This is a genomic window from Streptomyces sp. NRRL S-646 (genome assembly GCF_000720765.1).
Taxonomy (GTDB): Bacteria; Actinomycetota; Actinomycetes; order Streptomycetales; family Streptomycetaceae; genus Streptomyces.
On the sequence record NZ_JODC01000024.1, the window covers coordinates 1 to 57,671 of the forward strand.

The window sequence follows — 57,671 nt, forward strand, 5'->3', positions numbered from 1 at the left end:
ACGGCGAGCCCGATGTTCAACCCGACGTATCGGCACCGCCGTCCAAGCCATCCACACCCTCTTGACCTGCGACTATTCAGGATGAAAGAGGTTCACTGAGCGTGTTCCGCCGCGGAGGGTGTCGCCCCGCACGCCAAAACGAAGCTCCTCCACATGGCTACCGCCCTGCCGTTCAGCCGCAGAGACGTCTGATCAGCGGGGCGGCGCACCGGCTGTTCCACCAACAGCAGCAACGCGACCGGAGGCCGTTCGTCGACCAGCACTGGATTCCACTCCAACGCCAGCCCCGTCGCGACGTTCGCAGCCGGGGAGACCACAGTCCCCAGCAGAATACGACCACTCTGCGCCCCGCCCATGGGCACGTGGAGCCACGAGGGCGTCAACAGACTGACCGAGGCCAAGAAGCAAGGCCGTCCACGGACAGCGGTCGCTCGGATCGCCCATCGCCCCCTTGCGGGGCTGGGCGGCATCGCTCATCGATCTCGCTACCAGGCACCCAACCCCGGTACACGACGCGTGCCCACATCCACGAGAAAGTCCCGGGAACCCGCAGGTAGACACGCGAAATACCCAGACACGGGCAGAGGCTCTGGCCTGGCCGTACGACCAGGCCAGAGCCCAGCCAGCAGACGAGGCGGACATCGCCTCGCTGCAGTCATCAGCGCCCACACCCCGTTACGCGGCAGCGCATCCCCCGCCACCTCGCACGTTCCTCCCGGACGCATCAACCTGCTCAACCCGCGGCATCCCATCAGGATCAACCCTCGTAAGGAACGCTTGTGTTCACTAAGGCCGACTCGCCATGGCCCCTATTAGTGAACGGGAACGTTCACTACTTCGTTTCTGGGGGATCTCCTGTGACGCACGATCAGATTCAGACGCAGTCACCCGTGCCCGCCCCGCCGGGTCCAGCCAAGCGGTCGCCACACCCGGGCATCGCGCTCGCGGTCATCGCCGCTTGCCAGTTGATGGTGGTGCTCGATGCCACCATCGTGAACATCGCCCTGCCCCACATCCAGACCGCGCTGAACTTCTCCACGACCAACCTGACCTGGGTGGTCAGCGCCTACACCCTCACCTTCGGCGGTCTGCTGCTGCTCGGCGGGCGGGCCGGGGACATCCTCGGCCGCCGCCGGGTCTTCATCACCGGCATCCTGCTGTTCACCTTCGCCTCGCTCCTCGGCGGACTCGCCCAGGAACCCTGGCAGCTGCTGGCCGCACGCGTCCTGCAGGGCATGGGTGGCGCGATCGCGTCGCCGACCTCGCTCGCGCTCATCACCACCACGTTCCCCGAAGGCCCCGAGCGCAACCGGGCGTTCGGCATCTTCGCAGCCGTCTCCGCGGGCGGCGGCGCCATCGGACTCCTGGCCGGCGGGCTGCTCACGGACTGGCTCGACTGGCGCTGGGTGCTCTTCGTCAACGTCCCCATCGGCATCCTCATCGCCGCCCTCGCACCGCGTTACGTCAGCGAGTCGGAACGCCACCCTGGCCGCTTCGACCTCACCGGCGCGCTCACCTCGACGCTCGGCATGGTCGCGCTTGTCTACGGATTCATCAGGGCGGCGTCCGACGGCTGGCGTGACTCGCTCACGCTCGGTGCGTTCGGCGCGGCCGTGGTGCTGCTGGCCGCCTTCATGCTCGTCGAGTCCCGCGCCAAGGAGCCGATCACTCCGCTGCGGATGTTCGCCAACCGCAACCGCTCCGGCACCTACGTCATCATGATCAGCCTCGCCGCGGCGATGTTCGGCATGTTCTTCTACATCGTGCTCTTCGTGCAGAATGTGCTGGGTTACTCCCCGATCCGCGCCGGCCTCGCCTTCCTGCCCGTCACCGTGGTCATCGCGGTGGGCGCGGGGATATCGCAGCGGCTGCTGCCGGTGTTCGGCCCCAAGCCGTTCCTGATGACCGGCACCACCCTCGTCGCCGTCGGCCTGGCCTGGCAGTCCCTGATCGGCTCGGGCAGCTCGTACGTCAGCGGAGTGCTCGGCCCGATGCTGGTCTTCGGCCTCGGCATGGGACTCAACTTCGTCACCGTCACCGTCACCGCCGTCTCCGGCGTCGCCCCGCATGACGCGGGAGCCGCCTCCGCCCTGCTCAACACGACGCAACAGGTGGGCGGTTCACTCGGCCTGTCCATTCTGACCACCGTCTTCGGCTCGGCCAACCGCGACGAAGCAACCAAGCAGGTCGCTTCGTTCATGGCCAAGGCCACACCCGAGCAGAAAGCCGCGTTCGCCGAGTCCCACCAGCTGCCCGCCCCATGGAGCCACGAGGTACTCGCCCACGGCATCTCGACCGCCTTCATACCGGCCGCCGCCATGGCCGTCCTCGCATTCGCCGTCGCCACGGTCGTCATACGCGTCCGCAAGAGCGATCTGGAAGCCCTCAGCGGCACGGGCGGTCCCCAGGCCGCATAACCCTCGCGTGTCCCCCGACCACGGCGCCCGTGACCGATCGTCCCGCCCACGCGGGTTCGTCGGCCCACGGGCGCCGCGCGACGCCGCTGTCCCGGCCGTTCCCGCCGTCACACCATCGCCCCCAACCGAAACCTGATAACGCGCGTTGGAACGCCACCGGAGCCACCGAGTATGAGGCGGGCTGGAGTCGACTTCAACAGTCCTCCGCAACGTTCCCCAGTTCACAAGCCGTTTGCCCCGGAGGGGTAGGGCCCGCCCAACGGGGCTTCGACGTCTGGGAGGTCGGGCCAGAGCGTCGATGGAGCGCTGGAGGAAGTCCCTGACCCCCTTCGCCGTCAACGCATCGGAGGGCCGCCTCGAGGCCGTCGTGGGATGCCGGTCACCCTCAACTTCCCTTGCAGTCACGTCTCTACGCTAGGAGGGCAACCTCAGCGTGGACACGTCGAAGGTGCGTCTGGAGGCACAGAGCGCGACCCAAGAACCGTCCCGGCGCGGAGCGGCACTCATCCATACAGGATCGCCTCGACGGCATCACGGGCCGCTAGGTCGGTGGGCTTTCCCGATCCTCGGCCGGTCTTCGTGACAAACGGCTGGATGAGCGCCCACGCCTCATCGGGAGCCTCGGCCCAGGACCTGGTGCAGGTCCGGGGCCTTCTCGGCGAGAACGTCGATGCGTTCGTGCAGGTAGCGGTAGCCAATGGCCTGGGAGACGCCGGCGTCGCGGGCCAGGCAGTGCACGCAGCCGCGCTCGCGGAACCAGCGCAGGATCAGCACGTCCTGCCGGAACGGGCCCAGTGCACGGCTGCCTCGTGAGGTGCCGATGTGCCGTCGGTGCGCTGCGAGCAGGCGGGACAGGCACTCCACAACATGGCGCGGGACGTCGAGCGTGGCAACATGGGTGACCGACGTGAAGCCTCTGGTAGTTACGGACACGATCTTGTGGTGAGACCTGCCCGACCAGGGGTTCGCCGGGGGCGGACCCCCGTGCCCGTGATCCAGGTGGCGAGGGCTGCCGGGTCGGCGGCATTCAGGACCCCCGCGACAGCCCTCTGGCGGCGGTCGATCTCCTGCTGCAAGCGGAACGTCTGCGGCGGTGTGGCGGTGTCGGCGAGGGCCAGGCCGGCGATCCCGGCGGCGCCGATCGCGGCCGCTGAGGCCGTGACCTGTCCGAGGGAGCGGCGTCGGCTCGTGTCGAAGCGGGTGGGAGGGTGCCGACCTGGTGTGATTCGCGTGCCTGGACTTCCGATCGCGGTTACGGCTCTGTACACCGGGCTGCAGGGAGAATGCGCAGAGTGCGGGCACGGCAGAGTGCACGTTGTTCATCTCCGTCGGCCGAGGGGGATGCGAGGCAGACGGGATACGGAGAACGGGCGGGCCTTTCGGGCCCGCCCGTCGGATGTCCTTGGTCAGGCCCAGCAGCCGTTGACGGTCGCGGCGAGGCCGTCTTCTGCGTGGCGGATGTCGGTCGTCTTGGCGGTGGAGCCGTTCTCGATGAAGGAGAAGATCTTCCACTGGCCGTCGGAGCCCCGGGTGAGCCCGCTCAGCGCTATCGCGCCGGTCAGGGTGCCGGTCTTGGCCATCACCTTGCCGACGGCGCACTGGGAGTCCGGTGTGTCGAAGCGGTCCAGCGCGGTGTCGAGCGTGGAGCCCGCCTCGCCCGCGACCGGCAGGCCGTCGATGACGGGCTGCAGGATCATGCGGTTTCGGGGGTCGGCGTCGGTCTCCAGGATCTGGGCGACGGTCTCGGCGGAGATCCGGTCCTCGCGGGAGAGACCGCTGCCGTCGTAGAGCTTGAAGTTCTCCAACGAGATGCCGTAGTTCCGCAGCACCTCGGTGACCACCTCGGAGCCGGCCTCGAAGGTGGCGGGGCGGCCCGTGTGCAGCGCGGTCATCCGCAGCAGGGACTCCGCGATCTGGGCGTCGCTCTTCTTGAGCATCCGGTGGACAGTGTCAGCGACCGTCGGGGACTGGTGGACGGCCAGCGGGAGGGCCTGCCCGGGGTGGACCGTACCGCGAGTGATGCTGCCGGTGACGGTCAGGCCCTTGGCGGTGAGCTGCTTGGCGAAGACCTGGCCCGCGTCGAGCGAGGTGTCCTGGGTGAAGTTCTCGTCGACCGAGAGCGCGCGCACCGGCGGGATGACATCGGTGAAGTAGCTCGGATCCCAGCCCTGGGCCAAGGAGGGCTCCGGGAAGAGGCTGTCGTCCACCTGCACCTGGACCGACTTCACCCCGGCGTACTGCAGGTGGGAGACCACGTCGGCGGCCATGGAGGTCAGGTCGGCGGTGCTCAGCAGCCGGTCGCCGCCGCCCACAAGGGTGACGACGCCATCGTGGTAGAGGGCCCTGGTGCTGAAGCGGTGGTTCGGACCGAGGACGGTCAGCGCGGCGGTGGCGGTGGCCAGCTTGGCGTTGGAAGCCGGCATCAACACGGTGTCCCCGTTGTGGTTCCACACCGTCTTGCCGCTCGCCTCGTCGATGACGAGGCCGCTGAACGTCGAGTTGGTGAAGGCCGCGTTCTGGACGCGGGTGTCCAGGTTCTTGGCTATCTGCTCGTCCGCTGAGTCGGCGATGTGGTCGGGGGCCGTTGCGGTCGTCGGCTGATCGGCGGCGAAGGCGGAGCCCTGGCCGAGGAGCATGGCGGTGGCGACCGGCGCGCTCGCAGCGACGACGAGGGCACGGCGTACCGCCACGCCGGCGGGCTTGGGCTTACGGTGACGGCCTGTGGAACTGGACACGTGGAATCTTCCCGAAGTGATGTGGGGGGGTTGGGGGTTGAGCAGACAGTCAGGTTGAACTCATAGAGTCCGCGAACTGTACTTGACTGTTGAAGTACCTTGTCCTGCGGTACTTGCATGGAGGCGGGCCGGCTCCCAGGGGGCAGGTGATGCGAGGGCGGGTGCGTGCGCTGCCGCGCAGGAACCGTCCGCATCCCGCCGTTTCACCTCGATGTCCGCAGGTGTCAGGAAGGGTCCGGCATCGGGATGCTCCACCTGGATCTGCGGGGCCACGACCTGGTCGGCCGTCGAATCGTTGCGGTGGATAACCGTGAACAAATGTGAGCCCGGACCCGGAGGGGACCCGTTATACCGACCGGCGCGGCCATAAACGCCAAGGGCGCTGCCGCGAGACGGCAGACGGTCAAGGGTGCGCACGCAGAACTCCTGGTGTGATGGCGTCTGCATGCAGCCTTTCCTCTCTTGCAGATGAAAAGTGCCGTCCGATGCGGCCAGCCGCTCCTGATTGCTTCTTTCGGTGGCAGCTGATAAACGTCGGGCATCTCCTCACGAACACGAGTCCACCCCTGGCCATACGTCGAGGCACCTGGACGGGCCAGAGCCTGCTGCCACCTACGATGACAGGCGGGGGGTTGATTTCCACCCCACTTCATAGGTGCAATCAATCTCATCGCACACCGGAGAGCGCGGCGGATATACGGTGAGATAGCGATACAAAGCAGACATCCCACACTGTGGTCGTGGTCGAAGGCCTTCCATTCGTTGTGAACTTGGGCCGGCCCTGCGGGGGGGGGGCTGCCGAGCCGGGCGGGATATCCAGAAAGACCGGCTCCGCAATAAAGGTCGTGCGCGTTTGCCACGACGTGAGCTCATTCTCCCGGTCGGTGGATAAACCGGCCGGAGAGCACATATTTCTTCCGTGCACGAAATTGACGCTCCTTGACCTCGATCGTTCATGATTCCTCGTCAGTGTGCTGACGGGGACTTCATGTTTGCGAGGTGTGGTCATTTCGGGCCTGGGGCGGGTTGATGGCCCGGTTGTCGCCTCGGGTGGGCGCCGGGTTCCGCTTACCGGTGTGGTGGTGCGGATCGTTGGGGCGGTCGGTGTGGCTGGTCAGCCGGGGATCGGCAAGGCATTGAGTCGGTCGACTGCCCGGGTGATCTCATCGGTCCAGGGCCATTGCGTGGTGAAACGGAGCCGGCGGCAGCGACCGGTGTTCACGAGCTGAGCGGCGGAGGAGAACAGCCGCGGGCGGAGCTTCTTGGGTTCCCGGCGGCGGGTCTTGCCGGTCAGAGCGAGCATCGGCATCCAGGGAGGTCGAGTGCGAGGGAGACGATCTCCAGCCGAATCCGGTTCTGTGCGGTGTCGTGCAGGGGCAGGTTGCGCAGTCCGGTGTCGCGGGCGCCTCGTGTGCGGTCCTCACAGCGGGCCCGCCGGCAGGGACACAGTTCACCCCCGAGGTCGGGCCGTCCCATCGCTCGTTCTACCGACCGTTCGCCGCTCAGCCGCGTTCATGCCAGGCTCGGAGTGCGTTCCCAGTCGGAGGCGATCCTGTGCCGGCTCGGGCACCCGGAAGCCTCGGGCTCCACCGGCGGCGCGGGGAGCCCGAGGGTGGGGCGCGCTGTGAGGAGGGGGCAGCTGTTGATGTTCGGACCGTGGGGAGCGGGTCCGGAGCCCGGTGGGTGTCCTCGCTGAGCGTGGCCCCGCAGCCGGGTTCCCTCCACTCGACGTGGACACGGTCAAGGGGCTCGATGTTCATGCCCTTGACGGGGACGGTGACGGGGCCGCACTGGTGAACTGGACGGAGCCGGACGAGTTCCCGCCGGGTACCCCTGCGCCTGGACGCAGGCCGCGCCGGCGCCGATCTTCCGGCGGCTCACGGCGGCTCACGGCGGCTCACGGCGATATGGTTCGGTCGGGTCGACCGATCCGGGGTGGTCAGGCCTACCGGCAGGCGCTCGGGTTGCCGTCCGTCCAGCCGTTGTCGCTGCACACGGACAAGCGCGGGTTGTCGATGCGGACCAGAATCCGGGAGAACGTCCCGCCACTCGGTGCGGGTCCGTTGTATGAGGCCGTGTAGCCGACGCCCCCGACCTTGGTGCCCTGGCACGCACGGTCGTTGTAGGCGTCCAGTTCGAACTGGTTGCCCTCGCTGAGCTGCACGCCCGTGTCGATATTGTTGTTGCGGTCGGTGACAACCTTGCAGAACGAGCCCGTGCCGGGCACGGTGATCTTGATGCTGTTGGTCTGGCCGGGAAGGCTGACCGGCCCGCCCTGGACGAAGACCGGAATGAGCGATCCATCGGAGTTGCTCAGCGCGGCATAGGCGGAGCCGCCGGAAACGGCGAACATACCCAGGCCCGCTCCGCCTGCGATGAGCAGCGCCAGGGATTTTTCGAGAAAACGCTTCATGGGTCGTGCAGATGTCGACACGATGGTTCCTTTCCATGCGTGACCATGACCGCGTGCCTGGTGGCGAGCGGTGGTGCACGAGAAGGATTTCCGCGAGGAGTCCTGAAAAATAGAGTCATATGCCCTCAACTCCTGGCAATGCACACCCGATTGCCCCTCATCGACCAGATGGACCTGCCTGCGGGGACGGCATACGGCGACTGGCTACGGCAGCAGCGCGAGGTGGCGCGCAGCACGACGAACCTGGCCTGGTCCGGCGGATTCAAGCCCGCTTACGCTCTCGTGCTGCCATTGCAGGCAGGGTGACCCACGCGACGAGTGCCGCCGCGGCACCAGAAAGACCCCGCATGAGCTGACTGCTATCCGTACCGAATCGCGACCAGGAGAGGGGACCTGACGCTGATCTGGCGGCCGGGAGAGGGCGATGCGCCTCTCCCACAGCCTGAAGGCCGGCCCGCCCCCCTCCCCCGCAAGGATCGATCCACGACAGCGCCTGCGGAAAAGATCTTCGGCGGTGACGCTCTCGAACTGACCGCCGGCGACGGAGCCGGGACGGACGAGGAAACCACGGTCGTGCGCGAACTCCTCCTGTGGCGCTGGACCTCTGGGAACAGGCCGCGCGTGAATCCGGCGCCGACTGATCGAATCTACGAGTCTTCCGTCGGCACGGTCTGGCCGATGAGCAGGACGCCTTCGCGGGCACGGGTGACGGCCGTGTAAGCAGGTTGCGCTGGAGCAACATCGGCCCGGCACGCGGAAGAGGTCGCGGGGAACGGCCGCTCCGACATGAGGTCGTTGTCGTGCACGTTGGGGGCAGGTCCCCCCCCGGAGGACGATGCTCTCCCCGAGCTGGAGCCTCCCGCGCAGGGGAAGTCATCGGCATGGGCGCTCGGCAGCGAGCCGAGGGGGCCGGCGACGGTGGCGAGGAACGCGAGCATGAGCGCGGTCAGGGCGGACCCGATGGTGTACGTGCGGGGTTGCTGTCGGGCTCTCCTCGGGGGAGGACGTTGTTCGGCGCCCGCCTCCCATCAGAAAAACATATTCCGACGTCGGGGCTCGACGCAGCGAGGGCCTCCGGCGGCACAAGGGGGAAGCGTGCCGCCGGAGGCTTTGCGGCCCGTCGGCCGACACAGGGGGAAGCATGCCGCCGTCGGGCTCTTGGTGCTCGCTCACCGAGCCACCGGGCGCGGTCGGCGCCGGGGGTTCCGGCTGGCGGGACCTACATTTCCCGGCGCGGCGTTGATCCGCACCCCGGTTCGATCACGAAAATCAACCGCCGGGGAGTGGACGCCTGGTGCTGTGACCGGGAAGGTTCACCGGGTTGTGGATTTCGCGGCGTTGGTCAGCGAGCACCGCACCGGGTGACGAGCGATCCGCCGCCTCCCGGCCGGGATGAACATGGGTGGTGTGGGAGTTGGGTGTGGCGACAGGTCAGGTGATCGTCGTGTCGCCACCGTACTGCCGCCGAAAGGCAACCTCATACCCCTGCTGCGCCTCGGCGTCTCCCTGCAAACCGCTGGCCGCTCGACGACGGAGCCGGCGTGCTCCGCGCCGCGGAAGTCAGCGACGTCCGGCGCCGCCTGCATGACCTCGCCGGCGGCGGGGGAATCGCTGACCGCCTGACGCTCGCTTCGGCTGCGTTCCTCACCCCGCCCGGTATCCCCGCGGCGGTTCCCCCACCGGGGCGACCACTCAGGGGCGCTGCACCCACCGCAGCGAGCGTCGCCGACGACCTCAGGCAGCTCGCCGAGGCGGGGCTCACCGATTGCACCCTGTGGCTGCCAGTCGCGGCTGAGCACGTCGGGAAGGCGATGGAGTGGGTCGCAGCCGAGGTCACCCCGCGATTCACCTGATGGCGTGGGTGGAAAGGTCCCCGGGATGATCAAGCTGTCGCGTCGAGGGGGCGTCGCCCCAGCGGATACCCCTCTCGCTGGGGATGCAGGCGCGTTCCTCGCGCTGGGCGGCGAGTACTTCGGGGTGGCGGGTGTTGTTGTCGCGCCATCGAAGGCAGGCGTGCAGAGCCCGGGTTTGGATGGTGTGGTCGGGGTGGTGGGAGTTGGCGAGGGTGAACTGCCGCAGCGGTCCGAAGTGGGCCTCGATCGGGTTGGCCCAGGAGGCATAGGTCGGGGTGAAGCACAATTCGACCTTGTTCTTCTTCGTCCAGCGGCGGATGTCCGCGCCGGTGTGGGCGGAGAGGTTGTCCACAATGATGTAGATCGGGGCGCCGTCGGGCCAGGCGGCTGATCGACTTCAGCGCGGCCAAGGTGTTGGCGGTGCGTTTGCGGCGGCGGTCGACGCCCCACAGCGTGTCCTCACGGACGGAGTGGCAGCCGTGGAAGCAGGTGACGCCGTGGGTGCGACGGCGGCACCGCCCAACCAACCGCTCCAACGGCCAACCCGGCGAACCTTCCCGGCCAGGGCACCTGGCAGCCACGAATGAATCACGTTCCCCTCGGGCTTTACCGGGATATTGCGTCGATGTCACCGGAACCACATCGGGGGCGGAGAACGTCAGCTGCTACGGCAGGGGGGCTCCCCCGCAATGCCGTTCGCGCCAGTCATGTTCCGTCGGAGGTGGGACCCGATGGGTCGTCCCGAAAGACCTGTGGACCCCGAGGCCGGTCCCGTCCAGCGGCTCGCGCACGAGCTGCGGGAACTACGACGCACCGCCGGGGGCCCGTCCTACCGGACCATGGCCAAGACGGCCGGCTTCGCACCGACAACGTTGTCCCAGGCGGCGACCGGTGAGCGGCTGCCGTCCTGGGCCGTCGTCGAGGGCTACGTACGGGCCTGCGGGGGTGATCCCGCGGAGTGGGAGCCACGCTGGAAGGAAGCCGGGACGGCGACCGCCGGCGAGGTCCGGGAGGACGAAGCGGAGGCGGCACCGCCGTACCGGGGTCTCGCCCGCTTCGAACTCGACGACCGGCACCTTTTCTTCGGCCGTGACCGGATCACCGAGGACCTGAGGCGGCTCGTGTGCGAGCAGCGGCTGGCCGTGCTGTTCGGGCCGTCCGGCAGCGGCAAGTCCTCGCTGCTGCGGGCCGGGCTGCTGCCGCGGCTGCGGGAGGCGATGGCCGAGAACGGGAATCCGGCGGTGCTGCGGGTGCTGACCCCCGGGGCGCGACCGGCCGGGACATACGGCCACCTCCTCGCCCCCGCCGAGGACGAGCCGGAGAGCTGGGTCGTGGTCGACCAGTTCGAGGAGGTCTTCACCCTGTGCCGGGACGCCGAGGAGCGGGCCCGCTTCATCGAGATGCTGCTGTCCGCCCGCGACCCGGACAGGCGGCTGAAGGTGCTCATCTCCGTACGAGCGGACTTCTACGCCCGCTGTGCCGAGCACCGGGACCTCGCGGACGCGCTGGCCCATGCCGGTCTGTTGCTCGGTCCGATGACGGCCGACGAGCTGCGCGAGGCGGTCGTCAAACCGGCGCAGGAAGTAGGGCTGCTGGTCGAACGGGAGCTGACCGCGCGGATCATCGAGGAGGTGGACGGTAGGCCCGGCGGGCTGCCGATGCTCTCGCACGCCCTGCTGGAGACGTGGCGGCGGCGCAGGAGCCGGTTGATGACCCTGGCCGCATACGAGGCCGCCGGCGGGGTGAGCGGCGCCATCGCGGCGACCGCCGAGGAGGTGTACGGGCAGCTGACCCCGGATCAGGCGCGCACCGCACGGCATCTGCTGCTCCGCATGGTCGAACCGGGGCAGGGCACCACCCCCGACACCCGGCACCCGCTGCCCCGGGCCGAGCTCCAGGACCACCCGAATCCGGACGTGGGGCTGGTGGCGGACCGTCTTGCCCGGGCCCGTCTGGTCACCACCGACGAGGACGGCGTCCAGCTCGCCCACGAGGCACTGATCACCTGCTGGCCGCGGCTGTCCGCGTGGATCGAGGAGGACCGCGAACGGCTGCGTCACCACCGCCGGCTGACCGAGGTGGCCCACGCCTGGCAGGAGCACGGCCGCGACCCCGGCGCCCTGTACCGGGGTACCGCACTCACCCGTGCCGAGAAACTCTTCCCGGACGGCGACCTGCTCACCGCGACGGAACAGGCCTTCCTCGCCGCTGCGCTCGACGCCCGCGACGCGGACCAGCGGGCCGCCGTCCGCACCGCCCGCCGGTCTCGCGCACTGCTCACGGCCCTGTCCGCCGTCCTGGTCACCGCGCTGGTGGTGAGCCTGGTCGCCTGGAGCCAGCACGTCGACAACGTGCGACAGGCCACGAACACGGCCGCCCGCCGCATCGCCTCCGTCGCCGACGCCCTGCGCACCACCGACCCGCGCACCGCGATGCTGCTCGGCGTCGCCGCCTGGCGGGTCTCCCCGCTGCCCGAGTCCCGCCGCGCCCTGCTGGGCTCGCTCGCCCAGCCCGAACAGGACGCCTTCACCGACCCGGTCCCCGGCGTCGGGCCCCGCCGCTTCCTCGCCGACTCCGGCCGTATCCTGCTCGACGTCGCCTCCAGCCACTGGGTGACCTGGGACGTGGTCACCCACAAGAGAACCGGGGCAGGCACGGTGCCGCCGGGCGTCGTGCTCGACGCAGCCCCGGACGGCCGCGTCCTCGTCATCTCCCAGCACGTCGGCGTACGGCTGTGGGACACCCGGACGAGCCGTTGGACGGGGCCTGCGAGACCCATGCCGGAGTGGACGACGGTCGGCATCGGCAACGGCAGCGCGGTGGTCCGGGACACGGACGACGGCCGGGTACAGGTGCGTTCCGTCGGTGACGGCAGCGTCCTCTTCGAGACCCGGTCGCCCGGTGATCTGGCGCCTGTGCTGAGCGCCGACGGCCGGTCCGTCGTGGTCTGTCCCGCCGCCGGCGCACCGCAGGTCTGGGATGTCGCCGGCCGCCGCAGGCTGCCTGGCGCATGGGAGAACACCTCCGGCCTGTGCAAGACGGTCGATCCGGTCACCGGCGTGAAGTACGCCGACGCGAGGGTGAGCCTGAGCGCCTCCGGCGACCGTCTGCTGTCCATGTCATCGGCGGGCGTCCGCGTCTGGAACACCCGCACCGGCCGCCAGGAGGCCGATGTGAGTGATTCCGGCGTGCGGTACGCCTCCCTGAGCGCCGACGGCGCCTTTCTGGCGACAGCGGACGACAGCGAGGTGCGGGTCTGGCGGCTGTCGGCCCCCGACGGCCCGGTGTTCCGGCGCGCCCTGAACAACCAGCAGCCGTACGGCGGCCTGGCCTGGGACCCCTCGCGTCCGGTCCTGCGCTATCTGGAAGGCAGTACGGTCCACTCCCTCGACCTGGGCACGGCGGTCACATCCGCCTGGAAGGACCGTCCCTTCGACAAAGTCCTGCTGAGCCCGGACGGTCGCACCCTCGCCACCGCCCGACTCTCCGGGTCCCGTTACACCGTCCAGCTCCGCTCCACCCGCGACGGCCACGTCCTGCGCACCCTGCCGACGCCGGCGCTCCCGGTCTCCCGCGCCCCCCGCCGGCCGGTCGCCCCGTCGGACACCCTGCCGTTGCTGGCGTTCGACGGCGACGGCACGGCGTTCGCCTACGGTGTCTCGGCACCGGGCAACCAGACGTCACCACAACGTCTGACCGTCTGGGACATACGGCACGACCGCGCACGCGCCGAGCTGGACCTGGCGACCGCCGCGACCGGCCCCGTGGTGAACCTGGCTCTCGGCCCGTCCGGCCGTACCGCCTATGCCGCCCGGGTCAGCCCCTCCAGCGACCTGGCCATCGAGGCCTGGGACACCGCACGCGCCCGCCGCACCCGGGTGCTCACCGGCGTGTCCGGCCTGTCCGGCCCGGCGCTCGCCGTCAGCCCCGCCGGACGCCTCCTGGTCGGGGACAACCGCACGGCCACCCTGCCTTCGGGGCAGATGACCGAGCGGGACCTCGTTCTCGGCAGCCAGGCCGGCGCCTTCGCCTTCGGCGCCGACGGCTCTCGGCTGGCAGCAGGCGATGGCGCGGGCAGGGTCGCCCTGTGGGACGGACGGCTCCGACAGCGCTCCGGCGTCCTGCGCAACGTCTTCCCCGCCTCGCTCGGCCCCACCCCGCAATCGGTGAGTGCGCTGGCGTTCAGCCCCGACGGCCGCACCCTGGCCGTCGGCGGCGACGCGGGCACGCTCCAGCTGTGGGACACAGAGACCCAGCAACCTCTCGGCGACCCGCTGACCACGCCCGGCGACCCGGTCGGCTCCCTCTCCTTCAGCCCGGACGGCACGACCGTGTACGCGGCCGGCGCGCACGTCCCGCTGCAGCGCTACCTCATCGATCCGGTCCGGGCCGTCGCCGAGGTCTGCGCCCGCGCGGGGCACGCCGATCTGACACGGGCGCAGTGGCGGACGTACGTCGGCGACGTGCCATATCAGAGGGTTTGCGGCCAGTGATGCGGCAGCTCGGGCTCGGGTCCGGCCACGCCCTCCACGGCATCGCCCGACAGACGCCCCGACGCCATGAAACGGACGTACGTCGGCGACGCGCCGTATCAGTGATTTACCGCCAGCCATGCGGCAGCTCAAGCCCAGGTCCGGCCACGCCCCCTCCCCGCTGATTCTCAGGTGCGCGCCCCGCCCTCGTAGTCCCCCTGGGCCGATACCAGGCGGGAGGAGGGGAGGGCAGGACGGTGTCGGCCGATGGTCCGCGGCTGGGCCACGAAGGTTTGAGGCAAGCTGAGCGGGTCCGGCAAAGGCCGGTGCGGTACGGCAGCGCTCCGAAGGGGCGCGGGGCGGTGTTGATTTGCGGCTCCGCCACGGGGCGCGACCAGCCACGACGGCGCTGTCGACGGCCGACGGCACTCCCGGCGGAGCGCTCAGGGCTTGCCCGGCCGATCATGCGGATCCTGCAACGCCGATGATGACCCCCTGGATACCCGCCGACTGTCGCTGAATCACAGTAGCCCGAGACCCGTTCGGGGCTCGCTCAGTCGGCGTCGGGTCTCTGCTCCGCCGTGGTGTCGTAGGCGGCGCGGGCCTCGGCGATGGCGGCCCGATGCCGCTCGGCCCGGCCCGCCAGCCCGGTCAGCGACGCGTGCAGCTCCCGGACCATGGGCGTGAGGCTGTACTCGACCTTGGGCGGCACGGTCGGATGCACGGTGCGAACGAGTGGTCCGTCCCGCTCCAGCCGGCGCAGGTTGAGCGTGAGCATTCGGCGGCTGATGCCATTGATGGCGCGTTCGAGTTCGGTGAAGCGAACCGGGCCGTGAGCGGCGGCGATCAGGATCCCGATGCTCCACTTGCCCGCCACACGGTCGAGCACCTCGGTGACCGGACAGGCTTCGTCCCTCAGCGCTTCGGTAACACGGGTGATGCCGGCGCTGCCGCGAAGTGCCCGGAATTTGGCCGCCCTGGCAGATTGCTCTCGCGGTCATCAAGACCAACCAGCCCACCGCCTGCGTCCAGCTCTCCGCCCTGCCCTGGACCTCAGTCAAGGTCCAGCACACCGCCTCCGCCACCGCCCGCGGCCGCCGCGAGTCCCGCTCGATCAAAACCTGCGCCATGGCCGGCAGGGCTGCATCGCTTTCCCTCACGCCCACCTCGTCGTCCGGGTCCACCGCCGCCGCAAGCCCACCGGCCAGCCCGAAATACGCGAAAGCGTCTACGCGGTCGCCAGCCTCGCCGCCCCGTCAAACCCGCCCCGCCGACCTTGCCGCCGCCATTCGCGGGCACTGGGGCATCGAAATTGCCCCCCACTACATCCGAGATGTCACGTTCGCCGAGGAAGCCTCGACCATTCACGCCTCCACCGCACCCCGCGCCATGGCCACCATCCGCAACCTCGCCATCGGCACCCTGAAGCTCCTCGAAGCCGACGACCTCGCCAAGACCCGAGCCATCCGCCACGAACCCGAACGAGCACTCACCATCCTGGGCATCACCAACGACCAGAACGCTCAGGGAACTTGATCCAGCCCTGGAGGGAGTCACCTCGGAGTTGTTCGATCTCATTCATCCGGGTTGATGAACAACTCACCTCCCTCAAGAATCCTTCATGCCCGGCGGTGATCTCTCGTCTTTCGGTCCTGGCACCGTGACAGCACGTCAACGCTCTCGGGCCCCCGTCAACCCGCACCTCACCGGAGCGCAGCGCGGGCGGATTTTCCGGAACGTTTGTCGCAGCGCCCGTTACTGGCCCCTGCTGCTGCATCAAAGCGTTCAAAAGAAACTCAGGAGAACTTGAAATGCATCCCCGATGCCCACAGGGCAGTCACGGCCAGCGGATCTCCAGGATTCCCGCGTCATGATGCCGACGATCGACGGAGATCTGCGGGCACAGCTTCTGCGACGTCCTGCAACCGAGCGCCTGCAACATCCATCCTGGTACCTCACATGTCGCTCCGAAGATCACGGAAAGGCCAGGCGAATCCGCTGCCCGGGGCTAAGCAGCTTCCCGATCACCCAAAAGCGGTCCGGCACGATCACACACGTTCCCCGTCCCATGCCGGGTCAACATCCGCCTCACAGCGTAGGACCTTTCCACCACCGGAGAAAATGATGTCGTGTGGTTCTCGATTTCAGGGTTCCCCTTTATCCATCGGATCACTGGCGATCGTCGTGGTCAGCCGCCACGGAACCAGGCCACCCCTACTCTCCGGGACCGACTGCCGCGTGATCCGCAATCCCTGTGAAATAAGGGAAAGTGATCAAGTGTTACTTTTCTATGGATCCGGCATGGGGAGAGAAGTACGGCGCTTTTCGGCCGAGTCGAGAGGCAAAGTTCTTCCCGTAGTGGTGTTGGCGCCCGAGCTCGATTGGGGTGATGTGTCCAGGGCGCTGAACCATGGAGCTCTCGGTTATCTACTGGAAAACGAGTACGGCTGCCTGGTGATGGAAGCTCTTATCTGCGCTTCTACGGGCACGAGCATTCTCGACCCCGAAATCGCCGCCGAGCAGATCAGAGCTGCCCGCGGAACAAGGATCGGACCGAGTGACCGGGGGCATACGGGAACAGGAGCCCGCAGGACAGCCGATTCGCCGAGACTGCTCACCGAGCGAGAACGTCAGGTCATGGATCTACTCGCCTCCGGCACGACAATCAGAGCTATTTCAAAAAAGCTATCCCTGACGGAAAAGACAGTCCGAAACTATCTCAGCCGCATTTACGTGAAGCTCGAAGTGCACAGCCAGTCGGAAGCGATACTGCGCTGGCTCGGGCTCTTGCGTCCCCGAGTCCACGCAAGGGACATTGGTGATGCCGAGCGGAGTGAGCGGTGGCCGTGAAGTCGCAGGGTGGAAGTTGTGGCGGATCTCCTGCCGGTCCCGGTGCAGCCCTCATCGAACGTCATCAATCTCCGCGGCTGTCCCCACCTCGGAGCGGCAACGCCGGAAGGCTCACTGTCCCGGTGGTCGCGATTCCGCATCGCGACCACCAGGTTTTTCTCATCGCCGGAGAGCGTGAAACGCCTTAGTTCACGTTCCACGTCTGGGAGACGTCATCCGGCACAACTCGGCTGAACGAGGCAGCGGAGTTCCAGTCGCCACAGCCGGGCTTCCGGTACATGTCGAAGTGAACGTTGTCACCACTGTTCACCGACACCGTCGTGGCGATCAAGGTCGTTCCGCGAGAGGCCGCAAAGCAGGCGTCGGTGCCGTTCGTGGGGTCGGTGACAGCCACCGATGCCGCGTCGGGCGATATAAGGTTGCCGTTGATCGCAATGCGAGAAGTGGTTGCCGCGGATGCCGGTGCGGCAGCCATGGCAATGGCCAGCAGCGTCGCCGCTCCGGTAGCGGAAGCGACGGCAACAATGCGGCTCGGATTCTTGAAGGAACGCATCAGTAGTCCAATTCTACGAGTTGGTGTTTCCCGTTCAGACCCTATTCCAGCCGGAAACCGGGAACGCGGGTGATCCTGCTGCCCGAGGCAATGCATCAGGCGATGCCCAGCAATCCATCCCGCCCGATCAGGAACAGCCATGGTCGGTAATCTTGAAGGACACGGAATGACCTCTTTCCCCGGCCGAGACTTCATCGTTCGAATCTCTCCGGTTCAGCAGAATCACGATCGTGTTGTTATGGATTATGAGTGCGAAGAGAAGACGCTGATAGAGTCATTTACCTCTGGTGATCTTCAACACGCGACACAGGGAGGAGGGCGGTGCGGACGCCCTGCGCTCGATGGGACCGGCTTCGGTGGAACGGCTGAACTCCCGGCAATGCCCAGGATGGTGAGTGCTCGTTCGGGTTCGTGGCAGATGGCTCGGGTGGTCTTGGCGATGTTGTCGGATCCGAGGGTCTTCAGGGTGCCGATGGCGAGGTTGCGGATGGCGGCCATGGCGCGGGGTGCGATGCCGGCGTGAATGGCCGAGGCCAACCTCGATCTTTCGCGAGGATCGGCGTGTTGAGTGAGATCACCACACCAACGCCGAGGGGCTTCGCCACGCCACCGCCCCTGACCAGCCCGGTTCACCCGACAACCCAGGATGAAAGAGGTTCACTGACCGGGCTGAGCAACCGCAAACTCATCCGCCGGCGCTCCGAGCTGGACGTACGTGATCATGATCAGCCTCGCCGCAGCGATGTTCGGCATGTTCTTCTACATCGTGCTCTTCGTGCAGAACGTGCTCAGCTACTCCCCCATCCGTGCCGGCCTGGCCTTCCTGCCCGTCACCGTCGTCATCGCACTGGGCGCAGGGATATCGCAGCGGCTCCTGCCGACATTCGGACCCAAGCCATTCCTGATCACCGGCGCCACTCTCGTCGCCATCGGCCTGGCCTGGCAGTCCCTGATCGACTCGGGCAGCTCGTACGTCGGCGGAGTGCTCGGCCCGATGCTGATCTTCGGCTTCGGCATGGGACTCAACTTCGTCACCGTCACCGTCACCGCCGTCTCCGGCGTGGCTTCACACGACGCGGGTGCGGCCTCCGCCCTGCTCAACGCGACCCAGAAGGTGGGCGGTTCACTCGGTCTGTCCATCCTCACCACCGTCTTCGGCTCGGCCGGCCGCGACGAGGCGACCAAGCAGGCCGCATCGTTCATGGCCAAGGCCTCACCCGAGCAGAAGGCCGCGTTCGCCAAGACCCACCAGCTGCCGGCCCCATGGAGCCACGAAGTCCTCGCACACGGCATCTCCACGGCCTTCATCCCGGCCGCCGCCATGGCCGTCCTCGCGCTCACCGTGGCCGCTGTCGTCATACGCGTCCGCAAGAGCGACCTGGAAGCCCTCAGCGGCGCGGGCGGCGCCCCGGCCGTGTAACCCCCGCTGGTCCCCCGATCACGGCGCCCGTGACCGAACACCCCGCCCACCACGAGGGCGTCGGCCCACGGGCGTCGTGCGGCGCCCCGGGCCGCGGGGACTGGGACGCCGCCGACCCGCCATCCCCGTCGCCACATGACGTCACACCGTCGACGCCAATCGGAACCTGATAACGCACGTTGGAACGCCACCGGACGCGACGATTGTGAACATCGCGCTCCCGCACATTCAAGACGCTCTGAAGTTCAGCACGACCGACCTCACCTGGGTCGTCAGCGCCTACACGCTCACCTTCGGCGGCCTGCTGCTTCTGGGCGGGCGCGCCGGTGACATCCTCGGCCGCCGCCGGGTCTTCATGACCGGCATCCTGCTGTTCACCTTCGCCTCGCTGCTCGGCGGACTCGCCCAGGAACCATGGCAGTTGTTGGCCGCACGCGTCCTGCAGGGCATGGGTGGCGCCATTGCGTCTCCCACCGCGTTGGCGCTCATCACCACCACGTTCCCCGAAGGCCCCGAGCGCAACCGGGCGTTCGGCGTATTCGCCGCCGTCTCCGCGGGTGGTGGCGCAATCGGTCTGCTGGCCGGCGGCATGCTCACCGAGTGGCTCAACTGGCGCTGGGTGTTCTTCGTCAACCTGCCGATCGGCATCGTGATCATCCTGCTCGCGCCGCTCTACATCAGCGAGTCCGAACGACACACGGGCCGCTTCGACATCGCCGGGGCCGTGGCCTCGACGGCCGGCATGGCGTCCCTCGTCTACGGCTTCATCCGGGCAGCGGACGACGGCTGGCGGGACAGCCTGGCCATCGGCTCCTTCGGCGCCGCCGTGGTCCTGCTGGTGGCCTTCGCGCTCATCGAGTCCCGGGCCAAGGAGCCGATCACTCCCCTGCGGATGTTCGCCGACCGAAACCGCTCCGGAACCTACGTGATCATGTTGAGCCTGGCCGCGGCCATGTTCGGCATGTTCTTCTACATCGTGCTCTTCGTGCAGAACGTGCTGGGGTACAGCCCGATCCAAGCCGGTCTCGCGTTCCTGCCGGTGACCGTCGTGATCGCGCTCGGCGCCGGTCTGTCCCAGCGGTTCCTGCCAGTGCTGGGGCCCAAGCCGTTCATGCTCACCGGCTCGGCTCTCGCGGTGATCGGACTGGCCTGGCAGACCCTCATCAGCTCCGGCAGCTCGTACGCCGGCGGAGTGCTCGGTCCGATGCTGGTGTTCGGCTTCGGCATGGGCCTGAACTTCGTGACACTCACCGTCACAGCTGTCTCCGGTGTCGCCCAGCACGAGGCGGGTGCGGCCTCCGGACTGCTCAACGCCACACAGCAGGTGGGCGGTTCGCTCGGCCTGTCCATCCTGACGACGGTGTTCGGGTCGGCCAGCAAGGACGAGGCGCAGAAGCAACTGCCGAAATTCCTCGCCAACGGTTCGGCGGAGCAGAAGGCAGAGTTCACCAAGACGCACCAGCTGCCCGGCACCTGGGGACACGAGGTGCTCGCCCAAGGAATTTCCATGGGCTTCGTGGCGGCCGCAGCCATGGCCGTACTCGCCTTCGGCACTGCCTGGTTCGTGATCCGGGTCCGCAAGAGCGACCTGGAAGCACTCGCCGGCACGGCGGGAGCGACAGCCGGCTGACCCGGCCGCCCCCGCATGGGGCCGCGGAGGGCCGGACCGAGTCCCGGGGACCGACGGCGAGGACGTCGGTCCGGCCCTCCGCAGACGTCCCACAGGGCACAGCGAGGTCAGGACCGAAAGCACCGCCCACTCGACCACGAACTGCACAACCACCCCCCGGACCCCTCGCGCGTCAGGTGCAGTCAACCCGCTCCTGCCTCACACGGCTGATGTCACAACAACGGACGGGCGGTCACGCAGAGTTCCCGCCAAGCACAGAGAGTTTCCAGCGGTCTGTCCCGGCAGACGCTGCACGGGGCCGCGGAGGATTCAAACCGACGGGGTCCGGACGTTCGGCACCCAGTCCGGCAGTGCCTCCGTCAGCCCAGCCCACTCGGCAGGCGGCAGGCCGGCCTTCCCGGCGGCGAGCACGCCGCCCACGATGGCGCAGGTGGTGTCCACGTCACCACCGACCTGCGCGGTCGTCCAGAACGCCTGCTCGAAGTCGCCGAGGGCCCGCGCGGCCGACCAGAGCGCGAAGGGCACGGTGTCATGGGCGGACGTACGCCGTCCGCAGCCCAGCACGGCCGCGACGGTGCCCGAGTCGGCGTAGTCGAGCATGTCCCGTGCGCGCCGCAGACCGGCGCCCACGGCGCTCTTCGGGACGAGGGCGACGACTCCGTCGAGGAGTGCCTCAGGGCTCGGCGGACCGCCGGGCGCAGCGACCAGCGCGGCGGCCGCGGCAACCGCCATGGAGCCGACGACGGCCTCCCTGTGCTGGTGCGTGGGGTACGCGGAGATCTCCGCCTGATGCGTCGCCTGTTCCGGGTCGTCCGCGTACCAGGCGCCCAGCGGGGCGATCCGCATGGCTGCTCCATTGCCCCAGGAACCCTGTCCGTTGAAAAGCTCGGCGGCCAGCTCGCGCCAGTCCTCGCCCTCTCGAACCAACCGCAGCAGACGATTGACCGCGGGACCGTACCCACGGTCGAAGTCGTGGTGGTGGGCGAAGGAATGCGCCAGGGCGTCCTGGTCGATGCGGTGATGGGCGGCCAGGACCGCGACCACGGAGCAGGCCATCTCCGTGTCGTCGGTCCACTGCCAGGGACCGGGCGGCAGCTCGCGACGCTTCAGCAGCGGATGGTTCACCGGTACGAAGAACTGCGAGCCCAGCGCGTCCCCCACCGCCAGTCCGCGCAGGCTGGCAAGGGCGCGGTCCAGGCGCCCGTCGTAGGAGGAGTCAGGGGTCATCGTTCTGCCACTCTATCCAGTGATTCCGTACGGTTCCGGATCACGCCAGCGCTCAAAAGGCCTGTCGAGCGCGTACTTGCCGTCGTCCCCGAGAACGAGCATCCGCATCTCCGCGTTCCCCGGATTCGACAGCGACTCGAATTCCGCGACCGTCCAGTGGAACCAGCGCATGCAGAACAGCCGCATGGCCAGGCCGTGGGTCACCAGCAGCACGTTGGACGGGTGGTCGGGGGCCTCGAAGCTGCGGTACAGACTCTCCAGGAAGCCGCCGACCCGGTCGTACACGTCGGCGCCGGACTCCCCCTGGGCGAAGCGGTAGAAGAAGTGGCCGTACGCATCCCGGTAGGCCTTCTGGAGGCGCACATCGTCGCGGTCCTGCCAGTTTCCCCAGTCCTGTTCGCGCAGCCGGGGCTCCTCCCGCACCCGTATGAGTTCGGGATCGAGATGGAAGGCGCGCAGGGTCTCGTGCGTACGGCGGTACGGCGACACGTACACGCTGACGCGCTCACGGCCGAAGACCTCGCGCAACCGCTTTCCGGTCTCCTCGGCCTGCTGCCAGCCCCGCTCGGTCAGCGCCAGCGCATGGTCTGGCTCCCGCTCGTAAACGGTGTCATCAACATTGCCCGTTGACTCCCCGTGCCGGACAAGGACGATGCGCCGTGGTCGTGCCATGCCAAAACCCTAGATCGGGTGACGGCCGATCGAGCACTCGTACGCCCCTCATACGGCGTAGGTCACACACTTCCTGCACCACTGACCACGCCAGGCCGCACGATTGACGCGTCCAGATTTCAAACCCAACGTGTCAGACCGTCCAGCTCGGCTCCAGCTCAATGATGTCGCCCGTGAGGGCCGCCACGTCGGCCTCCGTCTGGGCCCGCAGAGCGAGCCGCTCCACGCGCTCCGTGCGGTACTTGCCGTGTTCGGCGGCCGATCGCCACATGGACAGCACCAGGAACTCGTGGCCCGGTGCCTCTCCGAACAGGCCCCGGATCATGCCGGGAGAGCCGGCCATGGCGGGGTTCCAGACCTTCTCCTGCATCAGCGTGAAGTGCTCGGCCCGTTCCTCGTGGACTCGGCAGAGGGCGACCCGCAGCAGGTCCGCGTCCGTGAAGCGCGGCTCGAAGCCGGTCTTCACGTCGAAGCGGTAGTCGAAGAGCTTGACCTGGGCATCCTTGAAGGTGCCCGACTGGGCCGCCGCCAGCCGATCATGGGAACGGGCCATGAAGGAGTCGTAGAAGGCACGGCTCTCCCAGAAAGCGAAGATGTGGGCCACTCCTGTGCGTCCCCGGCTCCAGCCACCGCCTTGTCCCCGAAACCCCGGCTCCCCCAGAAGCCCCGCCCACTTTCGCTGCCCCCGCTCGAAGCCGCGGCGGTCCACCACGGTGCAGCGAATCCACTTGACCAGCACCGCGCCATGGTAAGGCCACGGAGCGTGGCGCCGGTCACGCTCCGGCGGACAGCACCGGCGCACACCTCCACGCGCGCGTGGCAGGATGGACAACAGGCCCAGTCCGCCGAGCAGTTCGGGCCGGACAGGGACACACGGGGAGACGGGGAAGGGGAGGTCCGGTGACCGGCATCAACAAGGGGATCCGCAAGGTCGAGGTCGCGCTCAAGTGGGACCCCAGTCCGGCGGGACAGGCGGACACCGATCTCGACATCGTCGCCGCCACCTATCCGGCGGACGACGCGTACGGCGACCCCGCCTATGTGGTGCACTTCGACAGCCGTTCCCCTGACGGCACGATCTACCTCAACCGGGACAGCAAGGACGGCAAGGGCTTCGGCTGGGACGAGGTCATGACGCTGGAGCTGGAGCGGCTCAGCGAGCGGTACGCGCGCGTGGTGGTCGGCGTCGTCATCCAGCAGCGCACGGCGCACCGGACCTTCGTCGGCGTGATCAACCCGGGGCTGCGCATCCGGGAGGGCTACACCGTCCTGGCCGAGGACGACTTCGGCGACGTCCTCGGGGCCACGGCGGCCACGGTCGGGGAGTTCATACGCGACGAGTCCGGCGAGTGGACGTTTCGTCCCGGGATCCACGGCTTCGAGGACGACCCGGCGGCGTTCACCCGGGACATGGGCCGGGCGCACCAGCCCTGACGTCCGGTCAGCCGGCGGTCCATCCCGGGACCGTCGGCAGCACCTTCTCGGCGACGCAGAACAGGGCCGCGTCGTCGGGCGTCGCGAAGTCCTGGCGCCAGACGGAGACTTCGAAGTAGCCGCCGCCGTCCTTCACGTCCCGGGCGACCAGCAGGTTGCGGGCGATACCACCGGGGCCGCTGTCGGCCTTGGTCTTGCCGCCGCCGAGGTTGAAGCTCAGGGCGATGGTCCGGTCCGAGTAGACGACCGCGGGATGTCCGAGCACCGTCTTCGTCTCCGCGCGGGTGCCCAGGAGGCCGGCCATGTCGGCCACGCCGAGATCGTCGTCGGATGCCGAGAGCCTCAGGGAGTACGTCTTCAGGTCGACGTCCGCCTCGGGGGTGGTGAATTTCGTGCCGTCGGCCGAGGTGATCGTGCTCTCGTTGCCGTCGGCGGTCTCCGCGTACTCGTCCGGTGTGCCGAGCAGTACGGGCAGGTCCGGGCGGTTGAGCGCCGTGCAGAGCCGGGCGCCCGAGACAGGTTTCGACGGCTTGCTGTCGTGCGTGGACGTGCAGGTGGCCGGCCCGCGGTCGGCGGACGCCTTCGAGTCCAGGTCCAGCGCCCACACAAGCCCTGCGAGGCCCCCAACCACCACGATCGCGGCGATCACCTGAGCCGCCACGTTCATGGGCTTCTCAGGCTCGCTCGCTGCCTTCTTGGAGTCGGCGAAATCGTCGACCATGTCCCCCACGTTCCCCACCCTGCCGTTCGCGCCGGTCGTGCGCGGAGGGAGCCTAACCTGTGATCGTCCTGTGGAGGAACAAATTTTCGCATCGGCAGTATTCGAGGGCGAGCTCGCCAAGGTGGCGGGCGGGGGCGGCCGCTGTTCCCGACCACCGTCCATCAGGCCGGCACCACCTTCAGCTCGCCCGATGACGGCCGCGCGCATCGCCAGTCGCCGCTGGAGGCACATGGTGGGGCTGTATGTGCCGTCGTTTCAGCTCCGCGTCCGTCCGGGGGGGGTGGGGTGGCGTTCCGCCCTGCGCAGGTCCTGATGCCATGGTGGAGGGGTTCGATGAGGCCGGCGGAAGATACGGTTGGGAGCCATGATCCCGGAACCTCCAGGCGGGGAGCGCGCCCTGCGGAGCAAGTTCATGTTGATCTTTCGCGGGGGCGCTGTCTCGCGGCACGATCTGTCGCCCTCGGAGCTTCAGGCCCACGTCGAGAAGTGGTATCGCTGGTCCGATGAGCTGGCCCGGCAGGGTCGGCGCAACACCGGAACCGCACTTGACGACCCGGGGGCCACGGTCCGGGGCCATGAACGCGTGGTCACCGACGGCCCGTACGCGGAGTCGAAGGATCTGGTGACCGGCAGCATGATCTTCGAGGCCGCCTCCCTGGAAGACGCCATCGACGTGGCGCGTACATGTCCGACATACGAGTTCGGCGGTTCGGTCGAGGTCCGGCCGGTCCAGGACCCTGGGATCTGAGGATCGTGGACCAAGGGCCTGCAGCGGTGTCATTGCCGGAGCTGGTCGAGGACCTGTTCCGGAAGGAGTACGCGCACCTGGTCAGCGCGCTGACCCGGGTCCTCGGGCCGTCCAACATCCCGCTCGCCGAGGACGTCGTCCACGACGCGCTGGTCAGTGCCATGCAGGCCTGGCGTTTCGGATTGCCGCAGGACCCCAAGGCGTGGCTCATCCGGGCCGCCCACAACCGGGCGATCGACATCATCCGCCGCGAACAGCGCCACCGCTCGTTCCTGCCGGAACTGGCCACAATGACGGCGCTGAGCGGCACGATCGAGGCGGCGCTGGCCCCTGCCGCCGAGAGCGCGGGCCAGCTGGCGATGATGTTCACGGTTTGCGACCCCAGCCTGAACCGCGAGACGCATGTGACCCTGATTCTGCGGTGGCTGTGTGGTCTGTCGCCCAAGGAGATCGGTCAGGCGTTCCTGGTCGACACCCAGACCATCGACCGACGGCTGCACCGGGGTCGCGGTCGGCTGCGTCAGCTGGGCCGGCTGCCCGACGTGGACGATCTCCCCGACATCGACGCCCGGCGGGACTCCGTCCTGCGGTCGCTCTATCTGCTGTTCAACGAGGGCTACCACGGCAGCAACCCGCACGACCCGGTACGTCCCTTCCTGTGCGAGGAAGCGCTGCGTCTGACCGAGCTGCTGCTGGACGCCAAGGCGACGGCGCAACCGGACCTGCACGCCCTGGCCGCCTTGTTCTGCTTCGACGCCGCCCGCCTGCCGACGCGTCTGGATGAGCACGGTGTGTTCGTGCCTCTCGAGGACCAGGACCGCAGCCGCTGGGACCGGGCGCGCATCGAGCGCGGTCTGATGCACTTGGCCCGCTCGGCCACTGGGGATCACATGTCCCGCTGGCATCTGGAGGCCGGCATCGCCTGCGAGCACGCGATTGCGCCATCGATCCGGGAGACCGACTGGGACCGGATCGTCGGCTTCTACCAGGTCCTCGCCCAGCAGTCCTGGAGCCCGGTCGTGGCGCTGAACCGCGGACTGGCCGTGGCCGAGCGGGACGGCATCGATGCCGGCCGCCGCGAGCTGATCGCCTTGGCCGGTGAGCCGAAGTTGTCCCGGTATCCCTTCTACTGGGCGGCCCGCGCTGACCTGGAACGGCGGGGCGGCTGCCACACCGCGGCCCGGGAGAACTATTCCCGCGCCATTGCGCTGTCCCGGAGCCCGGCCGAGCGCATGTCCTTCGAGCGGCGGATCGAGAGCCTGGGAATCTCCTAGCGCGTGTCCGGTTTCGGCGCCCGCCGTTCGTCGTCCTGGTGAAGACAAGCAGCCAGGAGGAGAAAAATGAACGATCTACTCGACGCCGCCGTGGCCGCGCACGGCGGCCTGGACCGATGGAACCAGGTCAAGTCGATCACCGTCGACGCCTCTATCACCGGGGCGCTCTTGTCCCTCAAGAACCAGGATGACGCGCTCAAGGACGTTCGCTTCGAGGTGGACGCCACGCGGCAGCGGCTGACGATGGACTTCACCGGCCAGGACAAACGGTCGGTCTTCGAGCCCCGCCGAGTCGTCCTGCAGAGCCGTGACGGCGGGCTCATCGATGTACGCGACGACCCGGAGATGTCGTTCCACGGTCATCAGCTCCAGACGCCGTGGGACGACATCCACCTCGCCTATTTCACCGGGGAAGCACTGTGGACGTATCTGAATACGCCGTTCCTCTACACCCTGCCCGGGTTCGTCACCGAAGAGGTCGCGCCCGTCGAGACCGACGGCGAAACGTGGCGGCGGCTCCAAGTGACGTTTCCCGACCACATCGAAAGCCACACTCGCCGGCAGATCTCCTGCTTCGGCCCGGACGGACTGCTGCGCCGCCACGACTTCACCATCGACATCCTCGGCGGGGCGACCGGGCTGCTCTACGCCACCGGCTACCGCGACGTCGACGGCATCATCATCCCCACCACGCGACGCGGCTACGCCTGGGAGGGTGACTACCAGCTCATCCCGGAGCCCCTGCTGGTCGCCATCGACATGGGCGAGATCACCATCCGCTGACCTCAGGCGGCTGAGGAGCCGGGTGACCTCGGCATTGACTACCTTGATGTCGATCAAGTGGGGGACTGCAGTCGAGAATGTCGCAGAGCGCTGCGAGGGCCTCCACCGACAGCCTTTGTGGCGTCCGAGTCACCAGACGACCGAGATCGTGGACTGCACAGTACGCGGGAGGGGCGTCAGCACGAGGCTGACGCCCCTCCCATCAGGGACTACCTGTCGGGTGAGCCTTTACCGAGCGTTGCACTCGATGCGATTGCGCCCGGTTTCAGCTGCAACCGCTGGTCGAGCCGCAGCCCTCGCAGATGTAGCAGGAGCCGGCCCGCTGCATCTTCGTACCGCAGGAGAAGCACAGCGGGGCGTCGGCCTGGATGCCCAGCTGCATCTCCACCAGCTCGGCGCTGGTGTGGGCCTGCTTCGGGGCGGGCTTGGCAGCCTCGACCTCGGCACGCGGCGTGGCGACGGCCTTCAGCTCCTGGGCGCGCGGAGCCGACTGCGCGAGGCCCTCGACGTCCAACTCGTCCTCGGAGGGCTCGTACGAACCGGTCTCCAGGTGACGCTGGCGCTCCTCGGCGGAATGGATGCCGAGGGCGGAACGCGTCTCGAAGGGCAGGAAGTCGAGCGCCAGGCGGCGGAAGATGTAGTCGACGATCGACTGCGCCATCCGCACGTCCGGGTCGTCCGTCATGCCGGCCGGCTCGAAGCGCATGTTCGTGAACTTCGAGACGTACGTCTCCAGCGGCACGCCGTACTGCAGGCCGACGGAGACGGCGATGGAGAAGGCGTCCATCATGCCCGCGAGAGTCGAGCCCTGCTTGGACATCTTCAGGAAGACCTCGCCGAGACCGTCGTCCGGGTAGGAGTTGGCGGTCATGTAGCCCTCGGCGCCACCGACCGTGAAGGAGGTCGTGATGCCGGGACGGCCCTTGGGCAGGCGCTTGCGGACCGGGCGGTACTCGATGACCTTCTCGACCGTCTCGCGGATGGTCGCCTCGGCCTTCTCCGTGACCTCCGTCTTCTCCTTCTCCTTGGTCTTGGCGGAGAGGGGCTGGCCGACCTTGCAGTTGTCGCGGTAGATGGCGAGCGCCTTGACGCCCATCTTCCAGGCCTCGAAGTAGACCTCTTCGACGTCCTCTACGGTCGCCGACTCCGGCAGGTTGACCGTCTTGGAGAGCGCACCGGAGATCCAGGGCTGGATCGCGGCCATCATGCGGACGTGGCCCATCGCGGAGATGGAGCGCTCGCCCATCGCGCAGTCGAAGACCTCGTAGTGCTCGTGCTTGAGGCCCGGGGCGTCGACGACATTGCCGTGCTCGGCGATGTGGGCGACGATCGCCTCGATCTGCTCCTCCTGGTAGCCCAGGCGACGCAGAGCCTGCGGGACGGTGCCGTTGACGATCTGCATAGAGCCGCCGCCGACCAGCTTCTTGAACTTGACCAGGGCAAGGTCGGGCTCGAGGCCGGTGGTGTCGCAGGACATCGCGAGACCGATGGTGCCGGTCGGGGCGATGACCGACGCCTGGGCGTTACGGAAACCGTTCTTCTCGCCGAGGCGCAGCACGTCCTGCCAGGCCTCCGTGGCGGCGGCCCAGATCGGCGTGTCGAGGTCGTCCATGCGGACGGCCTTGCCGTTCTCGTCGGAGTGCTGCTTCATGACCCGCAGATGCGGCTGCGCGTTACGGGCGTAACCGTCGTACGGGCCGACGACCGCGGCCAGCTCGGCCGAGCGGCGGTACGACGTGCCGGTCATCAGGGAGGTGATGGCGCCGGCGAGGGCGCGGCCGCCGTCCGAGTCATACGCGTGGCCGGTCGCCATCAGCAGGGCGCCGAGGTTGGCGTAGCCGATGCCGAGCTGGCGGAACGCGCGCGTGTTCTCGCCGATCTTCTGGGTCGGGAAGTCCGCGAAGCAGATGGAGATGTCCATCGCGGTGATGACGAGCTCGACGACCTTCGCGAAGCGCTCGACTTCGAAGGACTGGTGGCCCTTGCCGTCGTCCTTCAGGAACTTCATCAGGTTCAGCGAGGCGAGGTTGCAGGACGTGTTGTCCAGGTGCATGTACTCGCTGCAGGGGTTCGAGCCGTTGATACGGCCGGACTCCGGGCAGGTGTGCCAGTTGTTGATGGTGTCGTCGTACTGAATGCCCGGGTCGGCACAGGCCCACGCGGCCTCGGCCATCTTGCGGAACAGGGCCTTGGCGTCGACCTCTTCGATGACCTCGCCGGTCATACGGGACGTCAGGCCGAACTTGCCGCCCGTCTCGACGGCCTTCATGAACGTGTCGTTCACACGGACCGAGTTGTTGGCGTTCTGGTACTGGACGGACGTGATGTCGTCGCCACCCAGGTCCATGTCGAAGCCCGCGTCGCGCAGGGCGCGGATCTTCTCCTCTTCCTTCACCTTGGTCTCGATGAAGTCCTCGATGTCGGGGTGGTCGACGTCGAGGATGACCATCTTGGCGGCGCGGCGGGTGGCGCCACCCGACTTGATCGTTCCTGCGGAGGCGTCGGCACCGCGCATGAAGGACACGGGACCCGAGGCGTTGCCGCCCGAGGACAGCAACTCCTTGGAGGAGCGGATGCGGGAGAGGTTCAGGCCGGCGCCGGAGCCGCCCTTGAAGATCATGCCCTCTTCCTTGTACCAGTCGAGGATCGACTCCATGGAGTCGTCGACGGCCAGGATGAAGCAGGCGGAGACCTGCTGGGGCTGCGGGGTGCCCACGTTGAACCACACGGGGCTGTTGAAGCTGAAGATCTGGTGCAGGAGGGCGTACGCCAGCTCGTGCTCGAAGATCTCCGCGTCGGCGGGCGAGGCGAAGTACTTGTAGTCCTCGCCGGCCTTCCGATACGTCTTCACGATGCGGTCGATGAGCTGCTTGAGGCTCACCTCGCGCTGCGGGGTGCCGACGGCACCGCGGAAGTACTTGCTGGTGACGATGTTGACCGCGTTCACCGACCAGAAGTCGGGGAACTCGACGCCGCGCTGCTCGAAGTTGACCGAGCCGTCGCGCCAGTTGGTCATGACGACGTCACGGCGCTCCCAGGCCACCTCGTCGTACGGGTGCACGCCGGGGGTGGTGTGGATGCGCTCGATACGCAGTCCCTTGGTCGCCTTGGTGCCCTTGGCTCGGGAACTCCGTGCCGGACCGCTCGCCGTCTCTGTCATGCCGCCTCCCTGTACAGGCAAAAACGCCCTGAAGTGCCCCGATGTTCCCGTGGCACGGTGGTGTGTCTGGTGTTGCGGGCATCTCGCGATGCCGCCCGCAACGGGTCTTCGATAGCCGCCGTCCGGCCGGAATCGGGGCCTCCGCCCGGTTCCGGCCCGCCGATCAGTCGGCGGCGTGGGCGGGCTCGGGGACCTGAGCAGTCCCTCCGGGCCCGCAGTCTTCTTCCTGGCCCCCCGCGACAGCGTCCTCGCGGTCGTCCTTGTCCGCGGCGACGGGTCGCATCTCCTCCCTGAGTTCCGCGATCGCGGCCTCGAAGTCATCGAGCGAGTCGAATGCCCGGTAGACGGAGGCGAATCGCAGATACGCGACGAGGTCGAGCTCCTGCAACGGGCCGAGTATGGCCAGCCCAACGTCATGGGTGGTCAGTTCGGCGCTTCCGGTGGCCCGCACCGCCTCCTCGACCCGCTGGCCGAGCTGAGCGAGTGCGTCCTCGGTGACAGGCCGTCCCTGACATGCCTTGCGCACGCCATTGATGACCTTGGTACGGCTGAAAGGCTCGGTGACTCCGGACCGCTTGACCACCATGAGCGAGCACGTCTCCACGGTCGTGAAACGACGGGAGCAGTCCGGACACTGGCGGCGCCTGCGGATCGACGTACCGTCGTCGGTCGTACGACTGTCGACGACACGGCTGTCGGGGTGCCTGCAGAAGGGGCAGTGCATGAACTCCCAACCCTCCTCACAGCAGACTCAATAGCTTCGCTGGGCCTCATGGGCCCCTCGAAGCAGCCCCAAGCATAGGCGATCGCCAGGAGCCTGAAGACCCGGGGGACCACAACTTCTGGGCTGCTGCTGCAATCCAACCACTAGATGTGGGGATTGGCCCATGCATGCACTCCCTACGCGCGTGTCGCGCACGTATTGGCATGTGCCGCGCGACCGGGGCGGCGCACCGGATCCGCAGGTGCACAGCCGTACCGTTGCGACACATGCGGAGATACCGTGGGCGCGGCAGGGAGGCGACGTGGGGCTCCCGCAGAGATGGAGACCTGTGCCGGGTTGACGGAATGCCAGATGGCAGACTGGGCAGGAACCCACGAGGTCAGCACCCCGGCGGTGAAGAGTACAACAATGGGCCCTTTTGTCCGCCAGGTGCCGCGTTAGCTATACACCCAGACACATGATCAAGTAAGGCAATCCGCGTTTTTTCACTCGAACGTGTGTTTGGCGCAACCTTTCGAAAGCAACTACCGTTGTCCAGCAGGGAGACCATCGAGAGGGGCCGACGTGACCACCACCGCAGACAGTGCCACCATCACTGCCCAGGACCGCTCCCAGGGCCGACTCGAGCCGGTGCATGCGATGAACGAAGCCGTGAATCCCGAGGGGCACAAGCGCTCCCTACCGGGCCGACCTCCAGGCATCCGGGCGGACAGCTCGGGTCTCACCGACCGGCAGCGCCGGGTGATCGAGGTCATCAGGGACTCCGTGCAGCGGCGCGGCTACCCGCCGTCGATGCGGGAGATCGGCCAGGCGGTCGGCCTCTCCAGCACCTCCTCGGTCGCACACCAGCTGATGGCACTGGAGCGCAAGGGCTTCCTGCGCCGCGACCCGCACCGCCCGCGCGCATACGAGGTGCGCGGATCCGACCAGGGCGCCTCCGTGCAGCCCACCGACACCGCCGGCAAGCCCGCCGCGTCGTACGTCCCGCTGGTCGGCCGCATCGCCGCCGGTGGCCCGATCCTCGCCGAGGAGTCGGTCGAGGACGTCTTCCCTCTCCCCCGCCAGCTGGTCGGTGACGGCGAGCTGTTCGTGCTGAAGGTCGTCGGCGACTCCATGATCGAGGCCGCGATCTGCGACGGCGACTGGGTCACGGTGCGCCGCCAGCCCGTCGCCGAGAACGGCGACATCGTCGCGGCCATGCTCGAAGGCGAGGCGACCGTCAAGCGCTTCAAGCGCGAGGACGGCCATGTCTGGCTCCTCCCGCACAACGCGGCGTACGAGCCGATCCCCGGCGACGACGCGACCATCCTCGGCAAGGTGGTGGCAGTGCTGCGGCGCGTATGACGGCTGCGGCGGGCGGCTCGTACAGAGCCACCCTCTGACCGGGCCCCGGGACCCCTGCGCCGGTTCCGGGGCCCTGTGCTGTCCGGGCCCCGCCCGCGGGTGCCCGCATCGGGGGTTGGTCTGTCATGACGCCGCGACAGACCAACCCCCGCTCATTCGGCCTCTGACTTCTTCGCCGCCGCGTCGATCGCCGCCAGAGACTTCCGGACCTGGTTACGGTCCGTCGTGAACCAGAAGTCCGGCAGTGACGCCTTCAGATAGCTGCCGTAGCGCGCCGTAGCCAGTCGCTGATCCAGTACGGCGACCACCCCGCGGTCCCCCGAGGCCCGTACGAGGCGGCCGGCGCCCTGGGCCATGAGCAACGCGGCGTGGGTGGCGGCGACCGCCATGAAGCCGTTGCCCCCCGCGTCCTCCACCGCCTTCTGGCGGGCACTCATCAGCGGGTCGTCCGGACGCGGGAACGGGATCTTGTCCATGACGACCAGCTGACAGCTGGGGCCGGGGACGTCGACGCCCTGCCAGAGCGACAGCGTGCCGAACAGGCAGGTCTGGGGATCGGCGGCAAAATTCTTGATCAGCTCGCCGAGCGTCTCCTCGCCCTGGAGGAGAATCGGGAACTCCGGGATCCGGGAGCGCAGTTCCTCGGCGGCGAGCTGCGCGGCCCTCATGGAGGAGAAGAGGCCGAGTGTGCGACCGCCGGCCGCCTGGATCAACTCCGTCAGCTCGTCCAGCATGTCTGCGCGGTCGCCGTCCCGTGCGGGGCGGGACAGATGCTTGGCAACGTAGAGGATGCCCTGCCTGGGGTAGTCGAAGGGCGAGCCGACGTCGACGCCCTTCCACTGCGGGAGGTCCTCGCCCTCGGTGCCTTCCGGTCCGAGCCCGAGGGAGGCACCGACGCCGTTGAAGTCGCCGCCCAGCTTCAGCGTCGCGGAGGTCAGGACGACTGAGCGGTCCGCAAAGAGCTTCTCCCTCAGGAGGCCCGACACCGACATGGGGGCAACGCGCAGGGAGGCTCCGAAGCGGTCGTGGCGCTCGTACCAGACGACGTCCCACTCGGAGCCGTTCGTGATCCGCTCCGCCACGTCGTGCACCGTCTCGACGGAGGCCAGCGCCTGCTTGCGGACCGCGTCCTCGTCCTGGACGGACTTGTCCCGGGTCGCCCCGATCCCGGAGATCACCGTACGGCAGGCGTCGCGCAGCGCCATGAGCGCGTACCCGAGGTCCTCCGGGATCTCCTCCAGACGGCCCGGCAGGGCCAGCTCCATCAGCCGCTCGAAGCCCTCTGCGGCGGTCTGGAGCTGGTCGGCGGCCTTCTCGTTGACCAGTTTCGCGGCGCGGCGGACCGCACGGTTGACCTGGCCGGGCGTGAGTTCGCCGGTGGCCACCCCGGTGACCCGGGAGACCAGCTCGTGCGCCTCGTCGACGATCAGCACCTCGTGCTGCGGGAGGACCGGGGCGCCCTCGATGGCGTCGATCGCGAGCAGCGCATGGTTGGTGACGACCACCTCGGCGAGCTTGGCACGCTCGCGGGCCATCTCGGCGAAGCACTCGGCGCCGTACGCGCACTTCGTGGCACCCAGGCACTCCCGGGAGGAGACCGACACCTGCGCCCAGGCCCGGTCGGAGACGCCGGGCGTGAGGTTGTCGCGATCGCCGGTCTCGGTCTCGTCCGACCACTCGCGCAGTCGCAGCAGGTCCTGGCCCAGCTTGCTGGTGGGCGCGGCTGCCTCGAACTGGTCGAAGAGACCCTCCTCCTCGTCCTGCGGGACACCCTCGTGGAGTCGGTGCAGGCAGAGGTAGTTCGATCTGCCCTTCAGCATTGCGAACTCCGGGCGGCGGCGCAGCAGGGGGTGCAGCGCATCGACGGTACGCGGCAGATCCCGCTCGACGAGCTGGCGCTGCAGGGCGAGGGTGGCCGTCGCCACGACGACACGCTCCCCGTGCGCGAGGGCGGGCACGAGATAGCCCAGCGACTTTCCGGTGCCGGTGCCGGCCTGGACCAGCAGATGGGAACCGTCGTCGATCGCCTCCGCGACGGCTTCGGCCATGGTCACCTGGCCGGGGCGCTCCGTACCGCCGACGGCAGTGACGGCAGCATGCAGGAGTTCGGGGAGTGAGGGCTTCGTCATAGCGCGACCACCCTACGACCCGGCACTGACAAACGGGTGATCAAGAGGGGGACGAGGGGCGGGATCAAGACCGGGTGCTCCTCGGGTGAGGGTCGGGGCGGATCGCTCGGGAAGATCGGCTCGGGTGACTTTGAGCCAGCGCTGTGGAACACCGGATCTGAGGCGGTGGGAACCGGATCGCCGCGGGCGGTGTACCAAAAGTGACGCCGCTACGACACGGCGTCACAGCAGATCGCGCAGGGACCGGTCTCGGATCATGAGGGCGGCCCGCTTGGCGGGCAGGTCGACCTCGGCGGCGAACCGGAAGCCGGCACTCAGAAAAGCAGCGACGGAGGGGGTGTTGCGAAGGTCGGGTTCCGCAATGACACGTGCGCAGGCAGGCCGCTTCTCGAGGGCGAGGTCGGCCGCGGCTCTGAGCAGGGTGCTGCCGAGCTTGCGGCCTCGGTCGGCGACCCCGCCGATGAGGAGGTGCAGTCCGGTGTCATGAGGTCGAGCTGGATAGTGGCGGGCCACCGGGTCGAGGTCCGCCCGGTAGATCTCCCAGTAGCTCATCGGTGTGCCCTCCAGCACGCCCAGGCACGGAACACTGCGTCCGTCGCCGGAGAGCTGGGCCCGCAGGTGGCTCTCGGTCACGGTCGGAGGGCCTGCGAGCTCCCAGAACTCCGCGACGGCAGGGTCGTTCATCCAGCGGCTGATCAGCGGTAGGTCGCGCTCGACGTGCACGGGAACGAGGTGGAACACACCCGCGGGTGTGACGACCGGCGCCCACTCGGCCACACGGTTGAGGAGGTCGTCTTCGGCTCTGGTGACGGAAACGGGCGGCGCTGCATTTTCGCCCCGGTTTCTTGGCTCTTCGGAGTCGGTTTCCGCTGCAAAGAGTGCAAGCAGTTCGTCCGGCAGACGCAGGTCCAGTGTGTCCTCGTTGTCCGTGCCCACGCCGGGGCTGCTTTCGGCCGCAAGCCAGCTCGAGTCGGTGCCGAGGTCGGTGGCTGCATGTGCGCTGGCGTCGGTGGGAGGCACGGCGCCGCTCCTCTCAGAAGACGGGATGGGGCATGTTCCTCAGAAGCGAAGGGAGTTGATGGTGGTCATTGGTGGCTTTCAGAAATGGAGGGGGTTGGCGATCGTGACGTAGACGGACTGGGTGTCGACCGGGCCGACGAGTTCGTCGAGGCCGTGCAGGCGGGTCAGCAGGTTGGCCTTGCAGCGCAGAACGGGTGAGTCCAACAGATGGGAAGGAAGTGAGGTGCCCAACCGGCCGGGACCGGTGGCGACGTCATTGAGGAAGTGGCGGAAGGCGGCGAGCAGCAGCTGTTCCTCGGCGAGGCGCTGGGAGCCGAAGGCACCGATGAGGCCGAATACGTTGTTGATCGCAAGGTAGTAGGCGAAACGCTCGTCTGTGACCTCGTCGGAGACGAAGGTGTCACTGTGGTCGCCGATACCGGGCAGCCGGGTCTCGAGTTGCGTGCGCCGGGACTCCCGGAAGTAGTAGCCCTGGTTGTCGCGGTAGCGGCCGCCGACGGGCCAGCCGTCGGAGTCCAGCAGGAGCAGCGTGTTCTGCTGATGCGCCTCCAGGGCGATCCCCGCCTCCGCGTCCAGCCACAGCACGGGACGGACGACCTGCTCGAGGTAGCGCAGGAACCACTCGACGGCAACAGCCGTACGGGGACGACCGGTTCGGCCGGCCAGGCCCGTGACGACCGTGGCGAGCCTGGACTGCAGGGGCGGCGGTCCGTCCTCCGGACGGCGTACGGCGCCCGCCGAGTTGCTGCCTGTCCAGGCCTGCGGTCGGGGCGAGACGAGCCCGGCGATGCAGGACACGTTGTCCGACGGGGTGAACGGGTTGTGGCGGATCATCACGTCGAGTCCGGCCACAGGGCTGCCGTCCGGGCCGTCCACCGCGAGCCAGGCCGGGTCGCGGACGATGTCGAACCCGGGGTGAGCAGCCTGCCACTGCTGGGCCAGGCCGCTGCGCAGCAGACGGTGGACCTCGACACCTCGGTGGAGTTCCTTGCGGAGGTTCTCGCGACGCGAGTTGGTGATCCGCAAGCCCAGCGACAGTTTGAGCATGGCAGGGGAGCCGGACCGGTGGACGGTGCGTACGGAGGAGGTGGGGTGCCATGGTGAGCCATGCGTACCGAGGTCGCGGAGGAGCCCGCTGTCGAACAGGGGCGCAGTCTCGGCGCGTTGCCGCACCTCACGGAGCTGCCAGGGGTGCAGCGGCAGAGCTGCGTAGCCGTCGGGAAGCGTCAGCTCGGCTTCGGCGAGGCGCGCCATGAGCCGGGGTGCGGGGACGACACGGCCGCGCTCGGTCCAGGCGGAGTCCGAGGCAAGTACAGAAGGAGCTACAGCCAACCAGTGCAGAGGGAAGGAGCCGCGCAACTCAGGTGAGTACGACCGCGCTTCTGCCTCGGAGAGACCTTCGCGGCTCTTCGGAGTGGGGTGCAGTGGATGCCCGAGTACGAGTGCCTGCTCGGACGCGAGGAAGAGGTCGGGGCCGTCACAGGGGCGTTCCCGGCGCTCGCGGATGAACGTGACGGTACGGCGGAGGGAGTCGGCGACGCGGCCGACGAGGTCTGGGCCGGATGTGGAGGCGGTTGGGGTGGGGGCTGGTGTCTGGGCGGTCGCGGAATGGCAGGCGCCGCTGGCCGTGGGTCCGGGGGTGGCGGGCAGGGCGGCCGTGTCGCTGCGAGGGTCAGGCGTCTCCCTCGCCAGCAGTGCAGCGATTGTGACCGCGTCGGCCGGTCGGGAAAGTGCGGGAGCGTTGGCGAGGAACGGGAGACCGAACCGGTGCCATCCCGTCCGGGACCAGTAACGGACGGGGACGAGGAGGGCCGTGCCGCTGGCGGGCAGAGGGATACGCAGCGTGCCGTCGTCGGGGGTGTGCAGGCCGGCTTCGCGCACCCAGCAGCGCAGCAGGTTCTCGACCGCCGCGGCCTCGGCTGCGGTGCCCGGGTCGGGGTGCTCGAGGAGATCGGCGACGGCGAGACGCGGGCTCTCGGTGACTAGGGCTTTGCGCTGCTCCGGAACCCGCTCCAGTTCCGGCACTCTCTGTCGCTCCGGAGTTCTCTCCAGCTCGAGGGCTCTCTGTCGCTCCGGTGCCGACACTTGTCGCGGCACGTTGTGGGGCTGTCCGTCACCTCTCTGTCCCTGAACCCTGTCCGTCTCAGAGCGATCGCCCCCCGGAGTTCCGCCCCCGGCCGAAGCCCAAGCCGACCCCTGCTCCGGCTGCCGCTCCGACTCCCGGCCCTGCTCCGGTTCGCGCGCAACCGCTCGTCTCTGCTGACAAGGCGCTGACGCCGTCACCGGCGCAGGTGGAATCTGCTGGGAGGGCGGTGCGTCGGAGGGGCCTCGCTCTGGGGCAGGCGTACGGGCGTCGGATGCAGGGGTGGGGTTCAAGGCGGTCCTCGTGGGTGGTTCTGGTTCGTGCGGTGACGAACCGGGGCCGTACTGCGCTACCGGCGAAGTGGAGGTATGGGCGTCCTGGTTTCAAGGAGTTCGAGAAGATCAGGGGGGTACGAGTCATGCACAGGCATGGGGGTGGTGCCGACGGCACGTACGAGGGGGCCGCGTCAGTTGCCGAGGTGGCCCGCCCGCTCGGTGCGCTCGCCCTGGCGTCGGTGCTGGGGATCGGGTCCGTGGGGCCGTCGTATTCCGGGTGGTCGGCCGGAGCGGTCGCGGGCCGCCGTCCCGACGGCATCGGCCAGTCGGTCGAGCACGGCGGCGGCCTGTTCGTCGCTGATCGTCAGTGGCGGGAGGAGTCGCACGACGCTTGCGTGGCGGCCTCCCACTTCGACGATGAGGCCACGTCGCAGACACTCCCGCTGGACGGCGGCCGCGAGTTCGGGATCGGCTGGGCGCGGGCTGCCGACGCGGGAATGCGGCACCGCCGCCGGAGTCGTCCCGCGGCTGAAAGGCTCGCAATCCACCGAGGGATCGGCTCCGCCACCGCGACGGCTCCGATCCAACCCATCGGCCGCCCAACTCGTCCCATCAGAACCTCGATCCGACCCCTTGCGCGACCAACTCGTCCCGCAGGAAGCAGAATCCAGTCCCTCAAGCCCCCAATCGAGCCCTGCCGGGCCCCCACCTCCAGCCCCGGAGCCCTCTCCATCGAACGCCCCGCCGCCGTGCCTCCCGCAATCTCCCTCCGCGCCCACAAGCTCCATCCCGATCATCAGCCCCCGCCCGCGCACCTCTCCGATGCATGGCAACTCCCCTGCCAGAGACCGGAGTTGGGCGAGCATGCGGGAGCCGAGGGTGGCCGCTCTCTCGGCGAGGTGGTTTTCACGGACATAGGCCAGGGTGGCCGTGCCTGCGGCCATGGCGAGTTGGTTGCCGCGGAAGGTGCCGGCGTGGGCGCCGGGTTCCCAGACGTCGAGGCTGTCGCGGTAGACCACCACGGCGAGGGGGAGGCTGCCGCCGATGGCCTTGGAGAGGACCATCACGTCGGGGGTGATGCCGCTGTGCTCCACCGCCCAGAAGGCGCCGGTCCGTCCGACCCCCGTCTGCACCTCGTCGGCGATCAGCGGGATGGAGCGGGCCGATGTGATCCTTCGCATGCGCCGCATCCACTCGTCCGGCGCGGGGATCACCCCGCCCTCACCCTGGACGGGTTCCAGGATCATCCCCGCGGGACGGGGCACCCCCGACTTGGGGTCGTCGAGGACGGATTCGGTCCAGCGGGCGGCGAGTTCGGCGCCGCGTGGGCCGCCGACACCGAAAGGGCAGCGGTAGTCCTGGGGATAGGGGAGGCGGGCGACTCGTACGTCCGAGGCATCCCCGGACGCTTCAAGGGCTCCGGCGGTCATGCCGTGGTAGGCGCCGGTGAAAGCCAGGAGTCCGGTGCGGCCGGTCGCGGTGCGGACGAGCTTGAGCGCGGCCTCGACCGCGTCGGTACCCGCCGGCCCGCAGAACTGCACACGCGCGTGGTCGGCGAGGCCGCGCGGCAGGGTCTGGAACAACTCGGTGACGAAGGCGTCCTTGACGGGGGTCGCCAGGTCGAGGACGTGCAGCGGGGCACCTGAGTCGAGGACTTTGCGGATGGCCTCCAGCACCACGGGGTGGTTGTGGCCGAGGGCGAGCGTTCCGGCTCCGGAGAGGCAGTCGAGGTAGCGGCGGCCGTCGGCGCCCTCGATGGTCAGCCCCCGGGCCCGGACGGGCACGATCGGCAGTGCACGCGCATAGGTGCGCGCCGCCGACTCGCGCGCCGACTGCCGCCGTAGGATCCCCTCGTGCGCGGCCCGCCCGGTCGCGGACAGCTCACCGGCAGCACGCCGCCCAAGAGTCCCCTCGGACGCACTCCCGCCGCCTGCAGACTCGGCCACGACTCCCTGTCCTCCCACCGGGGACCGCACACGGACAGCAGAACCCCCACCGGTACCAACCCCCCCATCGCTCGCCGGGTTACGGGTTACCTCAAGATCCTTTCCGTGACGGAACCGTTGCCGTTCCATCGGAAGTCCCCCACAGCGAGCGCATAGTGTGTGATGCCGTTCCAAGAGGCCGTGAAGTCACGTGAGATCACCTGTTCCGAGCGTGCGTTCACAGCCGCCGGACCCGATTCGTTCAGTTCATCCCAGGGGGAGTCAGAGCATGCGATCCATAAGGCCGTCCGTCACCGTTCGCCGGGAGAGGGGTGCCCGCCGCAGAACCTCCCCCGTTCTTGCCGCCGCAGCCCTCGCAGCGGCCCTGGCGCTCACCGCCACCGCCTGCAACTCGGGTGACGACAAGGCCGACGGCCAGGCCTCCGCCTCCGCGACCGACAGCGGCAGCAGCGGCGACGGCAAGATCAAGATCCCGGACGACATCAAGAACAAGCTCAAAGAGCACGGGTTCGACATCGACAAGTGGAAGCACGGGGCCTGGAAGAACTGGAACAAGGAAGACTGGCTGCGCGAGGCCGACGATTTCATCAACCCGATCATCAAGGGTCTGTGGAACCCGGACCGGATGCGGAAGGCCAACGACCCGGACAAGGGCGTCGACGACAGCGACCTCTCCGGTGACCAGGGCGTGACCGACCCCACGCCGGCGCCCGTGGACGCGAAGGCCGTGGCGCCTACGTACCACGCCAACGCAGCGGCGTCCGGGAAGGTGTTCTTCGACTCCCCCGAGGGCACGATGGTCTGCTCGGCGACAGTCGTGGAAGACCCGGCCCACCCCGGCAAGTCGAACCTCGTGTGGACGGCGGGGCACTGCGTGCATGCCGGCAAGAAGGGCGGCTGGTACCGCAACATCGCGTTCGTGCCGTCGTACAACAACGCGGGCAGGTCGGCCGCCCAGCTGCAGAACGCCACCAGGGAGGAGGCCGCTCCGTACGGCGTCTGGTGGGGAGACTGGGCGCAGACCTCCCAGCAGTGGATCGAGAAGGGCGGCGAGACGGGCGGTGACGGCGCCTCGTACGACTACGCCGTCATCCATGTGACGCCGGAGAAGGGCGGCAACGGCAAGTCGCTGGAGGAGACGGTCGGTTCAGCACTGCCTGTCGACTTCAACGCTCCGGCCGTGCCGAAGGTTCCCAGCATCACCGCGACCGGTTACCCGGCCGCCGCGCCGTTCGACGGCCAGAAGATGTTCCAGTGCACGGACAAGCCGGGACGGCTGTCGATCAACGCCTCGGACCCGACGATGTACCGCATCGGCTGCACCATGACCGGCGGTTCGTCCGGCGGCGGCTGGGTCGCAACGGGCTCGGACGGCAAGCCGGCGCTGGTGTCCAACACCTCGATCGGCCCGGTGACTTCGGGCTGGCTGGCCGGACCGCGGCTGGGTGAGGTGGCCAAGGGTGTGTACGACTCGGTGAGCAAGAAGTTCGCCGGTCAGTAGACCTGCTCGTACTGAAGGCCCGCCCCCTCGGTGAGGGGGCGGGCCTTCGGCGATTGTCGACTCTGCGGTAAGTCGGCCCGCGGCTCAGACAGCCGGGGCCGGCACATACGGCGCGAGGTCCGCCGCCAGTTCCTCGTGCACCCGCACCTTGAGCAGGGTGCCCTCCGGGGTGTGCTCCTCGGAGATCACCTCGCCCTCGTCGTGCGCGCGGGCGACCAGCTTGCCGTGGGTGTACGGCACCAGCGCCTCGATCTCGACGGACGGCCTGGGCAGCTCGTTGTCGATGAGCGCCAGCAGCTCCTGGATGCCCTTTCCGGTGCGGGCCGAGACGGCGATGGAGCGCTTCTCGATCCGCATGAGCCGCTGGAGGGTCAGCGGGTCGGCCGCGTCCGCCTTGTTGATCACGACGATCTCGGGTACGTCGGTGGCACCGACGTCCCTGATCACCTCGCGCACGGCGGCCAGCTGCTCCTCCGGCGCCGGGTGCGAGCCGTCGACCACGTGCAGGATCAGGTCGGACTCGCCGACCTCCTCCATGGTGGAGCGGAACGCCTCGACCAGGTGGTGCGGCAGGTGCCGTACGAAGCCGACGGTGTCGGCCAGCGTGTACAGGCGGCCGCTCGGGGTCTCCGCCCGGCGGACGGTCGGGTCCAGGGTCGCGAACAGGGCGTTCTCGACCAGAACCCCCGCGCCCGTGAGGCGGTTGAGCAGCGAGGACTTGCCGGCGTTGGTGTAGCCCGCAATGGCCACGGACGGCACCTTGTTGCGCTTGCGCTCCTGGCGCTTGATCTCGCGGCCGGTCTTCATCTCCGCGATCTCCCGGCGCATCTTCGCCATCTTCTCGCGGATCCGACGCCGGTCCGTCTCGATCTTGGTCTCACCGGGACCACGGGTGGCGAGGCCGCCGCCCTTGCCGCCGCCCATCTGCCGGGACAGCGACTGACCCCAGCCGCGCAGCCTCGGCAGCATGTACTGCATCTGCGCTAGCGCGACCTGCGCCTTGCCCTCTCGGGACTTGGCGTGCTGGGCGAAGATGTCGAGGATCAGGGCCGTACGGTCGATGACCTTGACCTTGACGACGTCTTCGAGGGCGATGAGCTGGCCGGGGCTGAGCTCGCCATCGCAGATGACGGTGTCCGCGCCGGACTCGACGACGATGTCGCGCAGCTCCAGGGCCTTGCCGGAACCGATGAAGGTGGCCGCGTCGGGCTTGTCGCGGCGCTGGATCACGCCGTCGAGCACGAGCGCGCCGGCCGTCTCCGCGAGGGCGGCGAGCTCCGCGAGGGAGTTCTCCGAGTCCTGCACGGTCCCCGTGGTCCAGACGCCGACGAGCACGACACGCTCCAGGCGGAGCTGGCGGTACTCGACCTCGGTGACGTCCTCGAGCTCGGTGGAGAGGCCCGCCACACGGCGCAGGGCCGCGCGCTCGGTGCGGTCGAACTGGTCGCCGTCCCGCTCTCCGTCGATCTCGTGGCTCCAGGCGACGTCCTCTTCCATCAGGGCATCGGCCCGAAGCCGCTCGGGGTAGGTGTGCGCGAAGCGCTCAGTGTCCTGGGAAGGGGATGAAGAGGAGGTCATTGGGTCCTTACGTCGATGGGGATTCCGGTACGGCGATCGCGACAGCGGTCACTGTGCTCAACGTACGAGTACCCCGGGAGATTCCCGCGACCCGTGCCGCGCCGACCCGAAGATGGTCGCACGGCACGGCCCGTCCGGTCATCGCCTTATTTCGCGGACTTCGCAGCCTTCGCGCCGGGTGCCGCCGGCTTCCTGTCCGGGTGGCCGGGCATCGGCGGGGTCTTCTTTCCGTACAGCCAGCCTTCGAAGAAGCCGCTCAGGTCGCGTCCGGAGATCCGGGAGGCGAGTCGTTCGAAGTCGGCGGTGGTGGCGGTACCGTCACGGTGGAGATTCACCCAGGACCGTTCCAGGCGCTCGAAGGCGGGGCGGCCGATCTCCTGGCGCAGGGCATAGAGCGCGAGTGCGGCGCCGTCGTAGACGTTCGGGCGGAAGATGCTGATCTTCTGACCGGGGTCGGGCGCCTTGGGCGCGGCCGGCGGCCCGCCGGCGGCGCGCCAGCCGTCGGAGGCGGCGTACGCGGCCTTCATGCGTGTCTCCATGGGCTTGTGTCCCACCTCCTCCGCGTACAGCGCCTCGTACCAGGTGGCGTGCCCTTCGTTGAGCCACAGGTCGGACCAGGTCTGCGGGCTGACGCTGTCGCCGAACCACTGGTGGGACAGCTCATGCACCATGATCGACTCGACGTACCACTTGGGGTAGGTGTGGCCGGTGAAGAGATCTCTCTCGAAGAGAGAGAGCGTCTGTGTCTCGAGTTCGAAGCCGGTGGACGCCTCTGCCATGAGCAGGCCGTACGTCTCGAAGGGGTAGTGGCCGACCTTGCTCTCCATCCAGGCGATCTGGTCGGGGGTCTTGGCGAGCCACGGTTCGAGCTCTTTGACGTCCTTGGTGGGCACGACGTCGCGTACGGGCAGGTGGTGCGGCCCGGTGCGGTGCAGGACGGTGGAGCGGCCGACGGACACCTGGGTGAGCTCGGTGGCCATGGGGTGCCGGGTGCGATACGTCCAGGTGGTCGACTTGGCGTCGCGCTCCACGCCGGTCGGCAGACCGTTGGCCACCGCTGTGTAGTCGTTGGGGGCGGTGATCCGGATGGTGAACAGCGCCTTGTCGGAGGGGTGGTCGTTGCACGGGAACACCAGGTGTGCGGCATCGGCCTGGTTGGCCATGGCGAGCCCGTCCTCGGTGCGTACCCAGCCGGCGTCCTGGTCCTTGGCGGCCACGGGGTCGCTGGTGTGCCGGACGGTGATCCGCGTCCAGGTGCCCCGGGGCAGTGGCCTGGCGGGCGTGACGACGAGGTCGTCACCCGCGCTGGTGAACGTGGCCGGCTCACCGTTGACCTGGACCGATTCGACCTTGCCATGGGCGAAGTCGAGGTTCAGCCGGGCCAGGTCCGTGGTCGTCGACGCGTTGATCGTGGTGACGGCCTGGAGGGGTTTGCTGTTGGTGCCGGGATAGGTGAACGAGAGGTTGTACGACTGCACGTCGTATCCGGGGTTGCCGAGGTCCGGATAGAGGCGGTCGCCGATGCCCAGGGGGGCCGGGGGCGAGCTCGCGGCCAGGAGGCAGACGGAGACGGCGGAGGCGAGCAGTGCGGTCGCCTTCAGGCGGCGGGCAGGGCGGCGGAACCGAGCCGCGGTGCCGGGACGCGGGCCGTGGGGTCGTGGAGCCTGGGAGCGCGGGGTGAGCAGCATGGATCACGGCTATCAGCGCGCGCGTGCCGGACGGCGACGACTCGCGTTCGGCCCACCCGAATGGGTAGGTCGGGTGCAGGTGTGCGGCTCTGGCGCCGTGGGGCGCGCGGTCCGGCGCTCACACCCCCGGCGTCTGCGCCCGGCTCACGTCGTAGACCCCCGGCACATTGCGCATCGCCCGCATCAGCGCGGGCAGGTGGGCCGCGTCCGGGAGTTGGAGGGTGTACGTGTGACGGACGCGCTGCTGGGTCGGCGGTTCGACCGTCGCGGACACGATCTCGGCGCCTTCGAGGGCCATGGCCTCCGTCAGGTCCGCCAGCAGATGGGGGCGGACGAACGATTCGGCGAGCAGCGTGACCCGGCACTCGGTGGTGTCCCCCCAGCGCACATCGACCTCCGCGCGCCCCGCGCTCTTCATGCGCTCCACGGCGGCGCACTGGACGCGGTGGACGGTTACCACACCACCCCGTACGGCGAAGCCGGTCACCTCGTCGGGCGGTACGGGCGTGCAGCAGCCGGCGAGGCGTACGGTCGCGCCGGGCTGGTCGACCGTGATGTCGGCGGTGGTGGGACGTGAGGTCGGTCCCTCCGCGACGGGCCGGAGAACGGCCGAGGGCTCCCCGTCGGTCTCCTGCGCTGCCTCCTGCGCCTCCTCGTGCGTCGGATGGGCCGCCAGCCATCGCTGGATGGCGATTCGGGCGGCAGGCGTGTGGGCGTGCTCCAGCCACTCCCTGGAGGGCTCGGAGGCCGGGTCCTGGCCCATGAGGAGCTGGACGGTGTCGCCGTCCCGCAGGACCGTGCTCAGCGTCGCCAGGCGGCCGTTGACGCGGGCGCCGATGCACGCGTGCGCGTCCTCGCCGTACTGGGCGTACGCGGCGTCCACACACGTGGCGCCCTCGGGCAGACCGAGCGTGCCGCCGTCGGGACGGAAGACGGTGATCTCACGGTCCTGGGCGAGGTCCTCGCGGAGCGTGGACCAGAACGTGTCCGGGTCGGGCGCGGCCTCCTGCCAGTCGAGGAGGCGGGAGAGCCAGCCCGGGCGGGTGGGGTCGACGCGCTCGCCGTCGGCCGGAGCGTGCTCCTCGGGAGGCGGAGCATAGGGATTGCCGAGCGCCACGACACCGGCCTCGGCGACCTTGTGCATCTGGTGGGTGCGGATGAGGACTTCGGCGACCTGACCGTCCGCGCGCGCGACCGCGGTGTGCAGGGACTGGTAGAGGTTGAACTTGGGGACGGCGATGAAGTCCTTGAACTCCGAGACCACGGGCGTCATACAGGTGTGCAGTTCACCCAGGACGCCGTAGCAGTCCGCGTCCTCGTTCACCAGCACCAGCAGGCGGCCGAAGTCGCAGCCGCGCAGCTGGCCGCGCTTGCGTGCGACGCGGTGGACGGAGACGAAGTGCCGCGGCCGGATGACGACTTCGGCCGGGATGTCGGCGTCGCGCAGCACGCCTCGTACCTCGTCGGCGATCTCGGCGAGCGGGTCGTCGGCGCGGGAGGCGTTGTCGACGATCAACTCCCGTGTGTGCTCGTACTCTTCGGGGTGGAGAATCGCGAAGACCAGGTCCTCCAGCTCGGTCTTCAGCGCTTGGACGCCGAGCCGCTCGGCGAGCGGGATCAGGACGTCGCGGGTGACCTTGGCGATGCGTGCCTGTTTCTCGGGGCGCATGACGCCGAGGGTGCGCATGTTGTGCAGCCGGTCGGCGAGTTTGATCGACATCACGCGGACGTCGCTGCCGGTCGCGACGAGCATCTTGCGGAAGGTCTCGGGCTCCGCGGCGGCGCCGTAGTCGACCTTCTCCAACTTGGTGACGCCGTCGACGAGATAGCGGACCTCCGAGCCGAACTCCTCGCCCACCTGATCGAGAGTCACGTCCGTGTCCTCGACGGTGTCGTGGAGCAGAGAGGCCGTCAAGGTCGTGGTCTCCGCGCCGAGTTCGGCGAGGATCAGCGTCACCGCGAGCGGGTGCGTGATGTACGGCTCGCCGCTCTTGCGCATCTGGCCGCGGTGCGAGGACTCGGCCAGCACATAGGCGCGGCGCAGGGGTTCGAGGTCGGCGCTGGGGTAGTGGGCGCGGTGAGCGTCGACGACATGACTGATGGCGCTGGGCAGCCGGTCACGGGTGGCGGGGCCGAGCAGGGCGGCACGGCCGAGGCGGCGCAGGTCGATCCGGGCCCGCCAGCGCGCCGCCGGGCCTGTTACCGGACCTGGGGTCGCGGGATTCGTGGCCTCCGCACTCATGGGCACCTCCGACTGCGTGGACCGGCGGACGGGGTGCCCCATGGCGGACACGGCTCAGGGGATGGCATCGGTCCCCCGTCCGGGCCGGTGCTTGATGCTACCGAGCCCATCACGTGCGGCTGACCGCCTCTCGCCGAGCGTGAAACGGATCACCCATTCGAGCGAAGGTCTGTAGGTTTACGATTTCGCGCCACCCGACAGGCAGCCGCCCGTGATTTCGAACGCACGGTCGTCGCCCCGGAGATGCTCCTGTGCACTGCTCGGTACACAGGCCTCGGATCCCAAGTCGCCGTCCTGTTCAGCGAACGAAAGATTCCAGCCACTCGGATGCGATCTCGCCCTCGGCGACGATCACTGCGGGACCGGTCATCTCGATCTCGCCGTCGGGCTGTTCGGTGATGACCAGGGTCCCGCCGGGGACGTCGACGGTGTACGTAGCCGGGCTTCCGGTGACGGCCGGGTCGGCGCCGTCCCGGCGGGCGGCGGCCACGGCGACGGCGCACGCGCCCGTGCCGCACGAGCGGGTCTCGCCGGCGCCGCGCTCGTGCACGCGCAGCGCGACGTGCCGGGGGCCGCGGTCGACCACGAACTCCACGTTCACGCCGTCCGGGTATGCGGAGGCCGGGCTGAACGGCGGCGGTGAGTACAGGTTGCCGGCGTGTGCGAGGTCGTCGACGAACGCGACCGCGTGCGGGTTGCCCATGTTCACGTTCCGCGCGGGCCAGCTGCGCTCGCCGACGGTCACCGTGACGTCCCCTTCGGGGAGGCGCGCCCTGCCCATGCCGACGGTGATGTCTCCCGCGGCGGAGCCGCTGTCGGATGCAGCCTTGGCGATGTGAACGCTCTTCACGCCCCCGCGTGTGGCCACCGCGAGGTCGCCCTCGGCGACGTACCCGGCGCGCTGGAGGTAGCGCGCGAACACCCGCACGCCGTTGCCGCACATCTCCGCGATCGAGCCGTCGCCGTTGCGGTAGTCCATGAACCACTCGGCCTCGGCCGCCATGTGCTGAGCCTCGGGGTGCGCGGCGGACCGCACCACATGCAGCAGACCGTCACCGCCGATGCCCGCGCGGCGGTCGCACAGTGCGGCGACGGCGGTCGGGGGGAGGTCGATGGAATTCTCGGGGTCCGGCACGATCACGAAGTCGTTCTCCGTGCCGTGGCCCTTGAGGAAGGCGATCCGCGTGCTCATTCCTCGATCGTACGGGAGCGCCCCGCCGGGAGAGCCGGGACGGGGTCGCGGGTATGTGCGGGTCCGTTGTAGCTGGTCACGCCCACGCGGCGGAGCTGCATATCGTCACAGCCCTGCGCCCCCATAGGGGCGCTTCAGCGGAGCCTTGCTACGCGCCACACGGCGAGCACTACAACCGCCGCGACCACCACGACGTACGCCAGCACGACCCGCCAGTCCGGTCGACGGCCGGAACCCCGCTGTGGGAGCCCAGGACCCGTGTAACCCACCCGGCGGGCGGCCATCATGCCCCAGCCGGCCGCGCAGGAGCAGATCAGCAGGCCCAGCATGGCGATCACGGCGCCACTGTCGCCGAAGTCGAAGGCGAGCGGGAAGGCGAACATCAGGGAGCCGACCGCGGCCAGGGCGACGATCGGGGCGAGCTGCCAGATACGGAGGCGGCGCTGCGGGCGCAGCTCGACCTCGACCTCGGGGCCACCGGCGAACATCTCGTCCGGCTCGGGGCCGTCGTCGGTCACTCCGCCCTGGATCTCGTCGGGCCCGTCGGGGCTCAGACGGTTCTCGTCCTGCTCCGGATCACCGCTCTCGACGGTGAGGGGCTCGATGCCTTGTGCGGTGTCGCGAGGGCCGGCCTCCATCGCCACGCGCCCTCCCAACTAGGACTCCACTTGGTCGATCGAAGCTCGATGATGGCACGGCGCCGGAGGCCCGAACGGCGGCCGGAGCGTCCCGATGCCATGACGTGATCAGGCTGTAACCGGTCGTTCGACCAACGCCAGTGCGCGCTGCGGAAGTTCTGTGAGATCCGCCGCAGCCCCGCTCAGCCAGTGCACCCGCGGGTCCCGCCGGAACCAGGAATCCTGACGGCGCGCGAAGCGCTTGGTGGCGCGCACGGTCTCGGCCCGCGCCTCCGCGTCGGTGCACTCTCCGGCCAGCGCCGCGAGCACCTGCTGGTAGCCGAGCGCGCGGGCTGCTGTACGCCCCTCGCGCAGGCCCTGCGCCTCCAGCGCACGCACCTCGTCCACGAGCCCGGCGTCCCACATCCGGTCCACCCGGCGGGCGATGCGCTCGTCGAGTTCGGGGCGGGCCACGTCGACGCCGATCTGGACGGTGTCGTAGACCGAGTCGTGGCCGGGCAGGTTGGCGGTGAAGGGCTGACCGGTGATCTCGATCACTTCGAGCGCCCGGACGATACGGCGGCCGTTGCTGGGCAGGATCGCATGCGCCGCCTCGGGGTCCGCGGCGGCAAGTCTGGCGTGCAGCGCGCCGGAGCCGCGCAGCGCGAGCTCCTCCTCGAGCCGGGCCCTGACCTCGGGGTCGGTGCCGGGGAACTCCAGGTTGTCGACGGCTCCGCGGACGTACAGGCCGGAGCCGCCGACCAGGATCGGCCAGCGACCTTCCTCGAGCAGGCCGTCGATCTTGGCGCGGGCCAGCTTCTGGTACTCGGCGACGGACGCCGTGACCGTCACGTCCCAGATGTCGAGGAGGTGGTGCGGAATGCCGCCGCGTTCCTCGGGCGTCAGTTTGGCGGTGCCGATGTCCATCCCCCGGTAGAGCTGCATGGAGTCGGCGTTGACGACCTCGCCTCCGAGCTGCCGGGCGAGAAAGACGCCCAGATCGGACTTTCCGGCCGCGGTCGGTCCGACGACGGCGATGACTCGGGGGGCGGGGGGTGCGCTGCTCACTGCACCAGTCTCGCAAACCCCGCGTGCACTCCTCGAACGAGTTACGTGACGGCACGGGTGCCGGGTCGTTGCCCGTTGCGAGGTTCTCGCCGCCGGTTTCGGGGGGCGGCGACCCGGGCGGCGCAAACGGACGCACCGGACGACGCGGGATTTCGCCCGCACGAGTAACGTAAGGAGTGGATATGGGCGTTTTCGCACGACTTCTCCGGAGGTCGAAGGCTACGGAGGAGGCGTCAACCGCCGAGGCTCAGGCAGACACACCGACGGCCGAGCCCGCGGCGGAGGAGGCGGCAGAGGCGAAGGGGTCGGCCGAGGCCGAGGAGCTGACCGAGGGCGAGCCGGAGACGACGGAGGCCGCCGAGTCCGCCTCCGCCGAGGGCGTCGAGATCCCCAAGCAGCAGTCCGCCGAGGAGGCGGCCGACAGGGACGCCGGCGAGGACGCCCGCACGTAACCGCCCTGGCGCGAGTGGGCCGACGGGGCGTGCCGAGTCCGGGAACAACGGAAGGTGGACCATGGGTCTCCTGAACAACCTCAAGGCCAAGCTCAACCCGGCCAAGGACAAGGTCTCCGGCCTCGCGCAGCAGCACGGGGACAAGATCACGCACGGTCTCGACAGGGCCGCGAAGGTCGTCGACGAGAAGACCAAGGGCAAGTACAGCGACAAGATCCACACCGGGACCGGCAAGGCCAAGGGCGCCATGGACCGACTCGCGCACAAGGACGGCACGGGGGCAGGCGGTGGCACGACCGCACCGCCGGACTCCACGCCGCCTGCTTCCTGAACGGCACGGCACATCGACGGACGGCCGCGGGGCCCTGGGCTCCCGGCCGTCCGCCGTTTGCCCCCGCCGCTACGACCAGGTCGCGACCATGTAGCCCACACCGTACGGCGCGTCCTCGTACAGCAGCGCGCCTGCGAGGTCCGAGCCCTCGGCCGCGCCCGCGAGGACCTGCCACGGAGCTCGGCCCGATGCCTTCAGCTCGGACGCCAGCTCGGTGTCCAGCGCTTTGAGGGCCGCCACGTCCGCCGCTCCCAGCGCACGCGCGACCGCCGCGTCGAAGGGCGCCGCGCGCTCGTCGAGGTAACCGGGGGCCTTGAGCGTGCGGCAGGCGCTGGCGTCGCCCATGACCAGCAGCGCCACCCGCTCGGCCCCGGCGGCGATTTCCCTTCCGACTTCAATACACCGCTCGGCAGCCAGAGGTTCCCCCACACCGAGTCCCTCGATCGGGGCGTCGGACCAACCGGTGCGCTGCAGCAGCCACGCGGCCACCGCCAGCGAGGGCGGAAGCGACCGCTCCGAGGCCGCCGGGACCGGGTCTTCGGCCTCGGCGTGCTTGGGCCTGCCGAGCCGTACGTCCACGTCGACGCCGAAGCCGCGGAAGGAGCCCCGCGTGCCCTCCGGATACGGGCCTCGGCCGCTCTCGTCTGCCGGACCGACGACGACGAGCCGGTCGGGCCGGGCGGCCGCGAGCACACCGAGCGCGTCCGTGCACGCGGCACGCGCGACGTCCATCTCGGCGGCGGCACCCGCAGCGACCTCGGGCACGAGCAGCGGCGGGCACGGGCAGAGTGCGGCGACGACAAGCATGATCGGCAGGGTAACCCCGGCGCCTGGCGGCTGACACCGCGCCGGGCGGACCGGTCAGTCGCAGCCGCAGCCGCTCCCCGTCGCGACCGGCAGCGGCTCGGGCACGCCGATCTTCGGCAGGCCCAGCAGCACGCCCGCCGGCTTCGCCGCCTCGGCCGCGTTGCGCTTCTCCCAGGCGTCCCCCGCGCGCGTGCGGCGCACGTCGAGGACGGCGCCCTCGGCGAGCAGGTGGTGCGGGGCGGCGTACGTTATCTCGACCGTGACCACGTCGCCGGGTCGCACCTCCTGCTCGGGCTTGGTGAAGTGGACCAGGCGGTTGTCGGGGGCGCGGCCGGAGAGGCGGTGGGTGGCGCCGTCCTTGCGGCCCTCGCCTTCGGCGACCATCAGCTCCAGGGTGCGGCCGACCTGCTTCTTGTTCTCCTCCCAGGAGATCTCCTCCTGGAGGGCGACGAGACGCTCGTAACGCGCCTGGACGACCTCCTTCGGGATCTGGTTCTCCATGGTCGCGGCCGGGGTGCCGGGGCGCTTGGAGTACTGGAAGGTGAAGGCCTGTGCAAACCGCGCCTCACGGACCACATGCAGGGTCTGCTCGAAGTCCTCCTCGGTCTCGCCGGGGAAGCCCACGATGATGTCGGTGGTGATCGCGGCGTGCGGGATGGCAGCCCGCACCTTCTCGATGATCCCGAGGTAGCGCTCCTGCCGGTACGAGCGGCGCATCGCCTTAAGGACCGTGTCCGAGCCGGACTGCAGCGGCATGTGCAGCTGCGGCATCACGTTCGGGGTCTCCGCCATCGCCGCGATCACGTCGTCGGTGAAGTCGCGCGGGTGCGGGGAGGTGAAGCGGACGCGCTCCAGGCCCTCGACCTTTCCGCAGGCGCGCAGCAGCTTGCTGAAGGCCTCGCGGTCGCCGATGTCGGAGCCGTACGCGTTGACGTTCTGTCCGAGCAGGGTGATCTCGGAGACGCCCTCGGCGACCAGGGCCTCGATCTCGGCGAGGATGTCGCCGGTACGGCGGTCCTTCTCCTTGCCGCGCAGGGCCGGGACGATGCAGAAGGTGCAGGTGTTGTTGCAGCCGACGGAGATCGACACCCACGCCGCGTACGCGCTCTCGCGGCGCGTCGGCAGGGTCGAGGGGAACGCCTCCAGGGACTCGGCGATCTCGACCTGGGCCTCTTCCTGCACGCGCGCGCGTTCCAGCAGAACCGGCAGCTTGCCGATGTTGTGCGTGCCGAAGACGACGTCCACCCAGGGCGCCTTCTTCACGATGGTGTCCTGGTCCTTCTGCGCGAGACAGCCGCCGACCGCGATCTGCATCCCGGGCCGCGAGGCCTTCTTCGGCGCGAGGCGGCCGAGGTTGCCGTACAGCCGGTTGTCGGCGTTCTCGCGGACGGCGCAGGTGTTGAAGACGACGACGTCGGCGTCGCCGTCGGAGCCCTCGGGCGCACGCACGTACCCGGCCTCTTCGAGCAGCCCGGACAATCGCTCGGAATCGTGGACGTTCATCTGGCACCCATAGGTGCGGACTTCGTAGGTCTTCACGCCCACTGCCTGGCTCCGGTCGATGCTGCTCATGTGACAAGGGTAGGCGGTGCCGGAAGTGTCTCCGGTCGCCCTGTGGACAACCGGGGGCTCAGGGCTCGATCAGCCCCGCGCGGATCGCATAGGGGGTGAGTTCCAGGCGGTCGCGCATGCCCAGTTCGTGCAGCAGGTTCGCGCCGTGGCGCTCGACCGTCTTCGCGCTGATGAAGAGCAGTTCGCCGATCTCCTTCGAGGAGTGGCCCTCGGCGACCGGTTTGAGGATCTCCTCCTCGCGCTCGGTGGCCGGCCCCGGGCAGGCCGTCGCCCCGGTGCGAAGACCCATCGCCCGGTGGACGCATACGAACCCTGCCGAGGGGCCACGCCCCAGAACTACCCCCGGCCGCGCACCCACCGACCGCCAAACGCCCGGCAGGCCCGTAGGCAGCCCTGTCGCAAGACCTCACAGACCGTCGGGCGCCCACCCCTGCCGGCGCAGCACAGCGGACACGTCCGGGGCCTCGTAGTGGTCGCCCTTGAGGACCTTGCCGTCGGCGCGGCGGGCGACCAGGCCGTCGGGGCCCAGCTTGGTCATGTTGGAGCGGTGGATCTCGGCGATCACCGCGTCGAGGTCGATGCCGTGGACGAGGGCAGTGCCGTAGGCCACGTAGACGACGTCGGCCAGTTCGTGGGCGAGCCTGTCGAGCGGGCCGGTGACCGAGACCTCGGCGACCTCCGCGGCCTCCTCCGCGAGCAGTTCTCCGCGATGGGCGGCCAGCGAGGGCGGCACCTCGGTGGGCGTACTGCGGGCGTCGAGCCCGACGGCGAGGTGGAATTGGCGAACCAGGTCGGCGGGCGATGAGCTCATACCGCGACTGTATCGACCGCCACTGACAACGCCCGGTCGTGATCCCGTTGTGACCCCTGCCTGGTCAGCAGCCCTGGTCAGCACCGCGTTCCGGCTGGCAGGATCCCTCGCATGTCCAAGATGTTCCCCCGGATCGGCAGACGCCGGGCCCTGCAGGGTGCGGCTGCCGGCTTCGTCGCCTTCGGGTTGCTGCTGTGGTGGCTGCTGCCCCTGGGCGAGGCCCCTCCGAGCGGAACGATCACGTTGAGCACGGGAACGCCGGCCGGTGTGTACCAGCAGTACGGCAAGCTGCTGCGCACCGCGCTCGACAGGGACATGCCGGACCTCAAGGTGAAGCTGCTGACCAGCGACGGATCCCAGGAGAACGTCAAGCGGGTGGCGACCGGCCAGGCCGACTTCACCATCGCCGCGGCCGACGCGGTGGAGACGTACGAGCTCGCGGCCCACAACCCCGGCGCCGACAAGCTGCGTGGTGTCGCCCGCCTGTACGACGACTATGTGCAGCTCGTCGTCCCGCGCGACTCGCGCATCAGATCCGTCGCGGACCTCAAGGGCAAGCGGGTGGCCATAGGGCCGCCGAGCTCGGGTGTGCGGCTGATCGCCGACCGGGTGCTCAAGGCGGCCGGGATCGACGCGACGAAGGACATCACCCCCTCCGCCGATGGCATCGACACCGGTCCGGACCGGCTGAAGCACGGCAAGATCGATGCGTTCTTCTGGTCGGGCGGGCTGCCCACGGAGGGGCTGCAGAAGCTCGCCGACACCTTCACCTTCCGGTTCGTGCCGATCAAGCCCGACCTCGTCGCCGAGCTGCACAAGCAGGACCAGGCCACTCACTACTACCGCGCCACCAACATGCCGGAGTCGGCCTACCCCAGCATCCAGAACGGCATCGCCGTGCCGACACTGGCGGTCTCCAACCTGCTGATGACACGCAAGGACATGGACCCCCGACTCACCGAGTGGATAACTCGCACCGTGATCAGGAGCCGGGACGGCATCGGCACGAGGGTCCACTCCGCGCAGCTCGTCGACCTGCGCACCGCGATCTACACCGACCCACTGGCCCTGCACGAGGGCGCCCGGCGCTACTACCGCTCGGTCAAGCCGTAGCGGTGCCACCTCTCGGTCAAACGGCCGGGCTGTTCCTCGGCACGGACACCGTCACCGTGAGCCCGTGCGGCTCGTGACGGCCGTACGAGATCGAACCGCCGCCCGCGGCGAGCAGCGTGCGCGAGATGGACAGGCCGAGGCCGGAGCCCTTGATGTTCTGATGGCGGCTGCTGCGCCAGAAACGGTCGCCGACGCGGGCGAGTTCCTCGTCGGTCAGGCCCGGACCGTTGTCGGTGACCACGACGGTCGAGCTGTCGCCGTCGGCCGCGACCGAGACCTCGACGCACTCGTCCCTCGGCGTGAACTTGACCGCGTTGTCGATCACTGCGTCCAGGGCACTGGAGAGCGTGACCGGGTCGGCCCAGGCGGTGGTCGGCGGGCAGTTTCCCACCAGCCGTACACCCTTGGCCTCAGCGGTCGGCGTCCAGGCCGCGACGCGCTCGGCGGTCAGCGCGCCGATGTCGGTGATCCGCAGGTCGGCCTCGGTGTGCTCGGCCAGGGCCAGGTCGAGCAGGTCGTCGAGGACCTCCGCGAGGCGCTTGCCCTCGGTGCGGACCGATGCGATCTCCTCGTTGTCCTCCGGCAGTTCGAGAGCGAGCAGTTCGATGCGCAGCAGCAGCGCCGCAAGGGGGTTGCGCAACTGGTGCGAGGCGTCGGCGACGAAGGCGCGCTGCTGCTCCAGTACGTCCTCGACGTTGTCCGCCATCTCGTTGAACGAGCGGGCCAGGCGCCGGAGTTCCGGAGGACCGCCGGCGGCCGCCACTCGGGACTTCAGGCGGCCGCTCGCGATCGCGTGCGTGGTGGCGTCCAGCACCCGTACCGGCCTGAGCACCCAGCCGGTGAGCCGGAGCGCGGCGCCGACGGCCAGCAGCATCGCGGCGATCTCACCCACGCCGATGACCAGCCAGCCGTGCAGGATCCGCGAACGCAGCGCCCCGGTGGGCGAGTCGGTGACGACGACCGCCACGACATCGCCGTCCCGGATGACCGGTGAGGCGACGACCAGGCGGTGGCGCTGCCAGGGCCACACCTGCTTGGGGTCGTGGCTGCGGCGGCTGAGCAGGGCCTCGGCGAAGGCATCGCGCACCTCGCCCTGGTCGGGGAGGTAGAAGTCCTGCGGCGCCTGGGCCATGGGGATGTCAGTGCGGCAGAACACCCCGGCCCGGATGCCGTAGACGCCGTAATAGCTGGCGAGTTCACTGCTCAGAGTCTTGAGTCGCTCGTCCGTGGACGTACGCGTGAAGGCGCAGGCGTCCGTGACGAACTGGGCGAGGGACGCGAAGCGCGCCGTGTCGTCGATCCGGTCGACGACGACCTTCTGCTGCTGAGCGGCGGCCACGCTCACGGCGAGCGGGATACCGAGCGCTAGCAGCACGGCCGCCATCAGGACGATCAGCAGCGGAAGAAGACGAGTACGCACCCGTGCACGCTACGAGGCCGGGGCGACAAGCCGGTAACCGACGCCGCGTACGGTCTCGATCAGCGCCGGCATGCGCAGCTTGGCGCGCAGGGACGCAACGTGCACCTCCAGGGTGCGTCCGGTCCCCTCCCAGCTGGTGCGCCACACCTCGCTGATGATCTGCTCCCGGCGGAAGACGACCCCGGGGCGCTGCGCAAGGAGGGCGAGAAGATCGAACTCCTTGCGGGTCAGTTGGACAACCGAACCGTCCACGCTGACCTGCCGGGTGGGCAGTTCGATGAGCATGGACCCGAGGCGCAGCTCGTGGTCGCCGCCCGCCCCGGCGTCCTCGTGGACGCTGCGCCGGCTGACGGCGTGGATACGGGCGAGCAGTTCCCCGGTGTCGTACGGCTTCACGACGTAGTCGTCGGCGCCGAGGTTGAGGCCGTGGATACGGGAGCGGACGTCGGAGCGCGCGGTGACCATGATCACCGGGGTGCCGGTGCGCTTGCGGATCTTGCCGCAGACCTCGTAGCCGTCCTGGTCGGGCAGGCCCAGGTCGAGCAGGACGACGCCGAAGCCGTCGCCCTCCGGAACGAGCGCCTGGAGAGCTTCCTCGCCGCTACGCGCGTGCGTGACGTCGAACCCGTGCCGCGCCAGAACCGCAGAAAGAGCGGCGGCGACATGGTTGTCGTCCTCGACGAGGAGCAGTCTCATCCGGGCCTCCTTCGGTTCATCGGCCGTACGATCAGGATGGATAGAGCTGGACGGAAGAACGTGTGCACGCGCGCGTGCACAACGCAGTCACGCTGATGGACGAGGACGGCGTCAAGTGGGTTCCGGTTGCGGACCGCTTTAGTTACCCGGCCGATACCGGCCCCCGCGCATCTGCTACGACATGTGTCCGATTGCTATCGGATCGTGATGCTCAGATTCCCCTCAGATGTAATGACGCTGGTGGAACGGGGTTACTACTGTCCTCCGAAACCGAGGAGGACGGAGCCCGATAGCGATGACCGAAGTATCGGTGGCCAAGGAAGATGTGGCCGCGACCGGCGAACTGGTCGTCCTGAAGAGCGTCAACAAGCACTTCGGCGCGTTGCACGTACTCCAGGACATCGACCTGACGATCGCCCGCGGCGAGGTCGTCGTGGTCATCGGGCCCTCCGGGTCCGGTAAGTCCACCCTGTGCCGCACCATCAACCGCCTGGAAACAGTCGACTCGGGCTCGATCACGATCGACGGCAAGGCGCTGCCCCAGGAGGGCAAGGAGCTTGCCCGGCTGCGCGCCGACGTCGGCATGGTCTTCCAGTCCTTCAACCTCTTCGCGCACAAGACCGTGCTCGAGAACGTGATGCTGGGCCAGATCAAGGTCCGCAAGGCCGACAAGAAGAAGGCCGAGGAGAAGGCCCGGGCC

The 57,671-nt window shown here is 68.9% G+C and carries 43 protein-coding genes and 6 pseudogenes (1 of these 49 running past the window's edge); 19 read left to right on the top strand and 30 right to left on the bottom strand.

Annotated features, from left to right (window positions below; genetic code table 11):
* Together IH68_RS55825 and IH68_RS0142340 are read left to right on the top strand one after the other, a co-directional pair.
* Positions 1-85 (top strand): annotated as a pseudogene (locus IH68_RS55825) (IS5/IS1182 family transposase); the annotation flags it as partial.
* An 805-nt stretch (positions 86-890) separates the two neighbouring features.
* Positions 891-2,417 (top strand): MFS transporter, encoded by a 1,527-nt coding sequence (locus IH68_RS0142340; protein WP_030947155.1) that lies wholly within the window; start codon positions 891-893, stop codon positions 2,415-2,417.
* Between the two features lie 609 nt (positions 2,418-3,026).
* Here IH68_RS0142340 and IH68_RS0142345 read toward each other — a convergent pair.
* The 4 genes and pseudogenes from IH68_RS0142345 to IH68_RS0142360 all read right to left on the bottom strand — a co-directional run bounded on the left by IH68_RS0142345 (position 3,027) and on the right by IH68_RS0142360 (position 7,565).
* Positions 3,027-3,350, bottom strand: coding sequence for a hypothetical protein (locus IH68_RS0142345; RefSeq protein ID WP_030947162.1), 324 nt, complete (start codon positions 3,348-3,350; stop codon positions 3,027-3,029).
* A gap of 473 nt (positions 3,351-3,823) precedes the next feature.
* Complete coding sequence (gene dacB / locus IH68_RS0142350; RefSeq protein WP_030947165.1) at positions 3,824-5,152, bottom strand: D-alanyl-D-alanine carboxypeptidase/D-alanyl-D-alanine-endopeptidase; 1,329 nt, start codon at positions 5,150-5,152, stop codon at positions 3,824-3,826.
* A gap of 1,114 nt (positions 5,153-6,266) precedes the next feature.
* Positions 6,267-6,622: pseudogene (locus tag IH68_RS54330) on the bottom strand (transposase); the annotation flags it as partial.
* 475 nt (positions 6,623-7,097) lie between these two features.
* A complete protein-coding gene (locus IH68_RS0142360; protein WP_030947171.1) occupies positions 7,098-7,565 on the bottom strand; it encodes a hypothetical protein in 468 nt (155 codons plus the stop codon).
* A 138-nt stretch (positions 7,566-7,703) separates the two neighbouring features.
* Between IH68_RS0142360 and IH68_RS56765 the strand changes: the two genes are divergently transcribed.
* Both IH68_RS56765 and IH68_RS0142370 read left to right on the top strand, forming a co-directional pair.
* Positions 7,704-7,871, top strand: coding sequence for a hypothetical protein (locus IH68_RS56765; RefSeq protein ID WP_159403829.1), 168 nt, complete (start codon positions 7,704-7,706; stop codon positions 7,869-7,871).
* A gap of 1,235 nt (positions 7,872-9,106) precedes the next feature.
* A complete protein-coding gene (locus tag IH68_RS0142370) occupies positions 9,107-9,418 on the top strand; it encodes a hypothetical protein (RefSeq protein ID WP_030947174.1) in 312 nt (103 codons plus the stop codon).
* On the opposite strand, the pseudogene IH68_RS50765 reads toward IH68_RS0142370, so the two are convergent.
* Positions 9,411-9,924 (bottom strand): annotated as a pseudogene (locus IH68_RS50765) (transposase); the annotation flags it as partial. The gene IH68_RS0142370 and the pseudogene IH68_RS50765 sit on opposite strands and share 8 nt — an antisense overlap.
* Before the next feature lie 225 nt (positions 9,925-10,149).
* On the opposite strand from IH68_RS50765, the gene IH68_RS0142380 reads away from it, so the two are divergent.
* The gene (locus IH68_RS0142380; RefSeq protein ID WP_030947176.1) at positions 10,150-13,911 is read left to right on the top strand and encodes a helix-turn-helix domain-containing protein; all 3,762 of its coding nucleotides are present in this window, start codon (positions 10,150-10,152) and stop codon (positions 13,909-13,911) included.
* Positions 13,912-14,443: 532 nt separating this feature from the next.
* On the opposite strand, the gene IH68_RS0142385 is transcribed toward IH68_RS0142380, so the two are convergent.
* A complete protein-coding gene (locus IH68_RS0142385) occupies positions 14,444-14,779 on the bottom strand; it encodes a winged helix-turn-helix transcriptional regulator (RefSeq protein ID WP_420719033.1) in 336 nt (111 codons plus the stop codon).
* 68 nt (positions 14,780-14,847) lie between these two features.
* On the opposite strand from IH68_RS0142385, the gene IH68_RS50770 reads away from it, so the two are divergent.
* Together IH68_RS50770 and IH68_RS54335 are read left to right on the top strand one after the other, a co-directional pair.
* Positions 14,848-15,426: a hypothetical protein gene (locus IH68_RS50770; protein ID WP_234341771.1), complete on the top strand. Its 579-nt coding sequence runs from the start codon at positions 14,848-14,850 to the stop codon at positions 15,424-15,426.
* A 702-nt stretch (positions 15,427-16,128) separates the two neighbouring features.
* Positions 16,129-16,740 (top strand): LuxR C-terminal-related transcriptional regulator, encoded by a 612-nt coding sequence (locus IH68_RS54335; protein WP_159403830.1) that lies wholly within the window; start codon positions 16,129-16,131, stop codon positions 16,738-16,740.
* A gap of 184 nt (positions 16,741-16,924) precedes the next feature.
* Here IH68_RS54335 and IH68_RS56770 read toward each other — a convergent pair whose 3' ends face one another.
* Complete coding sequence (locus IH68_RS56770) at positions 16,925-17,293, bottom strand: hypothetical protein (RefSeq protein ID WP_159403831.1); 369 nt, start codon at positions 17,291-17,293, stop codon at positions 16,925-16,927.
* 703 nt (positions 17,294-17,996) lie between these two features.
* Between IH68_RS56770 and IH68_RS0142405 the strand changes: the two are divergent.
* A pseudogene (locus IH68_RS0142405) lies at positions 17,997-18,713 on the top strand (MFS transporter); the annotation flags it as partial.
* A 193-nt stretch (positions 18,714-18,906) separates the two neighbouring features.
* Positions 18,907-20,343, top strand: a pseudogene (locus IH68_RS0142410) (MFS transporter); the annotation flags it as partial.
* A 309-nt stretch (positions 20,344-20,652) separates the two neighbouring features.
* Here the strand turns inward: IH68_RS0142410 and IH68_RS0142415 are convergent.
* The 3 genes from IH68_RS0142415 to IH68_RS0142425 form a co-directional block, all read right to left on the bottom strand.
* Positions 20,653-21,570: an ADP-ribosylglycohydrolase family protein gene (locus IH68_RS0142415; RefSeq protein WP_030947187.1), complete on the bottom strand. Its 918-nt coding sequence runs from the start codon at positions 21,568-21,570 to the stop codon at positions 20,653-20,655.
* A 12-nt stretch (positions 21,571-21,582) separates the two neighbouring features.
* Entirely contained in the window at positions 21,583-22,242 is a 660-nt protein-coding gene (locus IH68_RS0142420; protein ID WP_030947189.1) for a histidine phosphatase family protein, read from the bottom strand.
* Between the two features lie 133 nt (positions 22,243-22,375).
* The gene (locus tag IH68_RS0142425; protein ID WP_030947190.1) at positions 22,376-22,981 is read right to left on the bottom strand and encodes a YdbC family protein; all 606 of its coding nucleotides are present in this window, start codon (positions 22,979-22,981) and stop codon (positions 22,376-22,378) included.
* Between the two features lie 161 nt (positions 22,982-23,142).
* On the opposite strand from IH68_RS0142425, the gene IH68_RS0142430 reads away from it, so the two are divergent.
* The gene (locus IH68_RS0142430; RefSeq protein WP_030947192.1) at positions 23,143-23,676 is read left to right on the top strand and encodes a TerD family protein; all 534 of its coding nucleotides are present in this window, start codon (positions 23,143-23,145) and stop codon (positions 23,674-23,676) included.
* Between the two features lie 7 nt (positions 23,677-23,683).
* Here IH68_RS0142430 and IH68_RS0142435 read toward each other — a convergent pair whose 3' ends face one another.
* Positions 23,684-24,397, bottom strand: coding sequence for a DUF6215 domain-containing protein (locus IH68_RS0142435; RefSeq protein WP_030947197.1), 714 nt, complete (start codon positions 24,395-24,397; stop codon positions 23,684-23,686).
* 412 nt (positions 24,398-24,809) lie between these two features.
* On the opposite strand from IH68_RS0142435, the gene IH68_RS0142440 reads away from it, so the two are divergent.
* The 3 genes from IH68_RS0142440 to IH68_RS58675 all read left to right on the top strand — a co-directional run bounded on the left by IH68_RS0142440 (position 24,810) and on the right by IH68_RS58675 (position 27,202).
* Positions 24,810-25,145, top strand: a complete 336-nt coding sequence (locus IH68_RS0142440; RefSeq protein WP_030947200.1) for a YciI family protein — start codon at positions 24,810-24,812, stop codon at positions 25,143-25,145.
* A 26-nt stretch (positions 25,146-25,171) separates the two neighbouring features.
* Positions 25,172-26,419 carry an RNA polymerase sigma factor gene (locus IH68_RS0142445; protein ID WP_030947203.1) on the top strand — a complete coding sequence of 416 codons (1,248 nt, stop codon included), beginning with the start codon at positions 25,172-25,174 and terminating at the stop codon, positions 26,417-26,419.
* 66 nt (positions 26,420-26,485) lie between these two features.
* The gene (locus IH68_RS58675; RefSeq protein ID WP_030947205.1) at positions 26,486-27,202 is read left to right on the top strand and encodes a hypothetical protein; all 717 of its coding nucleotides are present in this window, start codon (positions 26,486-26,488) and stop codon (positions 27,200-27,202) included.
* Here IH68_RS58675 and IH68_RS59995 read toward each other — a convergent pair.
* The 3 genes from IH68_RS59995 to nrdR all read right to left on the bottom strand — a co-directional run bounded on the left by IH68_RS59995 (position 27,189) and on the right by nrdR (position 31,086).
* On the bottom strand, positions 27,189-27,335 hold the full coding sequence (locus tag IH68_RS59995; protein WP_420719034.1) for a hypothetical protein: 147 nt from the start codon (positions 27,333-27,335) through the stop codon (positions 27,189-27,191). The two genes, IH68_RS58675 and IH68_RS59995, sit on opposite strands and share 14 nt — an antisense overlap.
* A 132-nt stretch (positions 27,336-27,467) precedes the next feature.
* A complete protein-coding gene (locus IH68_RS0142455) occupies positions 27,468-30,362 on the bottom strand; it encodes a vitamin B12-dependent ribonucleotide reductase (RefSeq protein ID WP_030947208.1) in 2,895 nt (964 codons plus the stop codon).
* Positions 30,363-30,525: 163 nt separating this feature from the next.
* On the bottom strand, positions 30,526-31,086 hold the full coding sequence (gene nrdR / locus IH68_RS0142460) for a transcriptional regulator NrdR (RefSeq protein WP_030947212.1): 561 nt from the start codon (positions 31,084-31,086) through the stop codon (positions 30,526-30,528).
* Between the two features lie 564 nt (positions 31,087-31,650).
* Between nrdR and lexA the strand changes: the two genes are divergently transcribed.
* The gene (gene lexA / locus IH68_RS0142465) at positions 31,651-32,430 is read left to right on the top strand and encodes a transcriptional repressor LexA (protein WP_030947215.1); all 780 of its coding nucleotides are present in this window, start codon (positions 31,651-31,653) and stop codon (positions 32,428-32,430) included.
* A 152-nt stretch (positions 32,431-32,582) separates the two neighbouring features.
* Here lexA and IH68_RS0142470 read toward each other — a convergent pair whose 3' ends face one another.
* The 4 genes from IH68_RS0142470 to IH68_RS0142485 form a co-directional block, all read right to left on the bottom strand.
* The gene (locus IH68_RS0142470; protein WP_030947218.1) at positions 32,583-34,559 is read right to left on the bottom strand and encodes an ATP-dependent DNA helicase; all 1,977 of its coding nucleotides are present in this window, start codon (positions 34,557-34,559) and stop codon (positions 32,583-32,585) included.
* Positions 34,560-34,781: 222 nt separating this feature from the next.
* Positions 34,782-35,579 carry a GNAT family N-acetyltransferase gene (locus tag IH68_RS0142475; protein ID WP_030947222.1) on the bottom strand — a complete coding sequence of 266 codons (798 nt, stop codon included), beginning with the start codon at positions 35,577-35,579 and terminating at the stop codon, positions 34,782-34,784.
* A 78-nt stretch (positions 35,580-35,657) separates the two neighbouring features.
* Positions 35,658-37,604, bottom strand: a complete 1,947-nt coding sequence (locus IH68_RS0142480; RefSeq protein ID WP_051833998.1) for an IucA/IucC family protein — start codon at positions 37,602-37,604, stop codon at positions 35,658-35,660.
* A gap of 524 nt (positions 37,605-38,128) precedes the next feature.
* The gene (locus tag IH68_RS0142485) at positions 38,129-39,817 is read right to left on the bottom strand and encodes a diaminobutyrate--2-oxoglutarate transaminase family protein (protein WP_051834002.1); all 1,689 of its coding nucleotides are present in this window, start codon (positions 39,815-39,817) and stop codon (positions 38,129-38,131) included.
* 334 nt (positions 39,818-40,151) lie between these two features.
* Between IH68_RS0142485 and IH68_RS0142490 the strand changes: the two genes are divergently transcribed.
* Positions 40,152-41,384, top strand: coding sequence for a trypsin-like serine peptidase (locus IH68_RS0142490; RefSeq protein WP_030947229.1), 1,233 nt, complete (start codon positions 40,152-40,154; stop codon positions 41,382-41,384).
* Between the two features lie 84 nt (positions 41,385-41,468).
* Here the strand turns inward: IH68_RS0142490 and hflX are convergent, their stop codons facing one another.
* The 6 genes from hflX to miaA form a co-directional block, all read right to left on the bottom strand.
* The gene (gene hflX / locus IH68_RS0142495) at positions 41,469-42,962 is read right to left on the bottom strand and encodes a GTPase HflX (RefSeq protein ID WP_030947231.1); all 1,494 of its coding nucleotides are present in this window, start codon (positions 42,960-42,962) and stop codon (positions 41,469-41,471) included.
* 146 nt (positions 42,963-43,108) lie between these two features.
* On the bottom strand, positions 43,109-44,650 hold the full coding sequence (locus IH68_RS0142500) for a M1 family metallopeptidase (RefSeq protein ID WP_030947233.1): 1,542 nt from the start codon (positions 44,648-44,650) through the stop codon (positions 43,109-43,111).
* Positions 44,651-44,768: 118 nt separating this feature from the next.
* A complete protein-coding gene (locus IH68_RS0142505) occupies positions 44,769-46,892 on the bottom strand; it encodes a RelA/SpoT family protein (RefSeq protein WP_030947235.1) in 2,124 nt (707 codons plus the stop codon).
* A gap of 298 nt (positions 46,893-47,190) precedes the next feature.
* Positions 47,191-48,084: a diaminopimelate epimerase gene (gene dapF / locus IH68_RS0142510; protein ID WP_030947240.1), complete on the bottom strand. Its 894-nt coding sequence runs from the start codon at positions 48,082-48,084 to the stop codon at positions 47,191-47,193.
* 134 nt (positions 48,085-48,218) lie between these two features.
* Positions 48,219-48,722, bottom strand: a complete 504-nt coding sequence (locus IH68_RS0142515) for a hypothetical protein (protein WP_030947244.1) — start codon at positions 48,720-48,722, stop codon at positions 48,219-48,221.
* Positions 48,723-48,830: 108 nt separating this feature from the next.
* Positions 48,831-49,769: a tRNA (adenosine(37)-N6)-dimethylallyltransferase MiaA gene (gene miaA / locus IH68_RS0142520; RefSeq protein ID WP_030947247.1), complete on the bottom strand. Its 939-nt coding sequence runs from the start codon at positions 49,767-49,769 to the stop codon at positions 48,831-48,833.
* A 182-nt stretch (positions 49,770-49,951) separates the two neighbouring features.
* Between miaA and IH68_RS0142525 the strand changes: the two genes are divergently transcribed.
* Both IH68_RS0142525 and IH68_RS0142530 read left to right on the top strand, forming a co-directional pair.
* Entirely contained in the window at positions 49,952-50,221 is a 270-nt protein-coding gene (locus IH68_RS0142525; RefSeq protein ID WP_030947250.1) for a hypothetical protein, read from the top strand.
* A gap of 61 nt (positions 50,222-50,282) precedes the next feature.
* Positions 50,283-50,552, top strand: a complete 270-nt coding sequence (locus IH68_RS0142530) for an antitoxin (protein WP_030947252.1) — start codon at positions 50,283-50,285, stop codon at positions 50,550-50,552.
* Positions 50,553-50,621: 69 nt separating this feature from the next.
* Here the strand turns inward: IH68_RS0142530 and IH68_RS0142535 are convergent, their stop codons facing one another.
* The 4 genes and pseudogenes from IH68_RS0142535 to IH68_RS0142550 all read right to left on the bottom strand — a co-directional run bounded on the left by IH68_RS0142535 (position 50,622) and on the right by IH68_RS0142550 (position 53,742).
* Positions 50,622-51,359: a class III extradiol dioxygenase subunit B-like domain-containing protein gene (locus IH68_RS0142535; protein WP_030947256.1), complete on the bottom strand. Its 738-nt coding sequence runs from the start codon at positions 51,357-51,359 to the stop codon at positions 50,622-50,624.
* A 54-nt stretch (positions 51,360-51,413) separates the two neighbouring features.
* Complete coding sequence (gene miaB, locus IH68_RS0142540; protein ID WP_030947258.1) at positions 51,414-52,931, bottom strand: tRNA (N6-isopentenyl adenosine(37)-C2)-methylthiotransferase MiaB; 1,518 nt, start codon at positions 52,929-52,931, stop codon at positions 51,414-51,416.
* A 58-nt stretch (positions 52,932-52,989) separates the two neighbouring features.
* Positions 52,990-53,209, bottom strand: a pseudogene (locus IH68_RS0142545) (response regulator transcription factor); the annotation flags it as partial.
* Between the two features lie 128 nt (positions 53,210-53,337).
* Entirely contained in the window at positions 53,338-53,742 is a 405-nt protein-coding gene (locus IH68_RS0142550) for a MazG nucleotide pyrophosphohydrolase domain-containing protein (RefSeq protein ID WP_030947262.1), read from the bottom strand.
* Between the two features lie 111 nt (positions 53,743-53,853).
* Here IH68_RS0142550 and IH68_RS0142555 point away from each other — a divergent pair, with 111 nt between their 5' ends.
* The gene (locus tag IH68_RS0142555; RefSeq protein WP_030947265.1) at positions 53,854-54,855 is read left to right on the top strand and encodes a TAXI family TRAP transporter solute-binding subunit; all 1,002 of its coding nucleotides are present in this window, start codon (positions 53,854-53,856) and stop codon (positions 54,853-54,855) included.
* 16 nt (positions 54,856-54,871) lie between these two features.
* On the opposite strand, the gene IH68_RS0142560 is transcribed toward IH68_RS0142555, so the two are convergent.
* Together IH68_RS0142560 and IH68_RS0142565 are read right to left on the bottom strand one after the other, a co-directional pair.
* Positions 54,872-56,275: a sensor histidine kinase gene (locus IH68_RS0142560; protein WP_030947267.1), complete on the bottom strand. Its 1,404-nt coding sequence runs from the start codon at positions 56,273-56,275 to the stop codon at positions 54,872-54,874.
* Positions 56,276-56,284: 9 nt separating this feature from the next.
* Entirely contained in the window at positions 56,285-56,971 is a 687-nt protein-coding gene (locus IH68_RS0142565) for a response regulator transcription factor (RefSeq protein ID WP_030947271.1), read from the bottom strand.
* Between the two features lie 295 nt (positions 56,972-57,266).
* On the opposite strand from IH68_RS0142565, the gene IH68_RS0142570 reads away from it, so the two are divergent.
* Positions 57,267-57,671, top strand: the 5' portion of a protein-coding gene (locus IH68_RS0142570) for an amino acid ABC transporter ATP-binding protein (RefSeq protein WP_030947272.1). It continues 372 nt past the right edge of the window; only the first 405 of its 777 coding nucleotides appear in the window; it begins with the start codon at positions 57,267-57,269; its stop codon lies beyond the right edge, outside the window.

Bases quoted from the DNA above. Each gene is read 5' to 3' on its own strand.
- IH68_RS0142525 (WP_030947250.1), top strand. From the start codon at position 49,952: ATGGGCGTTTTCGCACGACTTCTCCGGAGGTCGAAGGCTACGGAGGAG.
- IH68_RS0142435 (WP_030947197.1), bottom strand. From the start codon at position 24,397: ATGGTCGACGATTTCGCCGACTCCAAGAAGGCAGCGAGCGAGCCTGAG.
- hflX (WP_030947231.1), bottom strand. From the start codon at position 42,962: ATGACCTCCTCTTCATCCCCTTCCCAGGACACTGAGCGCTTCGCGCAC.
- IH68_RS0142515 (WP_030947244.1), bottom strand. From the start codon at position 48,722: ATGGAGGCCGGCCCTCGCGACACCGCACAAGGCATCGAGCCCCTCACC.
- IH68_RS0142535 (WP_030947256.1), bottom strand. From the start codon at position 51,359: ATGCTTGTCGTCGCCGCACTCTGCCCGTGCCCGCCGCTGCTCGTGCCC.
- IH68_RS0142415 (WP_030947187.1), bottom strand. From the start codon at position 21,570: ATGACCCCTGACTCCTCCTACGACGGGCGCCTGGACCGCGCCCTTGCC.
- IH68_RS0142565 (WP_030947271.1), bottom strand. From the start codon at position 56,971: ATGAGACTGCTCCTCGTCGAGGACGACAACCATGTCGCCGCCGCTCTT.
- IH68_RS0142530 (WP_030947252.1), top strand. From the start codon at position 50,283: ATGGGTCTCCTGAACAACCTCAAGGCCAAGCTCAACCCGGCCAAGGAC.
- IH68_RS0142380 (WP_030947176.1), top strand. From the start codon at position 10,150: ATGGGTCGTCCCGAAAGACCTGTGGACCCCGAGGCCGGTCCCGTCCAG.
- miaB (WP_030947258.1), bottom strand. From the start codon at position 52,931: ATGAGCAGCATCGACCGGAGCCAGGCAGTGGGCGTGAAGACCTACGAA.
- IH68_RS58675 (WP_030947205.1), top strand. From the start codon at position 26,486: ATGAACGATCTACTCGACGCCGCCGTGGCCGCGCACGGCGGCCTGGAC.
- IH68_RS0142550 (WP_030947262.1), bottom strand. From the start codon at position 53,742: ATGAGCTCATCGCCCGCCGACCTGGTTCGCCAATTCCACCTCGCCGTC.
- IH68_RS0142470 (WP_030947218.1), bottom strand. From the start codon at position 34,559: ATGACGAAGCCCTCACTCCCCGAACTCCTGCATGCTGCCGTCACTGCC.
- IH68_RS0142555 (WP_030947265.1), top strand. From the start codon at position 53,854: ATGTCCAAGATGTTCCCCCGGATCGGCAGACGCCGGGCCCTGCAGGGT.
- nrdR (WP_030947212.1), bottom strand. From the start codon at position 31,086: ATGCACTGCCCCTTCTGCAGGCACCCCGACAGCCGTGTCGTCGACAGT.
- IH68_RS56765 (WP_159403829.1), top strand. From the start codon at position 7,704: ATGCACACCCGATTGCCCCTCATCGACCAGATGGACCTGCCTGCGGGG.
- dapF (WP_030947240.1), bottom strand. From the start codon at position 48,084: ATGAGCACGCGGATCGCCTTCCTCAAGGGCCACGGCACGGAGAACGAC.
- IH68_RS0142455 (WP_030947208.1), bottom strand. From the start codon at position 30,362: ATGACAGAGACGGCGAGCGGTCCGGCACGGAGTTCCCGAGCCAAGGGC.
- IH68_RS56770 (WP_159403831.1), bottom strand. From the start codon at position 17,293: ATGCGTTCCTTCAAGAATCCGAGCCGCATTGTTGCCGTCGCTTCCGCT.
- IH68_RS0142500 (WP_030947233.1), bottom strand. From the start codon at position 44,650: ATGCTGCTCACCCCGCGCTCCCAGGCTCCACGACCCCACGGCCCGCGT.
- IH68_RS0142360 (WP_030947171.1), bottom strand. From the start codon at position 7,565: ATGAAGCGTTTTCTCGAAAAATCCCTGGCGCTGCTCATCGCAGGCGGA.
- IH68_RS0142440 (WP_030947200.1), top strand. From the start codon at position 24,810: ATGTTGATCTTTCGCGGGGGCGCTGTCTCGCGGCACGATCTGTCGCCC.
- IH68_RS0142490 (WP_030947229.1), top strand. From the start codon at position 40,152: ATGCGATCCATAAGGCCGTCCGTCACCGTTCGCCGGGAGAGGGGTGCC.
- IH68_RS0142505 (WP_030947235.1), bottom strand. From the start codon at position 46,892: ATGAGTGCGGAGGCCACGAATCCCGCGACCCCAGGTCCGGTAACAGGC.
- IH68_RS0142420 (WP_030947189.1), bottom strand. From the start codon at position 22,242: ATGGCACGACCACGGCGCATCGTCCTTGTCCGGCACGGGGAGTCAACG.